The following is a 56,309-nucleotide window of genomic DNA, read 5'->3' as shown; positions in this document are numbered from 1 at the left end:
CGGACGAACCGCCGCCCGACGGTCAGGCCGCGCCTGAAGCCGATATGCTGGAACGCGGGCTCGAGAATTTCATGCGCAACCTGCTGGAGCGGGCCGAGCCGCATCTGGACCGGCTGGGCCGCGATCTGGGCGATACGCTGGGCGCGGTCGCGCCGGTGTTCGAGGATATCGGCAAGCTGATGGACGATGTGCGCAACTATCAGGCGCCCGAGCGGCTGGAAAACGGCGACATCCTGATCCGCCGCCGCGCCGATGCGCCGCCACCGCCGCCGGTCGGCGATACACTGCGCGACATGCTGCGCCCCGCGCCCGAGGACGATCCGCGCCTGAACCCACTGCCTGACACCCCCGAAACGCCGCTGCCTGAACGCAACCCGGAAAGTGAGATCGAGCTTTAGGGTGCGAAGCCCTCGACCCAGTCGATCAGCCGCGGCAGGCTGTGCCGGTGCAGGTCATAGGCTTGCAGGATGGTCTGGCGCGCCGCCGCTTGCAGCCGCGCGGCATCGGGATCTCCGGTCAGCCCGCGGATCAGCGCCGCCTCCAGCGCCGGCTGGTCGAAGAACGGCACCAGCCGGCCGTTCTCGCCGTCGCGGAGCAGCTCGCGCACCGGCTCGGTATCCGAGCCGACGATATAGCAGCCCGCCGCCATCGCCTCGGTCAGCGACCAGCTCAGCACGAAGGGATAGGTCAGGTAGCAATGCACCCGGCTGACCTGCAACAGCGCCAGGTATTGCGGATAGGGCACGCGGCCCATGAAATGGATACGCGAAAGGTCCAGCCGCCCTTCGAGCTCGGCCAGCAGCTTTTCCTTCCAGCCGGCCGCGTCCTTGGGCAGGCCGCCATAGCTGACCCCGTCGCCGCCGACCAGCACCACCTGCGCATTCGGCCGCGCCCGCAGCACCTCGGGCAGCGCGCGCATGAAGCGGTGAAAGCCGCGATAGGGCTCGAGCGAGCGCGAGACATAGGTCAGGACTTCGTCCCCCGCCCGCAGCTTGCATCCGTCGGGCAGCAGGAATTCGGCCTGCGGATTGGGACAGACCTTCAGCGTGTCGATGCCGTCATGGATGACCGTCAGCTTGCCGCGCAGCTCGGGCGGAAACGAGTCCGCCTGGTATTCGGTCGGCGCCAGCCCGGCATCGGCCTGCACCAGCCCCTGGATCAGATGCGCCGAACGCGCGACGGTGCCGACCCGCCCCTCGTCGCTGTCCGGGCTGATCTCGGGGTCGAAACCGACATCATGGCCGCGCGTGCGATACATCAGTTCGGCATAGACCAGCAGCTTCGCATCGGGCCAGATCTCGCGCAGGAACAGCGTCTCGCCCCAGCCGCTATGGCCGAAGATCACGTCGGGCGTATAGCCGTGACGGTCGCGCAGCGCCCGGCAGCCGCGCGCGGCCAGCCAGCCGCGCTCGGCCATCTCGCTGAAAGTGCGGCCCAGCATCGGTGGCAGGTTCAGCTCGCCCGGCGCCTTGTAGCGCACCACCCGGACCGGCGAGGGCCGCGCGTTCTTTTCGTCGGTCAGCGCCAGGACATCATGGCCGCGCGCCGCCAGGGCCGGCGCCAGATGCAGGAACTGGGCCGGGAAATTCTGGTGGACGAACAGGATCTTCATGCAATGGCCGTAAGAAACGCCGCCTCGATCAGCCGGCGCGTATAGTCGCTTTGCGGATTGTCGAAGACCGCCTGGGTCGATCCCTGCTCGACCACTTCGCCGGCACGCATGACCATGATCTGGTGCGACATGGCGCGCACCACGCGCAGGTCGTGGCTGATGAACAGATAGGCGAGCCCGTGCTTGCGCTGCAACCGCCGCAAAAGCTCGACGATCTGCACCTGCACGGTCATGTCCAGCGCGCTGGTCGGCTCGTCCAGCACCACCAGCTTGGGGTTCAGGATCATGGCCCGGGCGATGGCGATGCGCTGGCGTTGGCCGCCGCTGAACTCATGCGGATAGCGGTGCATGGTGGCGGGGTCGAGGCCCACCTCGCGCATGATCGCATCGACCATCTCGCGGCGGTTGCGGCCGGGCTCGATGCCATGCACGCCCAGACCCTCGGAGATGATCTGCTCGATGGTCATGCGCGGCGACAGGCTGCCATAGGGATCCTGGAACACGATCTGCATGTCCCGCCGCAGCCCGCGCAGCGCCCGGCCCGGCACTTTCGAGATGTCGCGGCCCATGTAGAGGATCGGCCCGTCGCTTTCGATCAGCCGCATGATCGCCAGCGCCAGCGTGGTCTTGCCCGAGCCGGATTCGCCGACGATGCCCAAGGTTTCGCCGGCGCGGACCGAGATGGTGGCGCCGTTCACCGCCTTCACATGGCCGACGGTGCGGCGCAGGAAGCCGCGCTGGATCGGAAACCAGACCTTGAGGTCCTGGGTCGCCACGATCTGCGGCGCCTCCCCGGTGATCGGGTCGGCGCGACCCTTGGGCTCGGCCGCCAGCAGCATGCGGGTATATTCGTGTTGCGGATGGGCGAAGATCTGTTCGACCGGCCCCTGCTCGACGATCTCGCCGCCCTTCATCACGCAGACCCGGTCGGCGATGCGGCGCACCAGGCCGAGATCGTGGCTGATGAACAGCATCGACAGGCCCTCGGCGGCCTTGAGTTCCGCCAGCAGCTCCATGATCTGCGCCTGGATGGTCACGTCCAGCGCCGTCGTCGGCTCGTCGGCGATCAGCAGCTCCGGCCCGTTCGCCAGCGCCATGGCGATCATCACCCGCTGGCGCTGGCCGCCGGACAGCTGGTGCGGGTAATCGGCCAGCCGCGTTTCCGGGTCGCGGATGCCGACGCGGGTCAGCAGCTCGATGATCCGCGCCCGCGCCGCCGCGCCCCGCAGCCCCTGGTGCAGCGCCAGGCTTTCGGCCAGCTGCCGCTCCAGCGTGTGCAGCGGGTTCAGCGAGGTCATCGGCTCCTGGAAGATGAAGCTGATGTCGTTGCCGCGCACCCGGCGCAGTTCCGGCTCGGCCGCGCCCAGCAATTCGCGCCCGGCATAGCGGACCGAGCCCGAAACCTCCGCCGCCTCGCCCAGCAGCCGCACGGTCGAAAGCGCCGTGACCGACTTGCCCGAGCCGGATTCGCCGACCAGCGCCACCGTCTCGCCCTTGCCGACGGTAAAGCTGACGCCCTTGACGGCGGGCGCAAGCTGCCCGTCCTGCCGGAACCCCACCCGCAGGTCGCTGACTTCCAGAACCGGCGTCATCGAAAGGTCTTTCTTGGGTCGAAGGCGTCGCGCACGCCCTCGAAGATGAACACCAGCAGCGACAGCATGATGGCGAAGCTGAAGAAGGCGGTGAAGCCCAGCCAGGGCGCTTGCAGGTTCTGCTTGGCCTGCAAGGCCAGCTCGCCCAGCGAGGGGGCAGAACTGGGCAAGCCGTAGCCCAGATAGTCCAGCGCCGCCAGCGACGAGATGGTGCCGGTGACGACGAAGGGCAGCATGGTCAGCGTCGCCACCATGGCATTGGGCAGGATATGGCGGAACATGATGACCCGATCGGACACCCCCAGCGCCCGCGCCGCCCGGACATATTCGAAGTTGCGCGCCCGCAGGAACTCGGCCCGCACCACGCCGACCAGCGCCGGCCAGCCGAACAGGATCGAGACGAAGACCAGCAGCCAGAAACTTCGCCCCAGGATCGCGAACAGGATGATAATCACGTAAAGAGAAGGGGTTGACCCCCATATCTCAAGCAATCTCTGGAACACCAGGTCGGTCCTGCCGCCGAAATAGCCCTGCACCGCACCCGCCGCGATGCCCAGCAGCGAGGCGACCACGGTCACGATCAGCGTGAACAGGATCGACAGGCGGAAGCCATAGATCACCCGCGCCAGCACGTCGCGCGCCGTGTCGTCGGTGCCCAGCCAATGCGCCGCATCGGGCGCGCTGGGGGCGGTGCCGACATTATTGATGGTGCGGTAGTGATAGGGGATCGGCGGCCAGAGCATCCAGCCCCGCTCGACCGTCTCGCCCGCGACCATGCCGGTTTCGCGCGCCTCGCGCTCGGTGGCCTCGGGGTCGTCCCAGCATTCCTGCCGCCCGCCGGTGCGGATCAGGCATTGCACGCCCGGGTCGGTATAGATCGCCTCGGTGCCGAAATCGCCGCCGAAGGCGGTCTCGGGATAGAAGCGATAGACCGGGAAATGCAGCTCGCCCCTGTAGCTGACCAGGATCGGCTTGTCGTTGGCGATCAGCTCCGCGAACAGCGAGGCGACGAACAGGATCGTGAAGACGATCAGCGACCAGAAGGCGCGCTTGTTGCGGCGGAAATTGCGCAGCCGGCGCCGGTTCAGCTCGGTCATCGCCATCAGCCGGCCCTCCGCTCGAAGTCGATGCGCGGATCGACCAGCACATACATCAGGTCCGACAGGATGCCGACCAGCAGGCCCAGCAGGCCAAAGACGTAAAGCGTGCCGAAGATCACCGGATAGTCGCGCTGCACCGCCGCCTCGAAGCCCAGCCGGCCCAGCCCGTCGAGCGAGAAGATCGTCTCGATCAGGATCGAGGAGCCGAAGAACACGCCCAGGAACATCGAGGGAAACCCGGCGATCACGATCAGCATGGCGTTGCGGAAGACATGGCCGTAAAGCACCCGGCCCTCGGTCAGGCCCTTGGCGCGGGCGGTCATCACATATTGCTTGTTGATCTCGTCCAGGAAGCTGTTCTTGGTCAAGAGCGTCAGCGTGGCAAAGCTGGAGATGGTGGTGGCCGTCACCGGCAGGGCGATGTGCCACAGATAGTCCTTGACCTTGCCCCACAGGCTCAGATCGGCCCAGTTGTCCGAGGTGAGGCCGCGCAACGGGAAGATCTGCCAGTAGCTGCCGCCGGCGAACAGCACCATCAGCAGCACCGCGAACAGAAAGGCCGGGATGGCATAGCCGACGATGATCGCGCCCGAGGTCCAGGTGTCGAAGGGCGTGCCGTTCCTGACCGCCTTGCGGATGCCCAGCGGGATCGAGATCAGATAGGCGATCAGCGTCGACCACAGCCCCAGCGTGATCGAGACCGGCATCTTTTCCAGCACCAGGTCGATGACCGAGATCGAGCGGAAGAAGCTGATGCCGAAATCGAAGCGGACATAATTGCCCAGCATGATCAGGAAACGCTCGGCCGCGCCGATCTTTTCCTTGGCGCAGTCGGGCGATTTCAAGTCCGGCTCGCCTTGATGCGCGGCGGTGCAGGCGATGCGGGCAAAGCCCATCTGCACCTCCAGCTGGTCCAGCAGCTCGGGCGGGATGCCGCGGGCGCCGGCATATTCGGTGTTCTGCGGCGCCTCGCCGGCCCCGCCGGTGATGTTGCGCAGCGCGTCGCCCTCGCCCTGGACGCGGGCGATGATCTGCTCGATCGGGCCGCCGGGAACGAATTGCGTCAGCGTGAAGTTGACCAGCATGATGCCGATCAGCGTGGGTATGATCAGCAGCAAACGCCGCAGGATATAGGCTGCCATCCGTCCCCTTGCTCCGCCTTGATCCGCGCCGGCCCCGTAGGCCCTAGCGCAGCGCGCCGGATTGTTTCAGCTTTGCCGCCTTATCCGCGTCATACCACCAGAAATCAAGCTCACCCAGCGCATAGGGCGGCAAGGTCTCGGGATGGGCAAAGATGTCGTAATAGGCGACGGTATGCTCGGCCTTGTACCATTGCGGCACCCAGAAGCGCAGCGCCCGCAGGCTGCGGTCCAGCGCATGGGCCACGGTGGTCATGGCTTCCTGCGTCGTCGCCTCGATACCCAGCTGGATCAGCCGGTCGATGGCCGGATTGGCCAGGCCCATCGGGTTGAACACGTCGCCGACATTTTCCGAGCCGAAGGTCTGCTCGGTATCACCGGTCAGGAAATAGCCCTGGGACACATGATCCGTCACCAGGTCGAAATCATGGCTGCGGGTGCGTGCCGTCAGCTGGGCATCGTCCACCCGCAGGTTCACCGCATCGATGCCCACGGCGCGCAGGTTTTGCACGAAGGGGTTGATGACGCGGTCGAAGGTGGCGCTGTCGTTCAGGAACTCGACCCGCAGCACCTCGCCCTTGGCGTTGCGGCGCAGCCCGTCCCCGCCGACCTTCCAGCCCGCCTCGTCCAGAAGCCTCGCGGCCTGGCGCATGTTCCTGCGGTCGAGCTGGGTCTTGCCCGAGACCGGCTGGAGCACGGCATCGTCGGTCAGCACCCCCGGCGGCAGGTCCTTGGCCAGCGGCTCCAGCAGCGCCAGCTCGGCCTCGCTGGGCTTGCCCTCGGCCATGAGCGGGCTGTTTTCCCAGGGCGAGTTCACCCGCTCGTAGAGCCCATAGAACAGCGTCTCGTTCGACCATTCGAAGTTGAACATCAACCCGATGGCCTCGCGCACGCGGATGTCCTGGAACTTGGCCCGGCGCAGGTTGAAAACCCATCCTTGACCATTGGCGATGGTGCCGTCCGGCAGCGCCTCCTTTTTGACCACGCCGGACTGCACGGCAGGAAAATCGTAGCGCGTCGCCCAATGGATCGAGCTTGCCTCGTTGCGGAAGGTATAGACCCCGGCCTTGAACGCCTCGAAGGCGCTGTCGTAATCGCCGAAATACTCGATGCGGAGGCGGTCGAAATTGTGCCGGCCGATGTTGATCGGCAGATCCTTGCCCCAATAATCCGGGTTGCGGCGCAGGGTGATCGAGCGGCCCATGTCGGCCCGGTCGAACATATAGGGCCCCGAGCCGATGAAGGGGATGGTGCTCGACTGCTCGATGTCGCGCTTGTTCTTGCGGAAATCCTCGCGCGAGAAGACGATCTGGCCGCCCACCGACTGGATCACGTCGCGGCGCGGATAATCCGGCCGGAAGATGAACTTGATGGTGCGGTCGTCGATCACCTCGGCCTTGGCGACGATCTTCGAGATGATGGTGCGATAGGAGGACAGGCCCTTGTCGCGCAAAAGCTCGAAGGAAAACAGCACGTCATGCGCGGTCAGCGGCGTTCCGTCCGAGAATTTCGCATCGGGCCGCAGGTGGAAGATCACCCAGTCGCGGCTTTCGGGATATTCGATGGTCTCGCAAAGCAGGCAATAGGCGGTGCCGATCTCATCGGCGACGGTTTCCATCAGCGGCTCCAGCATGGCGTTGGACAGCGCCGCCGCGCGGCCGCGATGGGTATAGGGGTTGTAGCTGTCGAAGCCGCCGCTGGCCCATTCCGAAATCTCGCCGCCCTTGGGCGCGTCCGGGTTCACATAGCGCAGATGCTTGAAATCGGCGGGCAGTTCCGGCGTGCCGAAGACCGAGATGCCATGCGACACGATGGTCTGGGGTTTTTGCTGTTCCTGCGCCAGGGTCCAGCCGGGCAGCAGCGCCACAAGGGCAACCATCGGGGCATGTCGCAGGAAACGCATCGTCATCGGGTCTTGTCGATCCTCGTTCTGTATCGCTCGGGCAGCGGGGCGCCTCGGGCGCCAAAGCTAGCAGCCCTCCGTCCCGGTTCAACATGCAAATGCGTGATCCATGGCCGCGGCGACCGGCCCGGCAGGCAAGCGGCAAGCAAAAAGGGCGCCCCGAGGGACGCCCATCCTTGCGCTGCGCGGCTGCCGCTTACTGCTGGCCTTGCAGATAGGCGATCAGATTGGCGCGATCCTCGACCTTGGGCAAGCCGGCGAAGGCCATCTTGGTCCCCTTGATGACGGTTTTCGGGTTGGCCAGGAATTCTTGCAGCGCCTCCGGCGTCCAATCGCCGCCATGCGCCTTCATCGGCTCGGAATAGTTGAAGCCGCCGACGCTGGCAACCGCGCGGCCGACCACGCCGTTCAGATGCGGGCCGGTGCCGTCGGTGCCGTCCAGCTTGTGGCAAGCCTTGCACTTGCCGAACACCTTCTCGCCGGCGGCCGCATCGGCCGAGGCCAGCACGGTGGCGAAGTCGGGGCCTTCCTCGGCCGCCTCGTCCTCGGCGCCGCCGGCATCCTCGACCGGGATGGTATAGGCCTGGGCATGCTCCTCGCCCTCGGCGCCATGACCTGCGGGACCGACGTGAAAGATACCCGATGCCGCCCAGCTCATCAGCAGAAGGAACAGAAGCGAGCCGATCAGCGCACCGGCTGCCTTGGTGACGGTCATGGTATCGAACATGTCTGCGGATCCCCTGGGCTGTCCGTGGATTTGGCCGTATCTACCCGCTTTTGTTCCGCCGGTTCAAGGTGTAGTTGTCGCTCGCAAAGCACAAAACGGGCGGGAAGGTGTAACCCATGACCGATGTCACAACCCAGAACGTGATCGCATTCCAGGGCGAGCCCGGCGCCTACAGCCATCAGGCCTGCCGCTTCTATCGCCCGCAGATGGAGGCCCTGCCCTGCCGCACCTTCGAGGACACCATCGAGGCGGTGCGCGGCGGCCGGGCCGAGCTGGCCATGCTGCCGGTCGAGAACTCGACCTATGGCCGGGTCGCCGACATCCATCACCTGCTGCCCGAAACCGGGCTGCACATCATCGACGAGGGTTTCGTGCGGGTGCGCATCAGCCTGCTGGCCCTACCGGGCACGAAGCTTTCGCAGATCAGCGAGGCCATGAGCCATCCGGTGCTGCTGGGCCAATGCCGCGGCTTCCTGCGCCGCCACGCCATCCGCAGCATCGTCGGTGCCGATACCGCCGGCTCGGCGCTCGAGGTGGCGCGGCGGGGCGAGCCGTCGCTGGCCGCGCTGGCCGCGCCGCTGGCGGGCGAGATCTACGGGCTCGAGGAACTCGCCTCGGGAATCGAGGACCGGCAGAACAACACCACCCGATTCCTGATCATGGCACGCCAGCCCGATTTCAGCCGCCGCGCCAATGCCGAGGGCGGCACGACCATGATGACCAGCTTCGTCTTCCGGGTGCGCAACATCCCGGCCGCGCTTTACAAGGCGCTTGGCGGCTTTGCCACCAACGGCGTCAACATGACCAAGCTGGAAAGCTACATGGTGGACGGCGTCTTCACCGCCACGCAATTCTACGCCGACATCGAGGGCCACCCCGAGGATTCGCATGTCGCCCGCGCGCTGGAGGAGCTGGACTATTTCACCTCCAGCCTGAACATCCTGGGCGTCTATCCGGCCGATCCGCTGCGCGCCGCGCAATCGCAGGCGGCGGCCGCCGAATAGGCGGGCCGCACCGCGGCAGGGCCGGGTCAGGCGTGTTCGCCCGCGGCAAGCTGGGCGATGAAGTCGCCGACCCGCCGCGCGAACTTGCGGTCGAGCTGCGCCTTGCCCAGCTTGGCCGTCTGCAACATCAGCCGCGCCTTCATGCTGCGCGGATGCGCCTCGGTCTCGAAGATCAGCCGAGACTTCGCCCGGGTCAGCGCCACCACCGTCATGCGGATCATCAGGTCGAACTGGTCGGAACTGCCCTTGATGACCACCACTTCGGGCGCATCCAGCTGCGCGACCTCGGCGGTCACCTCGCGGTGCCGGCCGCGCCAGTCGAAGCCGATCAGCCAGCGCATGCCGACCCCCGGCGCGGCCAGATCGTCCAGCCGGCGCACCGTGGCGCCGCGCCGCACCAGCAGCCGCTCGATCGCGTCGAAATTGCTGGCGGTGCGGAACAATCCTTCCGCGGCAAGGTCGATATCCCGTCGGGTCGAGAACTTCATCGCTGATCCGGTCAGTTGAAAGAATGTCGTGTGTCGGCCGGTTCATCCCATGTTGCGTTGCGGCATGCAAGGCAAGAGGCCGCAGCGGAAACGGCAGCGGCGCAATCTATAGTTGCATTATGTGCATAATGACCGCATGCAGGCCCTATGATGCCCGATCGCCCCTCCACCGATCCACCGCCCGCCGCCGGCGCCCTGGAACTTCGCATCATGGCGACGACGGACCTGCATATGCATGTGCTGGGCTACGACTATTTGGCGGACCGGCCCTCGGGGCGTCTCGGCCTGTCGCGGGCGGCGGCGCTCATCGCGCACGCGCGCCAGACGGCACGCAACTGCCTGTTGTTCGACAATGGCGACGGGCTGCAAGGCAGCCCGATGGGCGACTACCTGGCGGAAGCCGACGGCATCGGCCCGCGCCAGCCGCATCCGGCCATCGCGGCGATGAATGCGCTGCGCTACGATGCGGCCACCCTCGGCAACCATGACTTCAGCTTTGGCCTGGGGTTTTTGCGCCGCACGCTGGAAGGGGCCGAATTTCCCTTCGTCGCCAGCAACCTGCGCCCACGCCGACCGCTGCCGGTGCAGCCCCATCTGCTGCTGGAACGGCAATTCCACGACGAGCACGGCCATCCCCGGCGGATGCGCATCGGCGTGCTGGGCTTTCTGCCGCCGCAGACCGTCGAATGGGAGCCGGGACTGAAATCCGAGCTCGTGGTCGACGACATCCTGCTGGCCGCCCGCACCGGCATCGCCGCCTTGCGCGGCCAGGGTGCCGACCTGATCGTGGCACTGGCGCATAGCGGCATCGGTGCGCTCGCCCCGGCGCCGATGATGGAGAACGCCGCCGCCGCGCTGGCCGCCCTGCCCGGCATCGACTTGGTGATCGCCGGCCATACGCATCGGGTGTTCCCCTCGCCCGATCATCCGCAGGGGCCGGGGATCGACGCGCGGCGCGGCACCCTGGCCGGCAAGCCTGCGGTCATGGCGGGCTTCTGGGGCTCGCATCTGGGGCTGATCGACCTGCGGCTGGAGCCATCTTCGGCCGGCGGCTGGCGCATCGCCGATTTCACCTGCCGCGCCGAGCCGGTTGGTGCCGAGCAGGACCATCCCGCCGTCACCGGCCCCGCGCTTGTGGCACATCGCCAGACTCTGCGGCATTTCCGCCGCCGGATCGGCCGCACCGAACGCCCGCTGAGCAGCTATTTCGCCTTGATCGGCGAGGATCCCGGCCTGCGGCTGGTGACCATGGCGCAACGCTGGCATGTGCGGCACGCGTTGCGCGGCACGCGCTGGCAGGACCTGCCGATCCTCTCGGCCGCCGCCCCTTTTCGCGCTGGTGGCCGAGGCGGGCCGCAGCACTATACCGACGTGCCGGCCGGGCGGCTGACACTGCGCAACATCGCCGATCTCTACCTGTTTCCGAACCGGATCTGCGCCATCCGCCTGACCGGGGCCGAGCTGCGCGAATGGCTGGAACGCTCGGCCAGCCTGTTTCTGCATATCCAGCCGGGCAAGCCGGACCAGCCGCTGGTCGACCCGGAATTCCCAAGCTACAACTTCGACATCATCGACGGGCTGGACTGGCAGATCGACCTGAGCCGCCCGCCGCGCTACGCGCCGGACGGCCGCCTTGCCCATGCCGATTCGCACCGCATCGCCGCGCTTTCGCATCGCCAGCGCCCGGTGGCGCCGGACCAGCCCTTCATCCTGGCGACCAACAGCTACCGGCTGTCCGATTGCGGACTGTTCGCCCCGGTGGCGGCGGGCCGGCCGGTGCTGCTGGACGGCACCTCGCGCACCCGCGAGGTGCTGCGCCGCTATGTGGCGCAGCGCCGGGTGCTGGCCCCCGATCCTCGCACCGGCTGGAGCTTCCGCCCCCTGCCCGGCACCTCGGTCCTGTTCGAGACCGGGCCGGCCGCCGCCCGGCATCTCGACGGGCTTTCCGCTCGGGTCGAGCCGGCGGGCCTGGGCCCGGACGGCTTCCTGCGCCTGCGGCTGCACCTTTGACCGGCAAGCCGCTTGCATCCCGCCGCGCGCGCGCCTATCTAGGCGGCGAGAGGTTGGCGCGGGCAGGCGCCTCGCCAACCCGGTCAGGTCCGGAAGGAAGCAGCCGTAACGAGTCCCGCTTGGGTCGCTGTCCAGCCTCTCACCCTCTTTCCCCCTTCAGCACGAACCGATAGCCTGCGCCGGCGCAACCCGCCCGAAGGCCCGCCGATGACCACCCGCCCCCGCATTCTCTGCCTCGGCGCGATGCTGTGGGACCTGATCGGACGCAGCCCGGCGCCGCTCCTGCCGGGTGCCGACATGCCCGGCCGGATCACCCGACAGCCGGGCGGCGTGGCGCTGAACGTGGCGCTGGCCCTGGCGCGGCAGGGTCTTACGCCGGCCATGCTTTCGGCCGTCGGCCGGGACGCGCCCGGCGAGGCGCTGGTGGCCGAAGTCGGCCGGCGCGGCGTCGAGACCCGCTGGCTCTGGCGCCACGGCGGGCTTGCCACCGACAGCTATCTGGCCATCGAAAGCCCGGACGGGCTGGTCGCCGCCATCGCCGATGCCCGGGCGCTGGAAACCGCCGGCACCGCGATCCTCGCGCCGCTGCGCGACGGCCGGCTGGGCGATCCCGCCCGGCCCTGGCGAGGCACGCTGGTGCTCGACGGCAACCTGACCGAGCCAGTCCTCGCCGAAATCACCCGCGATCCCTGCCTTGCCGGCGCCGATCTGCGCATCGTGCCTGCCAGCCCCGACAAGGCGGCGCGGCTGCGGATGCTGATCGACCATCCCCGTGCCATCTTCCACCTGAACCGCGCCGAGGCCGAAGCCCTGGCCGGCCGCAGCCTGCCCGATGCCGCCCGCGCAGCCGAGGCCGTCGTCGCGCTCGGCGCCCGCCGGGTGCTGGTGACCGACGGCGCCCGCCCCGCCGCCGATGCGGCGCAAGGCGCACCCACGCTGGCCGACACCCCGCCCCCGGTCGCCGCCCTCCGCGTCACCGGCGCGGGCGACGCGTTCCTTGCCGCGCATCTCGCCGCCGAAAGCCGCGGCGCCGGCCGCGCCGAAGCCCTGACCCAGGCGCTCCGCGCCGCATCCGCCCATGTCTCCGGAAAGGACCAGCCATGCATTCCCTGATCGCGCTTTCTCCCGAAACCTCGCAGGCGCTGGCCGAGGGCCGGCCGCTGGTGGCGCTGGAATCGACCATCATCACCCATGGCATGCCCTATCCGCAGAACCTGGAGGTGGCGCAGCAGGTCGAGGCCGCGGTGCGCGAGGCGGGCGCCGTGCCCGCCACCATCGCGGTGATGGGCGGACGCATCCGCGTCGGCCTCGATGCCGGGGCGCTGGAGGCGCTGGCCTCGACCCCGGCCGCGCAGGTGATGAAGCTGTCGCGCGCCGATCTCGCCGCCTGCCTGGCGTTGGGACGGACCGGAGCGACCACGGTGGCGGCGACGATGATCTGCGCCCACTTGGCCGGAATCGAGGTCTTCGCCACCGGCGGCATCGGCGGCGTGCATCGCGGCGCCGAGACGAGCTTCGACATCTCTGCCGACTTGCAGGAACTGGCGCAAAGCCCGGTCACCGTGGTCGCAGCCGGGGCCAAGGCGATCCTGGACCTGCCCAAGACGCTGGAGGTGCTGGAAACGCTGGGTGTGCCGGTGATTGCCTTCGGCCAGGACCAGCTGCCGGCCTTCTGGTCGCGCGAATCGGGCCTTGCGGCGCCGCTGCGCATGGACGACCCGGCCCAGATCGCCGCCAGCGCCCGGCGGCGGCGCGAACTGGGCCTGGCCGGCGGCCAGCTGGTGGTGAACCCGATCCCGCCGGAGGCCGAGATCCCGCGCGCCGAGATGATCCCGGTGGTCGAGCAGGCGCTGGCCGAGGCCGAGGCGCAGGGCATCGCGGCCAAGGCGGTCACGCCCTTCCTGCTGCAACGCATCTTCGAGCTGACCCAGGGCCGTTCGCTCGAGGCCAATGTCGCGCTGGTGCTGAACAATGCCCGGCTGGCGGCGCGCATCGCCGCCGCCATGGCCTCCTAACGGCGACCGAACAGCTGCGACAGGTCATAGGAATCACGCTCGCCGATCTTTTCGGCATCGCGCTCCAGGAACCGATCCGCCGCCTGCATCCCGGCATCGTGCATGCGCTGCAACAGGCCGGGATTCGGGATCAGCTTGGTGCTGGCGCTCAGCGAATTCATCAGGTCCTCGTCCATGATCGCATGCAGCAGCACGTTCTTCATCGGCCGCCCGGTCAGCCGGTCCTCGGCATGCAGCCGCTTGACGAAGTTGATCGCCCGCAATTCGGCCAAAAGTGCGGCGTTGAAACTGATCTCGTTCACCCGGTCCTGGATCGCGGCCGGGGTCTTCGGCACCGCATCGCGCAGCATCGGGTTGATGTTGACGATGACGATGTCGCGCGGCAGGTCGCCGCGGTACAGCGGAAACAGCGCCGGATTGCCGGAATAGCCGCCGTCCCAATAGGCCTCGCGCCGACCGGTCAAGGGATCGTCGATCTCGACGGCGCGGAACAGCTCGGGCAGGCAGGCCGAGGCCAGGATGGTGTCCACCGTCACCTCGGCCCCGCCAAAGACCCGCACCAGCCCGGTGCGCACATTGGTGGCGGTGACGAAGAAGGCCGGCCCCTCCTCGCGGCCCAGCCGGGGATGCGGCATCTCGCGCAGGATGGCGGCCAGCGGGTTGGTGTAGAACGGCCCCGAATCATAGGGGCTGAACACCCGCGTCAGCGAACCCAGCCAAGCCACGGGCGAGAGCAGCTCGGTCAGCCGCTGCCAGGCGCGCGGCACCGGGAACATGGAATGCAGCCAGCGCACGACGCTGTTGTCGCTGACCTGCCCGACCTGCGACCAGATATGGGCCAGGTTCTGCCGGGCCGCCTCGCGCCCGCGCCGACCCGGCCCGCAGGACAGGCCGGCGGCCAGCGCCGCGCCGTTCAGCGCCCCGGCCGAGGTGCCGCTGATGCCGCGGATCTCGATCGCGGGCTCATCCAGCAGCCGGTCCAGCACGCCCCAGGCAAAGGCGCCATGCGCGCCGCCGCCCTGAAGCGCCAGATTGATCCGCCTCACGTCCATGCCCACCCCGCATCTCGCAACCGCAGCATACAATGCCGCAATGCAGCATCAAACCGCGCAGGTCCCTACGCCGACAAAAAGGTGCATCGGTGCCACAGTCGCGACCCGCGCCGCGATGCGCAAGCCTTGCGCTTCTTCGTTGCCCAAATACCCATGCGACCGCGCGACAGGCGCGGCGGCTCAGTCCTCGGCCTGCGCCTCGGCCCGCGACTTGCCCGCGACATCCAGCGCCAGCGTCGCGGCCATGAAGGCGTCCAGATCGCCGTCCAGCACGCCCTGCGTGTCCGAGGTCTCGTGCCCGGTCCGCAGGTCCTTCACCATCTGATAAGGGTGCAGCACATAAGAGCGGATCTGGTTGCCCCAGCCGGCCTCGCCCTTGGCCTCGTGCTGGGCGTTGATCGCGGCGTTGCGCTTGTCCAGTTCCAGCTGATACAGCCGCGCCTTCAGCGCCGCCATGGCGTTGGCGCGGTTCTGGTGCTGCGACTTTTCCGAGCTGGTCACGACGATGCCCGTCGGCAGGTGGGTGATGCGCACTGCCGAATCGGTGGTGTTGACGTGCTGCCCGCCCGCGCCCGACGACCGATAGGTGTCGATCCTGATCTCGTTGTCGGGGATGGTGATCTCGATATTGTCGTCCACCACCGGATAGACCCAGACCGAGCTGAACGAGGTATGCCGCCGTGCCGCCGAATCATAGGGCGAGATGCGCACCAGCCGGTGCACGCCTGATTCCGATTTCAGCCAGCCATAGGCGTTCGACCCCGAGATCTTGTAGGCGGCCGAACGGATGCCCGCCTCCTCGCCCGGCGTCTCGGACAGCAATTCGACATTGTAGCCCTTCTTCTCGGCCCAGCGGACATACATCCGCGCCAGCATACTGGCCCAGTCGGCGCTTTCCGTGCCGCCGGCGCCGGCATTGATCTCCAGGAAGGTGTCATTGCCGTCGGCCTCGCCGTTCAGCAGCGCCTCCAGCTCCTTCTGCGCGGCCAGTTCCGCCAGCGATTTCAGCGAGGCCTCGGCATCGGCGACGATCTCGTCATCGCCCTCGGCCTCGCCCAGTTCGATCAGCTCGGCATTGTCCTTGAGTTCGGTGTCGATCCGGCGATAGGTCTCGACCGCATCCGACAGCATCTGCCGGTCGCGCATCAGCTTCTGGGCGCGGGCCGGGTCGGACCAGATGTCGCCCGCCTCGATCATGGCGTTCAGCTCTTCCAGACGGTGCGGCGCGGTTTCCCAGTCCATGCGCTGGCCGAGCAGTTTCAGCGATTTGCGGATCGCTTCGATGGTGGCTTGGGTTTCGGCGCGCATGGGCACTCTCTGGGTTCGGATTTCGGTCAGGGCAGGACAAATAGCGCGGGCGGCGGGCGGCGGCAAGCGCCCGCCCGGCAAAGTCGCCTCAATACAGCCCGCCCGAGGACAGGGTGCCGAAGTCGGCCTTCTTCGGGATCACCCTTTTCTTGCCGGTCGAGGTGGTCACCGCCTGGCCGCCGTCGCGGCCCTGGGTGAACAGCGGCAGCGTGCCGGGATCGGCACGGCCGAAGCCGCCATCGACAAGCATCATCCCGGTCAGGTTCTGGCCGTCGCGGAAATATTCGGCGATGACATTGTCACCCTTGGCATCGGGGCCCAGGATCGCGCCGGTGAAGCGGTCGATGTTGACGAAATGCCCGCCCGGCGGCACCTTGAACGCGGTGCCGCCGAATTCCTTGACCGCCTCCTGCATGAATTCGTTGAACACGGGCACGCAAAGCGTGCCGCCATAGGCGTTGGCGCCCAGCGTGCGCGGCTGGTCATAGCCCAGATAGCAGCCGGCGACGATGTTCGAGGTAAAGCCGATGAACCAAACGTCCTTGGCATCGTTGGTGGTGCCGGTCTTGCCTGCCACCGGCACCGGCAGGTCCACGCCGCGCCCCGAGCCGCGTTTGACCACGCCCTCCAGCATCGAGGTCAGCTGATAGGCGGTGATCGCGTCCATCACCCGCTCGCGGTTGGAACGGATCGCGGGCGCGGCGCCGGCGGGCAGCGTCGGCTGGCCGCAGGTCACGCATTCGCGGCGGTCGTGGCGATAGATGGTGCGGCCGCGGCGGTCCTGCACCCGGTCGACCAGCGTCGGCTCGACCCGCTCGCCGCCATTGGCGAACATGGCATAGGCGGCGACCATCTTGAACAGCGTCGTTTCCTGCGCGCCCAACGAGTTGGCGAGGAAATGGCCCAGATGGTCATAGACCCCGAATTTCTCGGCATATTTCGCCACTGTATCCATGCCGATGCCCTGGGCGATGCGGATGGTCATCAGGTTGCGCGACTGCTCGATCCCGGTGCGCATCGGGGTCGGGCCATAGAACTTGCCGTTGGCGTTCTTGGGCGTCCACAACCCCTGCGGCGTGTTCACGGTGATCGGCTCGTCCACCACGATGGTCGCCGGGTTGAAGCCCGAATCCAGCGCGGCGGCATAGACGAAGGGCTTGAAGCTGGAGCCCGGCTGGCGCTGCGCCTGGGTCGCCCGGTTGAAGACCGAGCTTTGATAGGAAAACCCGCCCTGCATGGCAATGACCCGGCCGGTGTTCACGTCCATGGCCATGAAGCCGCCCTGCACCTCGGGCACCTGGCGCAGGGTCCAGCGGATGAAGCTGCCGTCGCTGTCCGAGGTCATACGGCGCACCAGCACCACGTCGCCGATCTCCAGCAGGTCCGAGGCCACTTTGGCCTTGGGCGCCAGCGTGCCGTCCGCCAGCCGCTTCCTCGCCCATTGCACGTCCTTGGCGGGGATCTGGGCAGTGCCCTCCTGATCCTCGATGCCGATGGTGGCATCGCCGCCCTCCAGCGACAGCACCACGGCCGGGAACCAGCCCTCGATGTCGCGCGGCACGCTGGCATCGGCCAGCGCGGCGCGCCAAGCCTGCTCGCTGCCCAGCTGTTCGGGCGGGATCCTGACGCGGGTGCCGCGCCAGACGCCGCGGCCGCGGTCGTATTTCTCCAGCGCCTGTTGCAGCGCATGCGCGGCGACCTTTTGCAGCTTGGGATCGATGGTCGCCCGGATCGCCAGGCCGCCGCCGAAAAACTCCTCGGCGCCGAATTGCGCCGAAAGCTGGCGGCGGATTTCGTCGGTGAAATAGTCGCGCGGCGGCAGCTGCTCGCGGAAGGCGGGGAAATCGCCGTTCTGCACCGAGCGCAGCGGCTGCTTCGCCTCGGCTTCATAGGTCGCCTGGTCGATATAGCCGTTCTGCCACATCTCGCGCAGGACATAGTCGCGCCGCTCGGTCAGGGCCTCCTTGGCGGTGACCGGGTGATAGCGGCTGGGCGCCTTGGGCATGGCGGCCAGCGTCGCGGCCTCATGCGGGGCCAGTTCGGTCAGCGGCTTGTTGAAATAGCTTTGCGCCGCCGCAGCCACGCCGAAGCTGTTCTGGCCCAGGAAGATCTCGTTGAGGTAAAGCTCCAGGATCTGATCCTTGCTGAGCGTCGCCTCAAGTCGCGTCGCCAGGATCAGTTCCTTGATCTTGCGCTCGACGCTGCGGTCGCTGGACAAGAGGAAGTTCTTCATCACCTGCTGGGTGATGGTCGAGGCGCCGCGCAGGTTGCGCCCACCCGAGCTGATCGCGTCCAGCGCCGCCTTGCCCATGCCCATCGGGTCGAAGCCGTGGTGGCTGTAGAAATGCTTGTCCTCGGCACTGACGAAAGCCTGCTTGACTAGGGGCGGAATGTCGCCGATGGGCACGAAGATACGGCGCTCCTCGGCGAATTCGTCGATCAGGCGCCCCTCGGCGGAATAGATCCGGCTGATGGTCTTGGGCGCATATTGCGCCAGCTGCTCATGGCTGGGCAGGTCGCGCGAATACATCCAGAACACCGCGCCCACGGTCAGGGCGATGAAGAAGATCGCGGTCACGAGCCAGGAAAAGATCGCGCCGATGAAGGACAGCAGGAAACGCAGCAATGGGCAAGCCTCTGGGGATAACCTGCGCCTCTATAGACAGCGAGGCCGCGCCCGTCAAAGCAACCTTGCGCTACTTGCGCAGCAGGGCGGCGCGGGCGGCATCGTCCTGCGCCCACAGGCCGATGGCCTGCGCCAGCGCCTGCGCGGTGCGCGCCCGCCAGTCCGGGTCGAACAGGTTGGCCCGGTCGCCCGGATCGGTCAGAAAGCCCAGCTCGACCAGGACCGAGGGGATGTCGGGCGATTTCAGCACCGAAAAGGCCGCGCCGCGCACCGGCCGGCGATGCATGGCGATGCCCGCGCGGTTCAGTTCCGAAACCGCGAATTTGGCAAAGGCTTCCGAGCGCGGATGCGTTTCGGTTCGCGCCAGGTCCATCAGCACATCGGCCAGCTGATCGTCGGTCCCGGCCAGGTCCAGCCCGGCCAACAGGTCGGCGCGGTCGTGGCGCATCGCCAGTTCGCGCGTGGCCCGGTCGTCGGCCTGCTGGTTCCAGACATAGATCGACAGCCCCGCCGCCTCGCCCGCCGGCAACGCATCGGCATGCAGCGAGATGAACAGGTCGGCCTGCTCGGCACGGGCGATGGTCATGCGCCGCTCCAGCGGGATGAAGCTGTCGTCCTTGCGGGTGGCGACGACTTCGAAACCGGCACGGGTCAGGATCTCGGTCAGTTCGCGGGCAAAGCCCAGCATCAGCGCCGCCTCGCTGATCGCGCCGACCTGGGCGCCCGGGTCATGGCCGCCATGGCCGGGGTCCAGCGCGACGCGCAGGGGCCGCGCACCCGCGCGGCGCGGCGGCAGCGGGGCGACGGCCGCCGGCGCCGGCAAATCCCACAGCGCCGAAAGCGCATTGCCCCGGGTGACGAAATCCTGCTGGTCGACCGGCTCGATGCGCAGCTTGACCAGCGCGCCCCGCGCCCCGCCCTCGGCCGGGCTTTGCACGGCCAGCCGCAGCGCATAGGGGCCGGGCAGTTCCATCACCAGGCGCGACCAGCCGGGCCTGAACCGGCCCCAGCGCAGCGCCGGCACCAGTTCGCGCCCCGGCAGCGCATCGGCATCGACACCGGAAAAGTCGATCTCGCGGAAATCGACCACCAGGCGCGGCGGGCCGTCGAGGAAATAGACCCGGTAAGGCACCGGCTGGCTGATGGTCAGCCGCAGTTCCATCGGCCGCGGCCTGCCCCGGTCGCGCCCCTCGGCCGTCAGCGATGATTGCGCCGGATCGACCGTCGCAAGCGCCGAACGCGTGCCGTCATCGGCCAACGCCGGCAGCGCAAGCCAGATCAGCAGAAGGGCGCAAAGCCATCTCATCGCGCCGCCATGAAGGCCGCCAGCCGGTCCAGCCCCTCGGCAATCTCGGCAGTCGAGGCGGCATAGCTGAAGCGCAGGGTCCGCGCGCCGCGACGGGGATCGAAATCCAACCCCGGCGTCACCGCAACCCCCGCCTTTTCAAGAATTTCCGCTGCGAAGCTCAGACTGTTTCCCGTCAGTTCCGACACATCGGCATAGATGTAGAAGGCGCCCTCGGGCGGGGCGATGCGGTCGAATCCCATCTTCGGCAGCCGGTCCAGCATCAGCCGGCGGTTTTCGGCATAAACGGCCAGGTTCGCCTCGGCCTCGGCCACGCAATCCAGCGCCGCCAGCGCCGCGACCTGGCTGGCATGCGGCGGACAGATGAACATGTTCTGCGCGATGCGCTCGACGGTGCGGATCATGCTGTCCGGCACGACCATCCAGCCGACCCGCCAGCCGGTCATGCTGAAATATTTCGAGAAGCTGTTGATGACGAAGACCTCGTCCGTCACCTCCAGCGCGGAATGGAAGCCGGCGCCGTAGTCGAGCCCGTGATAGATCTCGTCCGAGATCACGCTCATGCCCAGTTCCGCCGCCCGCGCGCACAGCGCCGCCAGTTCCTCGCGCCGCAGCACCGTGCCCGAGGGGTTGCCGGGCGAGGCGAGGATCAGCCCCCGCGCATCCGCCGGCAGGTCCTGCGGCCGCGGCTGATAACGGTCCTCGGCCCGGGTCGGGATGCCCACGGGCTCCAGCGACAGGGCGCGCAGAATCTGGCGATAGCTGGGATAGCCCGGCTCGCCCAGGGCCACCCGCTCGCCCGCATCGAACAGCGCCGAGAAGGCCAGGATGAAGGCGCCCGAGGAGCCCGGCGTCACCACCACCCGCGCGGGATCGAGGTCGAGCCCATACCAGCGCTTGTAAAGCCCGGCGATGCCCCGGCGCAGTTCCGGCAGGCCAAGCGCGACCGTATAGCCCAGCGGCCGGTCCAGCGCGGCGGCCAGCGCCCGGCGCGCGCCCTCGGGTGCCGGGGTCGAGGGCTGGCCGACCTCCATATGGATGATGCGGCGGCCCTGGGCCTCGGCCTCGCGGGCGGCTTCCATCACGTCCATGACGATGAAGGGATCGACCTGCCCGCGGCGGGATTGTCTCATATCTGCCTGCCTCATTGGTTTTGGCCGGGTATCAGCCCTGTGGGCGGCCCGGTCAACCCCGCGTGAGACCGGGGCGGGTCGCTTGCAACGGCGCGCTGGACGGGCCAAGTTGCCGGCAATAGGAAAGGATCCCGGATGAAAGCCCTGCTGACCGCCGCCCTGCTGACGGCGACCGCCCTGCCCGCCACGGCCTTCGACCCGGCCAATATGAGCGAGGCCGAGAAGGCCGCCTTCGGCGAGGCGGTGCGCGACTATCTGATGGCCAATCCCGACGTGCTGATCGAGTCGATCAACGTGCTGGAAGAGCGCCGCGCCGCCGACGAGGCGAAGAACGACCAGCTGCTGGTCGAGAACAACAGGGAGGCGATCTTCGACGACGGCCACAGCTGGATCGGCGGCAATCCCGAGGGGGACGTGACCCTGGTCGAGTTCATCGATTACCGCTGCGGGGTGTGCAAGCGGGTGAATCCGGAGCTGGAAAAGCTGATCTCGGCCGATGGCAACATCCGCTGGATCCTGAAGGAATTCCCGATCCTGACCCAGGAAAGCGACATGGCCGCGCGTTTCGCCATCGCGGTGCAGCAGGAAGCCGGGCCCGAGGCCTACAAGAAGGCGCATGACGCGCTGATGGAATCGCGCGGGCCGGTCAATCTGGAAAGCCTGACCGCGCTGGCCGGCGATCTGGGCGTGGACGGCAAGGCGGTGCTGAACCGGATGAACACCGAGGAGGTCTCGGCCGTGCTGCGCAAGAACCACCAGCTGGCCGAGCAGATGCGGATCATGGGCACGCCGACCTTCATCATCGGCGGCGAGATGCTGCGCGGCGTGCCGGCCGAGGGGCTGGAAGGCGCCATCGCCCGGGCGCGTGCGGCCGAGGCCGAGGGCTGAACCGGCGCCGCCGGCGCAGGTTGCGCGGGCGGCAGGAGTATTTGGAAAACGGTGAATGGCAGAGGGCGGCGCCTCGACCGCCCTTTCGCCTATTCGGCGGCGGCGGCTTGCGCGGCCTCGAGTTCGGCGGCGCGTTTCTCGACCAGTTCGACGATGTGATCGACCATCTGGTCGTTGGTCATCTTGTGGTCCTGCCTGCCCGCCAGATAGACCATGCCGGAGCCCGCACCGCCGCCGGTGAAGCCGATATCGGTCATCAGCGCCTCGCCCGGGCCGTTCACCACGCAGCCGATGATCGACAGGCTCATCGGGGTCTTGATGTGTTCGAGGCGCTTTTCCAGGATCTCGACCGTCCGGATCACGTCGAAGCCTTGCCGCGCGCAGCTGGGGCAAGAGATGATCTGCACGCCGCGGGTGCGCAGGCCCAGCGATTTCAGGATCTCGAAGCCGACCTTGACCTCCTCGACCGGATCGGCGGACAGGCTGACGCGGATCGTGTCGCCGATGCCCATCCACAAGAGGTTGCCGAGGCCGATGGCGGATTTCACCGTGCCGGACATCAGCCCGCCCGCCTCGGTGATGCCCAGGTGGATCGGCGCGTCGGTCGCCTCGGCCAGTTGCTGATAGGCGGCGGCGGCGAGGAAAACGTCGCTGGCCTTCACGCTGATCTTGAATTCGTGGAAGTCGTTGTCCTGCAGGATCCTGATGTGGTCGAGGCCGGATTCCACCATCGCATCCGGGCAGGGCTCGCCGTATTTCTCCAGCAGGTGCCGTTCCAGGCTGCCGGCATTCACGCCGATGCGGATCGAGCAGCCGTGGTCGCGGGCGGCCTTAATGACCTCGCGCACCCGGGCGGCGTCGCCGATATTGCCGGGGTTGATGCGCAGGCAGGCGGCGCCGGCCTCGGCGGCCTCGATGGCGCGCTTGTAGTGGAAATGGATGTCGGCCACGATCGGCACCGGGCTTTCGCGGCAGATCTCGCGCAGCGCCCGGGTCGAGTCCTGGTCGGGCGTCGAGACGCGGACGATATCGGCGCCGACATCGGCGGCAGCGATGATCTGGTCCAGGGTCGCGCGCACGTCGGATGTGTCCGTGTTGGTCATGGTCTGCACGCTGATCGGCGCGTCCCCCCCCACCGGCACATTGCCGACCATGATCCGGCGCGACTTGCGCCGGTCGATATTGCGCCAGGGGCGGATCGGATTATGCGACATGGCTAGGGCCTTTTCCTGCGCCAGAGACGGATTCACCCGCCAGAGATAGGCCGATGCGGCCGGACGAGCAAGTCGTCCGGTCCCCGCCGCAGGCCCGATGCCGCATCCGTGACCTGCGGGCCGATCACTCCTGCACGGGCGCCTGCTCAGGTTGGCCGGCCGAGGCCAGCGCGACCATTTCGGCCAGTTGCGGATCCTTGCTCAGATCGGCGAAGGCGAATTTCGCGGTCAGCGCATTGGGCGAAAGCTCGACATTCTTGACCACCTTGGCGCCGGGCGCCGCCGGGCCATAGGTCCGGCCGTTCACCGCGAAATAGATCGCGCCGGAATTGCCCGCGCGCAGCACCGGCGGCGCCTCGAGCTTCGGCAGGGCGAAACGCTCGCCCGCATCCATGGTCTTTTCCAGAAGCACCGTGCCGTCGGCCGAGGTGACACGCACCCAGGCCGGGCGGGCAGCCAGGATCTCGACCTCGGGCGCATCGGGCGCGACGGTGCGCACGGCGGCCTGTTCGGCCGGCATCTGCGGCCCATAGCCCCGGTCCTGCACGGCAGCGGTGCGGGTCGCGGGCTCAGCGCCTTCGGGCTGCATGGCCGGCGCGCTCAGCCCCGGATCGATGGCGGCAATGGGACCGTCGCGGGCCACCAGCACCGGCACCTCCAACGTCTGCGGGCGATAGGTCCGGTCCAACCCTTCGGGGCGCGGCAGGTTGACCTGGGCCGATTCCACGGTCTCGGGCTCGGCCGCCTCCTGCACCGGGTCCAGCGCGGCGATCACGCCGGGCGCCTGCTCGCCGGGGGTCAGGTTGACCTTCTGCACCTCTTGCAGCACGGTCCAGCCGCCATAGCCCAGACCGCAGGCCAGCACCACCATGACCAGCAGGGAACCGATGGCGCGCGGCTCGATGGAACTCCACATGCTTTCCTGCTTCGGCAGGAAGATCGGATGCGGATTGGCCAGCGCCTCGGCCGGATCCGAGGGCCGGCGCTGCGGCTTGGGTCCGGCGGCAGCCGGCGCCAAGCCATGCGTCGGCTGGAAGCCCGATTCCTGGCAGAAGCGCCGGAAGGTCCATTCGGCATCCATGCCGAGATAGCGGGCATAGGAACGCACATAGCCGGCAATGAAGCTGGGCGTATCGAAGGCGGAAATGTCGCAATTCTCGATAGCGGCGACATAGGAGGCACGGATGCGCAATTCGCGCTGGACATCCAGCAGCGACTTGCCCAGCGTGGCCCGTTCGCCTCGCATCAAGTCACCGAGACGAATATCAGGATCGTCGAAGCCGGGCGGCAAAGCCGCCGGTTCCTCATGGCCATGCGACGGGGGATTCCCCCTTAGCCCGATCATTGCGCCTGCCCCATTCTTTGCTGCTCGTCTTCCCCGAATCGGAAGACTCTCACAACTTGATTAAAGCAAGGTTATCACGGGCGCGAGAGGTCTTCACCCCGAAACCGCTTCAGGCAGCCGAAGTTGAACGGTTCAGTTTGCACTGCGACCACAGGTTGTCCATGGCCTTCACGAGGTGGTCGATCTGCTTGGGGTCATGCACCGGCGAAGGCGTGAAGCGCAGCCGCTCGGTGCCGCGCGGCACGGTGGGGAAGTTGATCGGCTGCACATAGATGCCGAAATCGGCCAGCAGCAGATCCGACAGCGCCTTGCAGTGCACCGGGTTGCCGACATGCACCGGCACGATATGGCTGCCATGGTCCATGATCGGCATGCCGAGGCCACGCAGCCGCATCTTCAGGATGCGGGCATTCAACTGCTGGCGGTCGCGCAGCAACTGCCCCTCGGCCGTCTTCAGGAAGGCGATCGAAGCCGCGGCGCCCGCCGCCACGGCCGGCGGCAGCGAGGTGGTGAAGATGAAGCCCGGCGCATAGGAGCGGATCGCATCCACCATCTTGGCCGAGGCGGCGATATAGCCGCCGAAAACGCCGAAGGCCTTGCCCAGCGTGCCGTTGAAGATGTCGATGCGATGCGCAAGCCCGTCACGCTCGGCCACGCCGCCGCCGCGCGGACCATACATGCCGACGGCATGCACCTCGTCCAGATAGGTCAGGGCGTTAAATTCATCGGCCAGATCGCAGATCGCGGCGATGGGACCGAAATCGCCGTCCATGGAATAGATCGACTCGAAGGCGATCAGCTTCGGCGCCTCGGGATCGTCGGCCTCCAGCAACTCGCGCAGATGCGCCACGTCATTGTGGCGGAAGATGCGCTTGGCGCCGTCGAAACGCTTGATTCCCTCGATCATCGAGGCGTGGTTCAGCGCGTCCGAATAGATGATGAGGCCGGGGAACAGCTTGCGCAGGGTCGAGAGCGTCGCGTCATTGGCGGTATAGGCGCTGGAAAAGACCAGCGCGGCCTCTTTCTGGTGCAGGTCGGCCAGTTCCGCCTCGAGCCGCTTGTGATAGATCGTGGTGCCCGAGATGTTGCGCGTGCCGCCGGAACCCGCCCCGGTGGCATCCAGCGCCTCGTGCATCGCCGCCAGCACCACCGGATGCTGGCCCATGCCCAGGTAATCGTTGCCGCACCAAACCGTGATCTCGGTCTCGGTCCCGTCAGGCCGGGTCCAGACCGCCAGCGGATAGGCCCCCTTGCGGCGCTCGATGTCGATGAAGGTGCGATAGCGACCTTCCTCGTGCAGCTTGCCGATGGCCTGATCGAGGGCGGCTGAGTAGTCCATGACAGATCCCTTGCCTTGCTTGAACTTGCTTGCTTGGGGGATCATGCTCCGATCCCGCGGGTCATACATTGATAAGTGTCAAAGCGGGGAAAATACAGCGCAAAAATGTCGCACCACGACCAAGATGGCAGGCATTTCTCTGAGAAAATCAATCAAGAAAGACGAAGAATGACGGACAATTCCAGAATCGGCGAAATACTTTCAACCCTGGACGAGGAACTGCCGCGCGCGCTGGACAGGCTCATGGAGTTTCTGCGCATTCCCTCGATCTCTACCGATCCGGCCTATAAGGGCGAGGTGCGGCGGGCGGCGGAATGGCTCTGCGCCGAGCTGACCGCCCTGGGCTTCGACGCCGCGCTGCGCGACACGCCCGGCCATCCCATGGTCGTCGCCCATTCGCCCAAGGGCGTGCGGCGGCCGCTGCTGTTCTATGGCCATTATGACGTGCAGCCGGTCGATCCGCTTGAGCTGTGGGAGCGGCCGCCCTTCGAGCCGCAGATCGAGGACACGCCCCAGGGCAAGGTCATCCGCGGCCGTGGCGCCTCGGACGACAAGGGCCAGCTCATGACCTTCGTCGAGGCCTTCCGTGCCTGGAAGGCGGTGCATGGCAGCCTGCCCTCGGACCTGGTGCTGCTGTTCGAGGGCGAGGAGGAATCCGGGTCGCCCAGCCTGCGCCCCTTCCTGCGCGAGCATGCCGAGGAGCTGCGCGCCGGCATCGCCATGATCTGCGACACCGGGCTCTATGCCGATGGCCGCCCGGCCATCACCACCCAGTTGCGCGGGCTCTATGGTGACGAGATCGTGGTCCGCGCCGCCGACCGCGACCTGCATTCCGGCAGCTTCGGCGGGCTGGCGGCGAACCCGATCCAGATCCTGGTCAACGCGCTCTCGACGATCAAGGATGCCAGCGGCCGTGTCACCCTGCCCGGCTTCTACGACGGCGTCGAGGAGCTTTCGGACGAGCTGCGCGCCGATTGGGCCGCGCTCGGCTTCGATCCGGGTGAGTTCCTGTCGCGCGTCGGGCTGAAGCACCCCGTCGGCGAACAGGGCCGCACCGGGCTGGAGATGATCTGGAACCGCCCCACCTTCGAGATCAACGGCATCACCGGCGGCTATACCGGCGAGGGTTTCAAGACGGTTCTGCCCGCCGAAGCCCGAGCCAAGGTCAGCTTCCGCCTGACCGGCGCGCAGGATCCCGAACGCATCCGCGACTCCTTCCGCGCCCATGTCCGCGCCCATGTGCCAGCGGATTGCAGCGTCGAGTTCCACGGCCACGGTGCGAGCCCGGCCAGCCGCATGGATATTTCGGACCCGGCCTTCACCGCGGCCAAGGCGGCGCTGACGCAGGAATGGGGCCGCGAGGCCGCCTATATCGGCGCCGGCGGCTCGATCCCCATCGCCGGGGATTTCAAGGAGATCCTGGGCATGGATTCCATGCTGATCGGCTTTGCCCGCGACGACGACCGCATTCATTCGCCGAACGAGAAATACGACCTCGGCAGCTTCGCCAAGGGGGCGCGAAGCTGGGCGCGGATCCTGGCGGCCCTGGGCTGAAGGCCGCCAGGGGGCGGCCCCGCCGGGTCGCCCCTGCCCGCCGGCAAGAGGCGAAAGCACCCTGCCGTGTGGTCTCGGGCAGGCAAAGGGACCTGGGACGGATATTTGCCTTGCGCCCGTGACCCAGATCAATTCCCGGAAGGAAGCGCCGTGATAGCGCAGCGGCGGCATTGGGAAGGTTTGCACGCGATGACCATGACTGCATTCGCCTCGGCGGTTCTGGCCCTGCTGCTGGCGCCGGGGCCGACGAACACGCTGATGGGGCTCGCCGGGGCGCGGCGGGGCTTGGGCAGCGTCCTGCGCCTGCTGCCTGCGGAACTGGCAGGCTACCTGACCACCGTCCTGCCGCTGGCCTTTCTGGGTGCAGGGGTGATCGAGCGGTCGCCTGCCCTTGCCATCGCGCTGAAGCTTGCGGCGGCGGTCTGGATCATGGTCCTGGCCACGACGCTATGGCGGTCGCAGGACGGCGAGGGGACGGACAAGGCGGTCGGGGCCCAGCGGATCTATGTAACAACCGTGCTGAATCCCAAGGCGCTGATCTTTGGTCTCGTCCTGCTGCCGGCCCCGGACGACCCGGCTTTCGCGCCGCGGCTGGGGATGTTCTGCCTGATGGTGATGGGCGCCGCACTGGCCTGGGGCTGCGCAGGCTGCTTGACGCAGGCCGGAAATGGTGGCGGCAGGCGGTTGCAAGGGGTCCAGCGGCTGGCCTCGATCTGGCTCGCCTTCGTTTCGATCTCGCTGGTTTTCGGCGTCATGCGCGCCTGATGAGACCGCAAGCCGCCCGGAGCGGTTCCCGGCGGCTCTCGAACCTTCTGCATATTCGTCGCGCTGCGGTTTTCTGGCGCCCATCGTGCCGTGACAAATGAGAAAGGGCGCCCGCAGGCGCCCCGATCATCCCGGCCGGCCGTCGTTCAGGCGGCGCGGGCGGTCAGCACGGTCTCGACTTTCTTCTGGGCGCCGGCCTCGTCCATGCCGCTGACGGCGGCGACTTCGCGGGTCAGGCGGTCCAGGGCGGCCTCATAAAGCTGACGCTCGGAATAGGACTGCTCGCGCTGGTCGTCGTTGCGATGCAGGTCGCGCACCACCTCGGCAATCGACATCAGGTCGCCCGAGTTGATCTTTTGCTCATATTCCTGGGCGCGGCGCGACCACATCGCCCGCTTGACCCGGGCCTTGCCCTTCAGGGTGTCCAGCGCCCGCTCGACCAGATCCGGGGTCGAAAGGCCACGCATGCCGATCTCGGTGGCGCGCGCGGTCGGCACGCGCAGGGTCATCTTGTCCTTCTCGAACGAGATCACGAACATCTCGAGGCGCAGCCCGGCAACCTCCTGTTCTTCGATCGAAACGATGCGGCCCACGCCATGGGTGGGATAGACGACAAAGTCATCGGGGCGGAATTCGGTCTTCTTGGCTTTCGACATTGGGCTTCCTTCGCAGTTGCACCGCCGCGCGGCACAAAAACCCCCAAGGCGGGACGATCCCCCCTTACGGGCCAACATTGTTGTTCTTGCACTTCTGATCGGGCAGTCGATCAGCACAGGCAGCAGCGCCGCTCGGGCCACAAAAGCAGCCCGACCGGCGCGAGATGGTTGCACCATAGCACAAAAACCGCGCCGGTTCAAAGGTTCGCTGCAAAGCGGCACCGGCCCTGTCCGATGAGAGAAAATCTTTGAAAATCAGCACCCGATACCCGATCCACCAGCAGAGCCGATGCATGGCCCGGTGCGAATCAACTGCGCCCCCGCCACAGCTGCGGTTTACCGATTCCCGGATTTTCCCGCCAGCGGCAAGGCAGACAAAAGCGGCATATGATGCGCAATCAGCACAACCGCTAGCCTTGCGAACGAAATTCCGGCCGGAACGGGACCGTCGGTCTCAATCCCCCTCGCCGGGCGCTTCCGAGAAATATTTCTCCAGCTTGCCGGGCGTGCCGTCCATCTCCTCATAGCCGGGCATCGGGTCCTTCTTGCGGGTGATCACCGGCCAGGTCTCGGCATATTTGCGATTGAACTCGACCCATTTCTCCATGTCGGGTTCGGTATCGGGCCGAATCGCATCGGCCGGGCATTCCGGTTCGCAGACGCCGCAATCGATGCATTCGTCGGGATGGATGACCAGCGTGTTCTCGCCTTCATAGAAACAGTCCACGGGGCACACCTCGACGCAATCGGTGTATTTGCACATGATGCAGTTTTCGGTGACGACATAGGTCATGGCGCGATATTCCTGTTTCCTGATCGGCTAGTTACGCTCGCTGCGGCCATCAATCAAGGCCGCCACGGGCGAAAAGACGCGGATATGGCCCGGGCAGAGCCGGGATGGGATGGCGTTCTGTCGCAGCGGCGCCGGCCGGAACCCGGTTCTTTGCCAAAGGCGCCTAAAGTTCCTCGTAAAGCATCGCGGCTTCGCTGGCCGGACCGCGGCGCTCGCCCAAAAGCAGAACCCGCAGCACCCGCACCCGGCCATGGGCCGAGACGGTGACGGTATCGCCGTTCCGCACCGCCTGCGCCGGCTTGCTGCAAGGCTGCCCGTTCACCCGGATGCCCCCGGCGCCGATCGCATCGGCAGCCAGGGTCCGGGTCTTGAACAGCCGCGCGTGATGCAGCCAGCGGTCGAGCCGGATCGCGCCTGGCTCCTCTCGGCTCACGACTTGTTCTTGAGCGCGGCGAGAATGGCGAAGGGGCTGTCCGGGTCGGCCTGTTTCTCGGCACGCGGCGGGCGGGCCTCGAAGCTCTTGGGACCGTCATGGCGCGGCTTGCCCTTGGGCTTGCCCTTCGGGCCACGCTCGGGCCGGTCGCCCCGCTCGCCGCGATGCTCGTCGCGGCGCTTGCCCTCGAAGGGCTTGCCTTCGCGCCGGCCCTCCTGCCCCGCCTTCTCCGATCCCGCCTCGCGCTCGCGGCGCGGGCCGCGCTCGCCCTGGGAACGCGGCTGTCCCTGGCCTTGGCCCTGGCGCTCGCTGCGCTCGGGCCGGCGATGGCCGCCCCGCGGGCGCGGCGCCCAGGTGAAGGTATAGAACATCTCCATCTCGGCCGACGGCGATTCTTCGGCGGTCTCGCCTTCGGCTTCCGCCTCGGCGGCCTTGCGGGCAGCCTGCTCGGCCTCCCACTTGGCGCGGGTCTCGGCGGCGAGCACGCTTTCCTCCTCGGTCAGCGGATGCTCGTGATCGGCTTCCTCCGGCACCGGCTCGGCAACGGGCGCGGCCTCGGCGCGGGTCTTGGGCCGCTCGCCCTTCTCGGCGCGATAGCCCAGCCCCTGCATCAGCCCGGCGAACTGCTCCAGCGTCATGCCGGTGATCGACAGCATGTCGGGCGTCGCCTCGAAGCCGCCGCGGCTGTCCTGGCTGCGTAGCATGTCGGCCAGCCGCTCCAGCATGTCGATGCGGATCGCCCGCTCGCCCGCCGGGTGATAGCCCGACAGCGTATAATAGCCTTTGGGCACGTCGGGCAGGTTGGGGATCGTCACCAGCCCGGGGGGCGGGCTTTCGGGAAATTCCGACAGCCCCTGGTCCAGCCCCCAGAGCACCAGCCGCAGCCGGGTCGGCGCCGGTTTCAAGAGTGCCGGCTGGAAGATGGTGAACTGGCCGAAGCGCACGCCATGCTTGCGCAACAGGCCGCGCGCGTCCTGGTCCAGTTCCTTGACCTCGGTGGCCACACCCTCGCGCGGCAGCACGCCGAAGGATTCGAGCAGGCGGAAGGCGAAGCCGCGGGCCAGGCCCGTCAGCGTCTCGTCGTTCTTCAGCGCCAGCAGCGGCTCGAACAGGGTCGCGATCTTGCGGTCGATGAAATGCTGGAGCCGGCGGCGCACCTTCTCGGCGATCTCGGGCCCGGCCTCCTCATCGACGAAGGGCTCGACGCCGGGCTTCAGCGCCTCGGCGCCCTTGACCAGCTTGCCCACCGCCGAGCTGCCCCACATCAGGCCGCCCTGTTCGGTGAAGTCCAGCTCGGTATCCGGCGCGTTATAGAAGCGGTCGGCGCGCAGATGGAATTCGGGGCGCAGCGCCTCATAGGCGGCGCGTTGCAACATGCGCGCCTCGTCCCCGGTTGCGCTCGGATCGGCGTGGAAGCGGAAGCCCTCCAGACGGCCGGCGAACTCGCCCTCGACCGTCACTTCGCCCTTGTCATTCACCTCGGCCAAAAGGCTCTCCTTCTGTTTGAGCCGGCGCAGCAGCACGGAAGTGCGCCGGTCCACGAATCTTTGCGTCAGCGCCGCGTGCAACGCGTCCGACAACCGATCTTCTACCGCGCGCGTCTCCGCACGCCAATGGCTTTCGTCCGAAACCCAGCCGGATCGTTGGGCAACATAGGTCCAGGTCCTTATATATGCCAATCGTTTCGACAATGTGTCGATATCGCCTTGCGTTTTATCAATTCTGGCGATTTGTCCCTTCAGCCAGTCGCCGGGCACCTCGCCCTCGCGCAGAAAGCCGAAAATCCGCGCCAGCAGCGTCGCATGCTCGACCCCGGAGATGGCGCGGAAATCGGGAATGCGGCACACGTCCCATAAAAGCCGCACATCGCGAGGATGCGACACCCTGTCGTGGATCTCGGGCATGGCGGAAAGCGCCTTGAGCGCGCGGATATCGTCCGCCTCGCGCCCGCGGGCCAGCCATTCCGATTGCGGCTGGGTCTCCAGGCTTTTCAGCAGCCGCTCGACCGTGCCGAATTCCAGCGCCGCGTTGCGCCACATCAGCCGGCTGATGGGCTGGAAGCGGTGGTTCTCGATGGCCTCGATCAGCCCCTCGTCCAAGGGGGCCGCGTCGCCGGTGACGCCGAAGGTGCCCGGCTCGGTATGCCGCCCGGCCCGGCCGGCGATCTGGCCCAGCTCATGCGGGAACAGCGGGCGATAGCGGCGGCCGTCGAATTTCTCGGTGGCGGAAAAGGCGATGTGGCGGATGTCGAGGTTCAGCCCCATGCCGATGGCATCGGTCGCGACCAGGTAATCGACCTCGCCTGCCTGATACATGGCGACCTGCGCGTTCCGCGTGCGCGGGCTCAGCGCCCCCATGACCACGGCGCAGCCGCCCTTCTGGCGGCGGATCAGCTCGGCCGTGGCATAGACCTCCTCAACCGAGAAGCAGACGATGGCCGAGCGCGGCGGCATGCGGCTGATCTTCTTCGAACCCGCCCAGGACAGGGTCGAGAACCGCTCGCGCCGCATGAACTGCGCCTGCGGCACCAGCGCGGCGATGGCCGGGCGCATGGTGTCGCTGCCCAGCAGCAGCGTTTCGTGCAGGCCCCGCATGTTCAGCAGCCGGTCGGTGAAGACGTGGCCGCGCTCGGGATCGGCGCAAAGCTGGATCTCGTCGATGGCGACGAAATCGGCGCCGACCTCGGGCATGGCCTCGGTGGTGGCGACCCAGTATTGCACCCGCTCGGGCACGATCCGCTCCTCGCCCGTCACCAGCGCCACCACCGAGGGGCCGCGCGCCTTGACGATGCGGTCATAGACCTCGCGCGCCAGAAGCCGCAGCGGCAGGCCGATGACCCCGGTGCGATGCGCCAGCATCCGGTCGATGGCGTAATGCGTCTTGCCGGTATTGGTCGGGCCGAGGACGGCCGTGACCCGGGATCTGTCGTTCATCAGGCGTCCGTGCCCTGCAATTTCTGTTCGAGGCGCCGGACGGCATCCTGCGCATCCTGCTGGTGGGGGTGGACCTTCAGGCTCTGGCGAAACGCCTCCAGCGCGTTCCGGTCGTCGCCAAGCTCCTCCAGGATCGAGCCGAGCTGGGTCAGGGCGCCGAAATGGCGCGGCTCCAGCCGCAGCACCTCGCCCAGATCGGCGATGGCCGGGCCGAAATCGCCGTCCAGATAGAAGGCGACCGAACGCAGATACCAGCCGGCCGCGAAATCCGGCGCGTGATCGGTCAGCGCCGTCAGGTGGCCGATGGCGGTGACGGTGTCGCCCGCATCCAGCGCCGCCTCGCCGCGCTTGTAGAGCAGATCCATCGCCGCCGAACCGGACCGCGACCAGATGCGCAGGATGTCGGTCTCGGCCCGGGCCCAGGTCTCGCCTTCGGGTTCGGCCAGTTCGGCGAACAGCAGGTCCAGGTCCTCGCGCTCGCGCAGCCGCGCCTCGGCGGTCGGCTCGGACGGGGCGGCGGGTTCGGAGAGCGGGGTTTCCGGCGCCGGATCATCCTCATTTTCCGGAAAATTTTCTTGCGGCGCCTCGTCCTGAACGGGTATCGCTTGGGGAAACGGCGCCTTCGCCAGGGGCGCGGCCTGCCCCGCCTGGCCGCTGCCGAAGCCCGCCAACCCCAGCAGGAGCGCTGCCGCAACGGCATGATGGAAAAGAGGGACTGGCAAACGCATATACACCATGTAACTTTCCCCATCGTCTAATTCCAGACACGAGAACAGGAGATCGAGAATGAGCAAAGTGGTCGAGGCCGCCGTGGCCGCACTGGATGAAAAGGCCAAAGGCTTCGACGGCACCGCCAAATTCGTCATCGAGGGCGAGGGCGCGGTCTATATCGACGCCGACGGCGCCCGCGCCGCCGATGACGAGGCCGAGGTGACCCTGACCGCCAGCCGCGAGACTTTCGAGGGCCTGCTCAGCGGCGACGTGAACCCGACCACCGCCTTCATGACCGGCAAGCTGCGGGTCGATGGCTCGATGGGCATGGCGATGAAGCTGGGGGCGCTGCTCTCGTAAGCGATGAAGCCCGCGCCCTTCAACACGCTGCCCGGAGATCCCCTGCCCATGGCCCGCGCCTTCTGGCTGCGCGCCGAGGACGGGGTGCGGCTGAGGGTGGCGCATTGGGCGGCGGGCGGCGGTTCGGGGACGGTGCTGCTGTTCCCGGGCCGCACCGAATACCTGGAGAAATACGGCGAGGTCGCGGCGGACCTGAATGCCGCGGGGCTGGACGTGCTGGCGCTGGACTGGCGCGGACAGGGCATGTCCGACCGGTTGCAGGACAACACCCGGCCCGGCCATATCGGCGATTTCGCCGATTACCAGCGCGACGTGGTCGAACTGGTGGTGACGGCGCAGGAACTGGACCTGCCCCGGCCCTGGCATCTCTTGGCGCATTCCATGGGCGGCACCATCGGCCTCGCGGCGCTCGAGGCCGGGCTGCCGGTGCAAAGCGTGGTCTTCTCGGCGCCGATGTGGGGCATCAACCTGCGCCGCGTGCCCGAGGCCGCCGCGATGGCCATCGCCCGGCTCGGCATCTGGCTGGGCCGGGGCGGGCATCCCGCCCCCGGCTCGGGGGGTGAGGAAAGCTTCGTGCTTCTGGACCCGTTCCACGACAATCTGCTGACCGGCGACGGCCGGCGCTGGGGGCGGCTGGTGGCCGAGGCCGCGACCTGGCCCGACATCTCGGTCGGCGGCGCCAGCAACGACTGGCTACGGGCGGCGCTGCTGGAATGCCGGCGCCTCGCCACCATGCCCTCGCCGGCGCTGCCGGCACTGATCGCGCTCGGCGACCGCGAGTGGATCGTTTCGCCCCGCGCCATCCGCAACCGCGTCGCCGCCTGGCCCGGCGCCACGCTGCTGGACTTGCCCGACTGCCGGCATGAGCCGATGATGGAGCGCGACCCGGTCCGCAGCCGCTTCCTCGAGGCTGCCATCGCCCATTTCGCAGCTGCCGCGGCAGACTGAACCGATCCGATGCCTTGCAGCCCGGCGGTTCAGAGGTCACATGTGGACCATACGAAAGGACCGATCATGACGATTTCTGCCAGCCGCCCCCTGGACCGCATCCTCCCCCGCATGCTGCCGCGTGACGAGAACGCCCTGCCCGTCGCAGCCGAGGCCCCCGATCTGGGCACGCTGCCGGAATGGGATCTGAGCGATCTTTACCCCTCCCCCGATTCGCTCGAACTGACCCGCGACCTCGAAGCGGTGGAACAGGCATGCTGCGAATTCGCCCGCGACTACGACGGCAAGCTGGCCGCGCTGGATGCCGGCAAAATGCTGGACTGCATCGAACGCTATCAGCAGATCGACATCCTGGCCGGGCGGATCATGTCCTATGCCGGGCTGCGCTATTATCAGAACACCACCGATTCGGCCCGCGCCAAGCAGATGGGCGACCTTCAGGATCGCATCACCACGGCGACGACCAAGCTCGTGTTCTTCAGCCTGGAGTTCAACCGCATCCCGGATGCGCGCTACGAGGAAATCTTCGCCGCGCCGAACGGCCCCGCCCGCTACAAGCCGGTTTTCGACCGCATGCGCGCCATGCGCCCCTATCAGCTGTCGAACGAGCTGGAACGTTTCCTGCATGACAATTCCGTCGTCGGCGCCGCCGCCTGGAACCGGCTCTTCGACGAGACCACCGCCGGCATGACCTTCGACGTGGACGGCGAGGAACTGGGGCTGGAGGCCACGCTGAACCTGCTGACCGACCACGACCGCGGCCGGCGCGAGGCCGGCGCCCGCGCCCTGAGCGCGGTGTTCGGCAGGAACGTCAAGCTTTTCGCCCGCATCCACAACACGCTGGCCAAGGAAAAGGCCATCGAGGACAAGTGGCGCAAGATGCCGACGCCGCAAACCGCCCGGCACCTGTCCAACCATGTCGAACCCGAGGTGGTCGAGGCGCTGCGCAATGCCGTCACCGCCGCCTATCCGCGGTTGTCGCATCGCTATTATCGGCTCAAGGCGCGCTGGCTCGGCCTCGACAAGCTCCAGGTCTGGGACCGCAATGCGCCGCTGCCGACCGAGAGCCCGCGGCTGATCCGCTGGGCCGAGGCGCAGGCGACGGTGCTGGACGCCTATGCCGGCTTCTCGCCGAAGCTGGCGGATCTGGCGCAGCCCTTCTTCGAGCGCGGCTGGATCGACGCGGCGGTCAAGCCCGGCAAGGCGCCAGGCGCCTTTGCCCATCCGACCGTCACCACCGTCCACCCCTACGTGCTGCTGAACTATCTGGGCAAACCGCGCGACGTGATGACGCTGGCGCATGAGCTGGGCCACGGCGTCCACCAGAGCCTGGCGGCGGCACAGGGCGAGCTGCTGGCCGCGACGCCGCTGACGCTGGCCGAGACCGCAAGCGTCTTCGGCGAGATGCTGACCTTCCGCGCCCTCTTGGCCAAGACCGCCGACAAGGCGCAACGCAAGGCGCTGCTGGCCGGCAAGGTCGAGGACATGATCAACACCGTCGTGCGCCAGATCGCCTTCTACGATTTCGAGTGCAAGCTGCACGCCGCCCGCGCCAAGGGCGAGCTGACGCCGAACGACATCAACGCGCTCTGGATGTCGGTGCAGGCGGAATCGCTGGGCGATGCCTTCGAATTCATGCCGGGCTACGAGACCTTCTGGACCTACGTGCCGCATTTCGTGCATTCGCCCTTCTACGTCTATGCCTATGCCTTCGGCGACGGGCTGGTGAACGCACTTTATGCCGCCTATGAGGACGGGCTGCCCGATTTCCAGGCGAAGTATTTCGACATGCTGGCGGCAGGCGGCTCGCGGCATCACAAGGAGCTGCTGGCCCCCTTCGGCCTCGACGCCTCCGACCCGGCCTTCTGGGACAAGGGCCTGTCGATGATCGAAGGCTTCATCGACGAGCTCGAGGTGATGGAAGGCTGATCCGTCGCGACCCGGGGGCGCTTCGCCCCCCGGACCCCCCGAGGATATTTGAGCACGAAAGAAGCGGCGGAGGCCATCCTGCCGTTCTTCCGTGTCCAAATATCCCGGGGGAATCCCGAAGGGATGGGGGCAGAGCCCCCTGCTTCCCCCGGCCGCTGCCGGGGCAATTTTCCGTCGCCTGGGGCGCATGCCTGCCCTATGCTGCCGGAAAACGGGAAAGGGGACGGCATGATCCGCAGGATCCGGCGCATCATCCTTTGGCTTCTGGTGCTGACGGTTCTGGCAGCCGCCGCCGTGGCGATCTGGGGCCCAGGCTTCGTCGAGCGCCGACTGAACCCGGTGACCATGCCAGCAGAAGGCTGGCCGGTTTCGCCCCAGGCCGAGGCATTGCATCAGCGGCTGGTGATCGGCGATTGGCATTCCGACGCGCTGCTCTGGGACCGCGATCTGCTCAAGCCCGGCGATCGCGGCCATACCGACATTCCCCGGCTGGCCCAAGGCAACGTCGCGGTGCAGGTCTTCACCACCGTGACCAAAAGCCCGCGCGGCCAGAACTATGACCGGAACTCTGCCGAGGCGCCGGACAACATCACGCCGCTTTTCATCGGCCAGTTGCGCCCGTTGCCCAGCTGGTTCAGCCTCAAGGAGCGCGCGCTGGTGCAGGCGGCCGCCTTGCACCGTGCCGCCGAGCGCGCGCCCGACCAGCTCATGCTGATCCGCTCGGCCGAGGATCTCCAGACCCTGCTCGAGGCCCGGCAGAACGGCGCGCGGACAGTGGGGGCCATCCTCGGCTCGGAAGGAGCCCATCCGCTGGAGGGGCAGATCGGCAACCTCCAGGTGCTTTACGGCGCCGGCTTCCGCCTGTTGGGGCTGACGCATTTCTTCGACAACGAGCTGGGCGGCAGCCTGCATGGCGAAGGAGGCAGCGGCGCCGGGCTCAGCTCCTTCGGCCGGCAGGTGGTCGAGGAGATGATGGCCAAGCGCATGATCGTCGACCTGGCCCATGCCAGCCCGCAGATGGTGCGCGACGTGCTGGCCATCCCCGGCACACGGCCGATCCTGTCCCATACCGGTATCCACGGCCATTGCCCCAGCCCGCGCAATCTGGACGACGCCCTGCTGAAGGCCATCGCCGACAAGGGCGGGCTGATCGGCATCGGCTATTGGGCCGATGTGGTCTGCGGCAAGACCCCGGCCGACATCGCCCGCAGCATCCAGGCCGCCATCGCATTGCTGGGCGAGGATCACGTCTCGCTCGGCTCGGATTACGACGGCTCGGTCGATGCGCCCTTCGATGCGTCCCAACTGGCCGCGCTGACCCAGGCGCTCATGGATGCAGGGCTGAGCGACCAGCAGATCGCCAAGGTCATGGGCGGCAACATGATGCGCTATCTTGCCCAGATGCTCTGAACCCGCCTAAGCTCGCACCGGAACAGGAGAGAGCCCATGCTGACCGTCTATGGCGTCACCCGCTCGCGCGCCTCGCGCATCATCTGGCTGTGCCATGAGCTGGGCCTGCCCTTCAAGCAGGTGCCGGTGATCCAGGCCTATCGCCTGCCCGATCCCGACGCAGCGGACGCCCCCCTGAACACCCACTCGCCCAGCTTCCTGAAGCTCTCGCCTGCCGGGGCCATTCCGGTGATCCAGGACGGCGATCTGGTGCTCTCGGAATCGCTGGCCTGCACGCTGCATCTGGCGCGCAAACACGGCCAGCCCTTCGGCCCCGCCGATGCCATCGAGGACGCGCTGATGCTGCAATGGAGCTTCTATGCCGCCACCGCCATCGAGCATGACGCGCTGACCATCCTGTTCAATCATGGCACGGGACAAGCCCAGCCGGGCGCTGCCCAAGCGGCGATCGCCAATGCGGCCGAACGGCTGGCCCGGCCGCTGCGCGTGCTGGAGGATCACATCGCCCGCCACGGCCATCTGGTCGGGGGCCGCTTTACCGTGGCCGACCTGAACCTGGCCGAGATCCTGCGCTATGCCCAGGGCTATGGCGAGTTGATGGGGCAATTCCCGGCGGTCATGGCCTGGCTTGACGATTGCCAGGCCCGTCCCGCCTTCCGCAAGATGTGGCAAGAACGGCTGGCCGAACCGGAATGACCGGCTCTGCCAACCGGCGACAGCCGGCTGCGGCATCGCTTGGGGTTCGGCCCTTCGGGTCTGCCCTGATCCAGGCAGGCTCATGCGTCGACGGTTGCCGGTGGCGGATCAAAGAGCAGATACCATGGAACGCCAAGACCGTCGCTTTCCACGCCCTGTTCTTTGCCGGCCCGGATGGCCATTGCCCCGCTCGGTAGGCAGCGCGATCAGAAGTCTGCGCCTGACGGTTCGCAGCCGGGACAAGACTGGCCGGAGCGCCCGGGACCTTGCGATACCCGCCAGCGTCCATATTCGGCATCTTTCTGGCTGACGCGAAGGCGCGGCCTCCCCCGCTGCTTCGACAGCGTACTGGCGAGCATGAGGATGCCGCGCATGGAACGGCCGCGCAAAACCAGCAGATGCGCAGCGCTCAGGCCGCAGAAGCAACGTCAAATTGCTTCGCAGCTTCGGTCGCCGCACCTTCTCATCGAAAACATCGTGCCGGGCTTTGCTGCCTCGCGCCGGCTGGAAACACGCTGGGCAAAAGGCCGCTCCGAATGGTCGCAGGTGATCGAACCGATCCCGGCGGCGATCGATAAGCCGGCGCTCCCTCGTCCGTGTAGCGGTGGAGGCGAAATGCCCCATGCGGCGCAGAGAGGGACAGCGTCCGGTCTCGAAGGCGGATCGCCTCCGACCAGGCTGAAGAGCTTTGCTGGCTTCTGCGGCAGGCTGGGGAAGAAGGGCGGGGCGGCCGATCGCTCTGCCCTCCCCGCCTCTGTCCCGGCGAACTCGCTACCCCACGCCTTGGTCAGAGACACTGCACTTGGAACCGGACGACTTTCCACATGTCTCGACCCAGCGGCGACTCGATAACTTCGCAGATATGGCACGGCGCGCGGGCAGGCGATTTGATCCTGATCAAGGAATCCCGAGTTCTGTCATGAAATCGACGCGAATCCGTCATTGCGGCCTTCCCACCCCTTGCGGTCTGCGGCAGCCGATCCACTTTCCCTTGCCCCCGGCCCATGGGACATGAGATAACCCCGCCCCAGAAGAACAAGACGAGCAGGTGCCATGGCCGACGATCTCTTCCCCGCCGCGGATAAGGCTTCCGACAGCTATTCGGCGTCCTCGATCGAGGTGCTCGAAGGGCTGGAGCCGGTGCGCAAGCGTCCCGGCATGTATATCGGCGGCACCGACGAACGCGCGCTGCATCACCTGGTCGCCGAGATCCTCGACAACTCGATGGACGAGGCGGTCGCCGGCCATGCCAGCCGCATCGAGGTCGAATTGCTGGCCGATTTCAGCGTGGTGATCCGCGACAACGGTCGCGGTATCCCCATCGATCCGCATCCGAAATTCCCCGGAAAATCGGCGCTGGAGGTGATCCTCTGCACGCTGCATGCCGGCGGCAAGTTCTCGGGCGACGCCTATCAGACCTCGGGCGGGTTACACGGCGTCGGCGCCTCGGTGGTCAATGCGCTTTCGGACAGCATGGTGGTGCAGGTCGCCCGCAACCGCGAACTTTACGAGCAGCGCTTCTCGCGCGGCCTGCCGCTGGGCCCGGTCGAAAAGGTCGGCGCCGCCCCGAACCGGCGCGGCACCACCGTCACCTTCCACGCCGACGAGCAGATCTTCGGCCATCACCGCTTCAAGCCGGCGCGGCTGCTGCGCATGGTCAAGTCCAAGGCCTATCTGTTCTCGGGCGTCGAGATCCGCTGGAAATCCGAGATCGACGACGGCGAGACGCCGTTGGAGGCGACCTTCCACTTTCCCGGCGGGCTTGCCGACTACCTGGGCGAGGTGCTGGGCAAGGCCTCGACCTATGCCGAACGGCCGTTTGCCGGCAGCGTCGATTTCAAGGAAAAGTTCAACACCCCAGGCAAGGTCGATTGGGCGATCAACTGGACGCCGTCGCGTGACGGCTTCATCCAGTCCTATTGCAACACCGTGCCCACGCCCGAGGGCGGCACGCACGAGGCCGGCTTCTGGTCCGCCATCCTGCGCGGCATCCGCGCCTATGGCGAGCGGGTCAGCAACAAGAAGGCGGCGCAGATCACCCGCGACGACCTGCTGGCCGGCGGCTGCGCGCTGGTCTCCTGCTTCATCCGCGAGCCGGAATTCGTCGGCCAGACCAAGGACCGCCTTGCCACCACCGAGGCGCAGCGGCTGGTCGAGGGCGCGGTGCGCGACCATTTCGACAACTGGCTGGCAGCGGATACGAAATCGGCCGGCGCCATCCTGGATTTCCTGGTGCTGCGGGCCGAGGAACGGCTGCGCCGCCGCCAGGAAAAGGAAACCGCCCGCAAGTCGGCCACGAAAAAGCTGCGCCTGCCCGGCAAGCTGGTCGATTGCTCGGCCACCAATCGCGAGGGCACCGAACTGTTCATCGTCGAGGGCGATTCGGCAGGCGGCAGCGCCAAGATGGCGCGAGAACGCACCACCCAGGCGCTGCTGCCGCTGCGCGGCAAGATCCTGAACGTGCTGGGCGCCGCCTCGTCCAAGCTGGGCTCGAACCAGGAGATCGCCGATCTGTGCCAGGCGCTGGGGGTCGGCATGGGCTCGCGCTTCAACATCGACGACCTGCGCTATGACAAGATCATCATCATGACCGATGCCGATGTGGACGGCGCCCATATCGCCTCGCTGCTGATGACCTTTTTCTTCACCCAGATGCGGCCGCTGATCGACAAGGGGCATCTCTATCTGGCCTGCCCGCCGCTCTACCGGCTGACGCAGGGCGCGCATCGCATCTATGTCGCCGACGACGCCGAGAAGGAGTTGTGGCTGGCCAAGGGTCTGGGCGGCAAGGGCAAGATCGACGTGCAGCGCTTCAAGGGTCTGGGCGAGATGGACGCCAAGGACCTGAAGGACACGACGATGAACCCCAGGACGCGCAAGCTGATCCGCGTCTCGATCGACGAGGAAGAAGGCGGCGAAACCGGAGACCTGGTCGAGCGGCTGATGGGCAAGAAACCCGAGCTGCGCTTCCAGTTCATCCAGGAGAACGCCCAATTCGCCGATACCGAGGAACTGGACGTGTGACCCTGGCGGCCTCGCTTGCCGTCTATGTTCTGGCGGCGCTGGCCGAGATCGCCGGCTGCTTTGCCTTCTGGGCCTGGCTGCGGCTTGGAAAATCGCCCCTCTGGCTGGTTCCGGGGATGCTGTCGCTGGCAGTTTTCGCCTGGCTCCTGACGCGGGTGGATGCAGATTTCGCCGGCCGCGCCTATGCTGCCTATGGCGGGATCTATGTCACGGCCTCGCTCGGCTGGCTGTGGCTGACAGAAGGACAGGTGCCAACGCGCTGGGATCTGCTGGGCGGTGGGCTTTGCGTGCTGGGGGCGATGGTGATCCTGACCGGCCCCCGTGCAGCATGAACTCCGCCCGAGGTCACGGCGGGCAGTTCAGCCGCAGGTGGCGGGTGTGCCCTTCGCGACGATATCCTGCCAGTCTGCGCCGAGGGTTTCGCGCGCCGAGAGAGCGTTCCTAGCCTCGGGCGAGCCTTCGGGAACCATCTTCACGACCATGCCCTGAGAATAATTCTGCTGGAAGCCCCGGAAGAAATCGCCCTGCAACCCGCTGTCGCTGTGATCGCCCAGGATCACGAACCTGTCGCCCCCCTTGCGGATCACCTCGATGGCCGCCGATTTGAACGCCACGTTCCGGGCGCCGGACGGGCCGCAGGCCGGCGCGGCATGGGTCGCAACCTTGAAGGTGTCCCTGGTCATGGGTTGGATCTGGGTCTGGGCGCAGGCCGCGAGGGTAAGCAAAAGCGCCAGCGTCGCCGGCAGGGCAAGAATCCGCATCTGAAAACCTCATCTGGATGAATCGCTGTCCGGATCATGCAGAACATCCCTCGAACATCAACAGGGATATCCTTAAAATACAAGGTCTAACAATCGGTTAATTAGAACTTCATTCCCAGCGAAAAGCTCACCCCCTCGCTGCCGATGCCGAAGCTGGCGGCACCGAAGGAGATCCCCAGCAGCGCGCCGCCAAACACCTGCGCCGGGGTGTGTTCGCCGGCATGGACCCGGCTCCAGCCGGTCAGCCCCGCCGCGCCATAGGCCAGTGCCCCGGCCTCGGGCCGGTCATCGAAGCATTTCCCCGCCAGATCCGCCGCCCCGAAGAACGCCGCCGCCGTATGGCCGGAGGGGAAGCCCTTGCCCTCGCCCGAGGGCCGGCGCGAGATCGGCTGGCCGTCGAAGAACGCCTTCATCCCCCAGACCAGCGCGGCTTGCAGCACGCCCCGCACGGCGAAATCCTCCAGCCGGTCCTGATCGGCGGCACAGACCGCCGCGGCCAGGGGCAAGCCGTATTTCATCGTCGTGCCGAATTGCTCGACCGGATCGGCCGCGGCGGGGGCCGAGAGACAGCAGAATGCCGCGCAGGCTGCCGTTGCGCGTCTCATGCGCCCAGCCGGATCACCCGGTCCATCCGCGCCGCCAGTTCCATGTTATGGGTGGCGATCAGCGCCGCGAGCCCGGTCTCGCGCACCAGCGCCATCAGCACGTCGAAGACCTTGTCCGAAGTCGCCGGATCCAGATTTCCCGTCGGCTCGTCCGCCAGCAGCAGCGAGGGCTGGTTCGCCAGCGCCCGGCAGAAGGCGGCGCGCTGCTGCTCGCCCCCCGACAATTGCGCCGGCCGGTGATCGGCACGATGCGACAGCCCCACCCGGCCCAGCAGGTCCAGCGCCCGCGCCCGCGCCGCAGCCTGGGAAACACCGTTGGCCAATTGAGGCAGGACGATGTTCTCCGCCGCCGAAAACTCCGGCAGCAGATGGTGGAATTGATAGACGAAGCCCAGTTGCTCGCGCCGCGCCTCGGTCCGTGCCCGGTCGCTCTGCCCGGCCATGTCGCGCCCGCTCAGCAGCACCCGGCCGGCATCCGCACTGTCCAGGAGGCCGGCGATATGCAGCAGCGTCGATTTCCCGGCGCCCGAGGGCGCGACCAGCGCCACCACCTCGCCCCGCGCCACCGAAAGCGACAGGTCCGACAGGACCGGCACCGGCGCTGGTCCACCGATGCCGTAAGTCTTGGAGATGCCTTCCAGAACCAGGACGTCACTCATAGCGCAGCGCCTCCACCGGGTTCATGCGCGCGGCGCGGCGCGCAGGGAAAATGGTGACGATGAAGGACAGGGCCAGCGACAGCGCCGCCGCCCGGAAGATGTCCCAGGCCCGCAGATCGGCGGTAAGCTGGTAGATGCCGCGCACCTCGGGCTGCCAGGCATTGCCGCCGGTCAGCGCGTTAAGCGCCGCCATGATGTGATCGACGTTCAGCGAGAGAGCCACGCCCAGAACCACGCCGGCAATGGTGCCGATCACCCCGGTAAAGGCGCCGCAGAGGAAGAACACCCGCAGGACCGAACCCTCGGTCAGGCCCATGGTGCGCAGGATGCCGATGTCGCGGCCCTTGTTCTTGACCAGCATGATCAGCCCCGATGTGATGTTCATCGAGGCGATCAGCACCAGGATCGACAGGATGATGAACATCACGTCATCCTCCATGTCGAGCGCCGCGAGAAAGGATCCCGAGGCGTCGCGCCAGGTCCAGACCTGCCCCCGCTCGCCTGCGGCTTGCAAGAGCGGCATGGTCCAGCCATCGACCCGCTCGGGGTCGGAGACGAAGACCCCGATCTCGTCGGCGAGCCCCTCGCGGTTGAAGAAGCTCTGCGCCTCGGCCATCGGCATGTAGACGCGCGCCTTGTCCACGTCATAGCGCCCGGCCGAGAAGATATAGACCACCTCGAAGGATTCGACCCTCGGCGTGGTGCCGAAGGGGGTCTTGGCACCCTCGGGCGCCACCAGTTGCAGCCGGTCGCCAATGCCGACGCCCAGATCGCGCGCCATGCCGATGCCGATCGCGATGCCGCTGTCGAAATCCTCGATATTGCCCGCCGCGTGCTGGGGATCGACGATGCCCGATATCGCCTTGAGCGAGTCGAGCGTGATGCCATAGACATCGCCCAAGGCCGCCGACTCGCCCTGCCGCGCCATGACCTGGGCGCGGACGGCCGGAACCGCGCGGGTCACGCCGGGGATCTGGGCAATCTTCGCGGCCAGCGCATCGTAATCCTCGATCCGGCCGGGGGTGACATAGGTCTCCTCGGTCAGTTCGTTATAGATCTGCGTGGGCGCGTAATAGACGGTGCTATGAGCGTTGGCGCCCAGGATCGTATCGACGAATTCGGCCCGGAAACCGGCGCGCACCGCCAGGGTGGCGATCAGTGCCATCACCCCCAGGGTGATGCCGATCAGACTGATCCAGGTCATCACGCTGACTCCGCCCTCGGCACGGCGCGCGCGCAGATAGCGCCAGGCGATCATGAATTCGAAACGCGAAAACGGGGCGGGGCTGGCCATCGCTCACCTGTCTGTTGGATGGCGCCTGATTGGCCTTTCGCCGTTGATAATGCAAGCCAACAAGGCCGTGACCACGGGGGCCCGTATCACGGCTTGGGATGGTCGTCCCATTCCGAGCTGAGGATCCGTTCAGCATCGCCCTTTGGATCGTCGTATTGACGGCCGCGCAGGGACCAGATGAAGGCCAGCAGGCCAAGCCCGCCAAGGCCCAGGGAAACCGGAATCAGAAGGCCGAGGATTTCCATGCTTCCTCCCTATCGCAACCGCAACGCGTTCAGCGTCACGCTGATCGAACTCAGCGACATGGCCAGCGCCGCCATCAGGGGCGTCGCGAAGCCGGCGATGGCGATGGGCACCGCGACGATGTTGTAGACCAGCGAGATGGCGAAATTCTCCTTGATCCGGGCGCGGGCGCTGCGCGCCAGCTCCAGCGCCTCGGCCACCGGCGAAAGGTCGCTGCCCATCAGCACCATGTCCGAGGCGGTGCGCGCCGCATCCAGCGCCGAGGCGGGCGAGATCGAGACATGCGCCTCGGTCAGGGCGGCGGTGTCGTTCAGCCCGTCGCCGACCATCAGCGGATGCAGCCCCTGCCGGCGCAGATCGCGCAGGGCCTCGGCCTTTTCGACCGGGGTGACACCGGCCCGCCATTCCGCGATGCCGAGCCGCTGCGCCAGATCCTGGACCACCGGCGCCGCATCGCCCGACAGCAGCATCACCCGCCGGCCCGAGGCAAGGATCCGCGCCACGCAGGCCTCGGCCCCTGGCCGCAGCCGGTCCGAAAACTCCAGCCGGATCGCCCCCCCCTGTCCCAGCGAAAGCCAGCTTGCCGACAGCGTCGCATCGCCATGCTCGGCCCCCAGCCAGTCGGCGCGGCCCAGCCGCACCTCGCGCCCCTGCCAGATCCCCGTGATGCCATAGCCCGGCACCTCGCGCAGATCGGCCAGCGGAGCGGGTTCGGTTCCGGCTTCCAGCAAGGCCTGGGCCAGCGCCTGCGACAGCGGATGGCCCGATCCCTGCGCCAAAGCCAGTGCCACGGGGCGGGCCCCGGTCGGGATCGGGTCCAGCGAGACCAGTTGCGGCACGCCCATGGTCAGGGTGCCGGTCTTGTCGAAGACCGCGGCATCGACCTCGGCCAGACGCTCCAGCGCGGTGCCGTCCTTGATCAGCATGCCGCGCCGGAACAGCCGGCCCGAGGCGGCCGTGACCACCGCCGGCACCGCCAGGCCCAGGGCGCAGGGGCAGGTGATGATCAGCACCGCTGCGGCCACGTTCACCGCCAGCCGCAGGTCATGCGTGGTCAGATACCAGCCGAGAAAGCTGCAAAAGGCCAGAAGATGCACCAGCGGCGAATAGAGCCGCGAGGCGCGGTCGGCGAGCCCGGTGTAATGGCCGCGCGCCGATTCCGCCGCCGCGACCAGCGCCGTCAGCCGCGCCAGCGAGCTGTCGCGCCCCGCAGCCGTCACCCGCATCACCAGCGGCCCGGTCAGGTTCACCTCACCCGCCGAAAGCGCAAGGCCGGGGCCAGCCGCGACCGGGATGCTCTCGCCGGTCAAGAGCGAGCGGTCGATCTCGCTGCTGCCCTCGGCAATCTCTCCATCGGCGGGGACGCGGGCGCCGGGGCGGATGCGGATCAGGTCGCCCGGAACCAGTTCGGCCACCGGAACCGGCTCGTCGCCCGCAGCCGTTACGCGGAAAGCCCGCGGCACCTCCAGCGCGGTCAGTTCCTCAGCGGCCGAGCGGGCGACGGCGCGGGTGCGATAGTCCAGGTAGCGCCCGATCAGCAGGAAGAAGCACAGCATCACCGCCGCGTCGAAATAGGCGTGATGGCCGGAATGCAGCGTCTCATAGACCGAAATCGCGCTGGCCAGGATCAGCGCCAGCGAGATCGGCACGTCCATCCCCAGCCGCCCGTGCCGCAGCGCCCGCCAGGCGCTGGAAAAGAAGGGCTGCCCGGCGAAGGCGACTGTCGGCAGGGCGATGGCACCGGAAATCCAGTGGAACATGTCGCGCGTCGCGTCCTCGGCCCCCGACCAGACCGCGACCGACAGGATCATGATGTTCATCATCGCGAAGCCCGACACGCCGATGCGCATCAGGATGTCGCGGCCCTGCCGGTCGGCGGCGCTGGCGGAGAGCGCGGCGGGGTCCAGCTCATGCGCCTCGTAGCCGATGCCCTCGACCACCGGGATCAGCTCCTCGGCACTCATGCCGGGCGCGTCCACGGTGACGCGGCGCAGCGTCAGGTTCACCCGCGCGTCCCTGACGCCGGGATGGCGGTTCAGCACCCGCTCGACATCGGTGATGCAGGTCGCGCAATGGATCGTCGGCAGGGACAGGACGATGTCCCCTTGCCCGCCCATGGCCCCGGCGATGCGCTGCGCCAGCGGCGCGGCGTCGCAGGCCGGGCAGGCCGAAAGCCGGGCATCGTGGTCGTGCAGCGTGGCGTCGGACATCTCAGTTCACCCGGTTGCCGTGGTAATGGTCGATGCGCTGGCGGAAAACCGTGCCATCCGGCGCGGTGGCGGTCAGGTGGATGTTCCACAGCCCCGGCTCCAGCGCCAGCGGCGCGTGGAACAACCCGCCGGTATAGGTGAATTCGGGGCGCCGGTCCTCGCGCATATGGGTGGGGCGGCCGACCGTCACCTCCAGCCCCTGCACGCGGGCCGGAAGGCCCTGCCCGTCCCGGATCGCCAGGGTAAGCTCGCGCCCGTCATATTCCGGCGTCACCGTCCAGTTCAGCGCCGCCTGGGCGTCGCGGTCGCGGTCGAAGCTTTGCGACGCCACATAGCTGTTCTTGACCTCCAGCCCCGGGAAAGTGCCGACGGCCTTGACCGCCATGAACACGTTGACGGCGATGATGGTGCCAAAGGCGCCCAGGGTGATGATCAGCACATGGCGGCCGGTCAGTTCGCGGGGCATCATTCGCTCCTTCCGTGGAAGACGGTGCCGATTTGGGACTTTACCCCATCGGTGACATCCTCGACCCAAAGCGTCAACTCGCTCTGCGCCGTCTCCGCCAGGGCCGAGCCCTTTTCGGCGGTGACATAGACGCGCTGGGTATGGGTGCTGTCGGCCGGCACGCTGACACCGGTATCGGGCAGCCCTTCGAGCGTCAGGCGGATGCCCTGGGGCGCGGCGCCGTCGGCGCCGGTCACCGAGACGGCAAAGTCGCGCTCCGCCCCCTGCTTGTTGCGCAGCCGCAACGCATAGGTGTTGCGGATCGCGCCGTCGGCCATGGTGACGTAAAGCGGGTTCCTGACCGGCGTCACGTTCAGGTCGAAGGGCGAGCGCAGGAACAGCGCCACCACCAGCGCGACGCCGATCCCCGCCCAGAGCGTGAAATACAGCATCGTGCGCGGGCGCAGGATATGCTTGAGCACCGGCTTGGGCGCAGCGCCGGCGCGCTCGGCGGTCTCGTCCTTCAGCGCCATGTAGTCGATCAGCCCGCGCGGCTTGCCGATCCTGTCCATCACCTCGTCGCAGGCATCGATGCAGAGCGCACAGGTGATGCATTCCATCTGCTGGCCGTCACGGATGTCGATGCCCATCGGGCAGACGTTCACGCAGGCCATACAGTCGATGCAGTCGCCCTTGGTCCCGCCGTCGGATTTCGTCGGCTCGCCCCGGTGCAGCTTGCCGCGCGGCTCGCCGCGCCATTCGCGATAGGCAACGGTCAGCGTGTCCTCGTCCATCATCGCGGCCTGGATGCGCGGCCAGGGACAGGCATAGATGCAGATCTGCTCGCGCGCGAAGCCACCGAAGACGAAGGTGGTCGCGGTCAGGATGCCCATGGTGATATAGGCGACGGGATGGGCCTGGCCGGTGAGCAGGTTGCCCAGAAGCGTCGGCGCATCGGTGAAATAGAAGATCCAGGCACCGCCGGTCGCCAGCGCGATCACCAGCCAGATCGCCCATTTCGTCAGCCGCAGCCGCAGCTTGCGCAGGTCCCAGGACGCGTTCCACAGCCGCACCCGGGCATTGCGGTCGCCCTCGACCCAGCGTTCGGTCAGGATGAACAGATCGGTCCAGACTGTCTGCGGGCAGGCATAGCCGCACCAGACCCGTCCCAGGGCCGAGGTGAACAGGAACAGCCCCAGCCCCGCCATGACCAGCAGGCCCGCCACGAAGTAGAATTCATGCGGCCAGATCTCGATCCAGAAGAAATAGAAGCGGCGATTGGCCAGATCGACCAGCACCGCCTGGTCGGGCATGCCGGGGCCGCGGTCCCAGCGGATCCAGGGGGTGATGTAATAGATCGCCAGGGTCACCGCCATGATGACCCATTTCAGGTTGCGGAACCAGCCATTGACCCGACGCGGGAAGATCGGCTCTCGGGCGGCATAGAGGCGTGGCGGGTCGATGTCGGAATTCGACATGATTGGCTCCTGTTGCGCGTGGCTCGTGTATAGAACCTAGCAGCGAAAGCGCATTGATCTGCGTCAATCGCGGGCGTGCGGAACATACCGATGCGAAATCCGGCGGACATAGGCCCAATTGTCGCATCCCGGCGCAAAAAAGCCACGCGACCGACTTGCGTCGGTCTGCGGCCTGGGCATTTGATAAGAACACCGGCCCCCCTTGGAAACGCGCGAACAGGACGGGGGGCCGGTGCCTCCGGGGCCGGTCTCCCGGCCGCGGATCTCGGTATTTTTTATTCGCCACCGCCGAGGCTGTGGACATAGGCGGAAACGGCCCGGATATCGGCTTCGGACAGGCGTCCGGTCCAGGCTGGCATCACGCCGAAGGGTCCGTCGCGGACGATACGGGTGATCGTCGCCGGATCCGAACCATAGAGCCAGACCGCATCGGTCAGGTCCGGCGCACCCTGCGCCCGGTCGCCGGTGCCGTCCTCGGCATGGCAGGACGAGCAATTGTCGGCAAAGACCGTCACGCCCTCGGCCGCCTGCGCCGCGTCATGCGGCAGGCCGGCCAGCTCCAGCACATGGTTCACGACCTGGCCGATCTGGGCATTATCCAGCAACTGGTCGGTGCCGAAGCGCGGCATTTCGGAATAGCGGGTGTCCGCATCCTTGGGGTCGCGGATGCCATGCATGACCGTGGTGTGGATCTCCTCCAGCGTGCCGCCCCAGAGCCAGTCATTGTCCAGAAGCGAGGGATAGCCCGTGGCCCCACCCGCCCCCGAGCCGTGGCATTGCGCGCACCAGGTGCGGAAGATCGCGGCACCGGCATTGGCGGTATAGTTCGCCAGTTCCGGGTCGCCGGCGATCTCCTCCAGCGGCGTCTCGACCAGCTTGGCCTGGATCGGGGCGTTGGCCTCGTTGAAGCGCTGGATCTCGGCCGCCACGTCGGAGCGGTAGTTCTGGCCCAGCAGGCCCTGGGTCGCACCGTTCACCAGCGGAATGGCGGGATAGGCGATGAGATAGAACACCCCCCAAACGATGGTGGCATAGAAGGTCCACAGCCACCAGCGCGGCAGAGGGTTGTCGTATTCCTCGATCCCGTCCCAGCTATGGCCGGTCGAAGGCACCTCGACCACCTTGCGCCCGCCCTTGCGGTCGCGCACCACGCGGGTGGCGCCGGGCCGGGGCGTGACCGGAGGATGCAGCGGACCCTCGGGGCCTTCCGGAGGCTGGGCCAGGATCTTGGCCTTGTGGGCCTCGTCGGCGGCCTGGCGTTCCAGCTCGATCCGGTTGTCGGGATTTTGCGGGCTGGCATGCTCGTCGTCGGTATCGGCCATCACTCGACCTCCTTCTCGCCCGCCGGGGCGGGACTCGTCTCGTTACGGAAGATGCTTTCGGCCGCGTCGCGGTGCAGCGGCCGCGAGCCCGGCCGGAAGGCGAAGACGATCGTCCCCAGGAAGAACAGCACCAGCAGCAGCAGCACCCAGCTGTCGGCCAGTTCGCGCAGGAAGGAATACCTGTCCATGGCGGGCCTCAGCGGTTCGGATCAGGTTCGAAGGTCGAGAAGTCGACCATCGTGCCCAGGACCTGGAGATAGGCGATCAGGGCGTCCATCTCGGAGACGCCGGGGCGGCGGTCGAAATTGCGCTGCTGCGCACCCGGATAGCGTTCCTCCAGCCCCGAGGCATCGGCATCGGGATCGGCCTGCGCCAGGAAGTCGGCCCGGGCAGCGGCGATCATCTCGTCGCTATAGGGCACGCCGACCCGCGCATCGGTGCGCAGCCGCTGCTCCACGTTGGATGGGTCGATCCGCCGATCCAGCAGGAAGCCGTATTTCGGCATGATCGATTCCGGCACCACCGCCTGCGGGTCCACCAGATGGTCCAGGTGCCATTCGTCCGAATAGCGGCCGCCGACGCGGGCCAGGTCCGGCCCGGTGCGCTTGGAGCCCCATTGGAACGGGTGGTCGTACATCGACTCGGCCGCAAGGCTGTAATGGCCATAACGCTCGACCTCGTCGCGCATCGGGCGGATCATCTGGCTGTGGCAGACATAGCAGCCCTCGCGGACATAGATGTCGCGGCCCTTCAGCTCCAGCGGCGTATAGGGCCGCATGCCCTGCACCTTCTCGATGGTGTTTTGCAGATAGAACAGCGGCGCGATCTCGACGATGCCGCCGATGGTCACCACGAGGAAGGAAAAGACCAGCAGCAGCGTGGCGTTCTTTTCAAGGACCTTGTGCTTTTCAAGAATGGCCATGATCCGTCCTCACTCTGCCGGGACCGCGGCGATGGTCGCCTGGGTCTTGGGTTGCTTGGCGACGGTGGCCCAGAGGTTGTAGCACATGATCAGCGCACCGCCGAGATAGAGCACGCCGCCCAGGGCCCGCACCACGTTCATCGGGAATTTCGCGGCCACCGTGTCGGCGAAGGCGTTGACCAGGAAGCCCTGCGCATCGACCTCGCGCCACATCAGTCCCTCCATGATGCCCGAGACCCACATCGAGGCCGCGTAGAGCACCAGGCCAATGGTGGCGAGCCAGAAATGCCAGCTGACCAGCCCCGTCGAATAAAGCCGCTCACGCCCCCACAGCCGCGGCACCAGATAGTAAAGCGCGCCGAAGGTGATCATGCCGTTCCAGCCAAGCGCGCCGGAATGGACGTGGCCGATGGTCCAGTCGGTGTAATGCGACAGCGAGTTCACCGCCTTGATCGACATCATCGGCCCCTCGAAGGTCGCCATGCCGTAGAAGCCCACGGCCACCACCATCATGCGGATGATCGGATCGGTGCGCAGCTTGTCCCAGGCGCCCGACAGCGTCATCAGCCCGTTGATCATGCCGCCCCAGCTGGGCATCCACAGGATGATCGAGAACACCATGCCCAGCGTCGAGGCCCAGTCGGGCAGCGCGGTATAGTGCAGGTGGTGCGGACCGGCCCAGATATAGAGGAAGATCAGCGCCCAGAAGTGGATGATCGACAGCTTGTAGCTGTAGACCGGACGCTCGGCCTGCTTGGGGATGAAGTAATACATCATGCCCAGGAAGCCCGCCGTCAGGAAGAAGCCCACCGCGTTGTGGCCATACCACCATTGCGTCATGGCGTCCTGCACGCCCGAGAACAGCTGCACCGATTTCGAGCCGAAGGGGCTGACCGGGATCGCCAGGTTGTTGACGATATGCAGCATGGCAATGGTGACGATGAAGGACAGGTAGAACCAGTTCGCCACGTAGATATGCGGCTCTTTCCGCTTCAGGATGGTGCCCAGGAACACGGCCAGGTAGACGACCCAGACGACGGTCAGCCACCAGTCCACATACCATTCCGGCTCGGCATATTCCTTGGACTGGGTGGCGCCGAGGATATAGCCGGTCGCGGCCAGCAGGATGAAAAGCTGATAGCCCCAGAACACGAACCAGGCCGCGTTGCCGCCCCAGAGCCGCGCCGCCGAGGTGCGCTGCACCACGTAGAACGAGGTGGCGATCAGGGCATTGCCGCCAAAGGCGAAGATCACCGCCGAGGTATGCAGCGGCCGCAGCTTGCCGAAATTGGTATAACCCATGGTGAGGTCGCTGAGGTTCAGTGCCGGAAAGGCCAGCTGAAAGGCGATGACCACCCCGACCAGGAAACCCACCACGCCCCAGAAGGCGGTGGCGATCACACCGGCGCGAACCACGTCGTCCATGTACTGCGTTTCGGGATGCGGCTCGAGCGCGGGCTGCTCATTGCCCATCTGGCGCAGCACGCGCAGGAACATGATCCCTGCCGCCAGCATGATGATAAGCGCGTTCACCAGATACGCGGGATCATCGGGTCGCGCATAATTGGCGGCGATCGCGGCCAGGACCGCGATCGTGCCAAACGCGATCAGCTTGATGGTATCCAACATGAATTCCTGTCCTTCATCCTGCTTCCGAAGGCGGCCGACTCGCATCAGGATGCGGCAGAATCGCGGCTTCGACAGCTACTTCTAACGTCGCACGGTTTCGTGAAACTTTGATCTGCGTCAATCTGCCCATGCTTGATAGGTGTAAAATCCACAAATATCCGGACAGGATGTCGCAGTCAGGCACACGCACCGATTGCGATCCTGCCCGATGCAGGCAAAACTTGCGCCGAACCCCGAAAGGAGAGCGCCCATGGGCTACAAGACGATCCTGACCGTTCTGACCGACGCCAAGCAGCAGAAGCAACTCGATTCGGCCATTGCCATGGCCCGGCGCGAGGATGCGCATCTCGACGTGTTCTGCATGGGCGTGGACCACACCCAAAGCGGTTACTACTATGCGGGCGCCTCGGCCTATGTGTTCCAGGAATCCATCGACAAGGCCATGGCCACGGCCAGCGAGCTGGAGGAGAAGATCCGCGACCGGCTCGACCCCGAGGACGTCCGCTGGTCGGTCGATTCCGCGGTGGCGCAGGTCGGCGGGCTTTCGACGCTGGTGGGCATGCGGGCGCGCTATTCCGATCTGGTGGTGCTGAACCGTCCCTATGGCGAAGGTGCGCCGCCCGATGCCGAGGCCGTCACCGAAGCGGCGCTGTTCGAGGGTTCGGCCCCGGTGCTGATCGTGCCCGACCAGTTGAAGGAGCCCTTCGGCAAGAAGATCATGATCGCCTGGAACCAGTCTAACGAGGCGCTGGCCGCCGTGCGCCGCGCCCTGCCGCTGCTGATCGCCGCCGAAAGCGTCGAGATCACCGTGGTCGACCCCTCGCCCAGCGGCCCCGAGCGCTCGGATCCCGGCGGGGCGCTGTGCCAGATGCTGACCCGGCATGGCGTAAAGGCGGAAATCGCGGTTCTGGCGCGCACCCTGCCGCTGATCAGCGACATCCTGAACCGCCGCGCCACCGAGATCGGCGCCGATATGCTGGTGATGGGCGCCTATAGCCATTCCCGCTTCCGCGAGGCGATCCTGGGCGGCGCGACGCGCAGCATGCTGGAAAAGGCGCAGGTGCCGGTGCTGATGGCGCGCTGATGCGCCGCCTTGACAAGACGAACCCCCGGGCAGGTCCCCGGGGGTTTCGGTTTCGAACCGAGCGACAGCCCGACCGACCGCCTAGCTCAGCGGCCCACCATCCGAATCGTCGCCGCTTTCGGTGACCAGCCGCACGAAGGAGGGCACGATCACCCGCCGCTTGCCGTCGAGCTCGATCACCCCTTCGCGCTTCAGCGCGCTCATCTGCCGGCTGACGGTCTCCAGCGTCAGGCCCAGGTAATCCGCCATCGCCTCGCGCGTCAGCGGCAGTTCGATGGCGATGCGCCCTTCGGGGCGACGCTTGATCAGCGCCGCCTCGCGCCGGGCCAGAATCACCAGCAGCGAGGCGATCTTCTCGCGCGCCGATTTGCGGCCCAGAAGCAGCAGCCAGTCGCGGGCGGCGTCAAGCTCGTCCAGCGTCATCTCCAGCAGCCGGCTGGCGATGCGGGGATTGTCGATCAGCAGCTTTTCAAAGGGTTTGCGGCGAAAGCAGCACAACACCAGGTCGCTGGTCGCGGTGACGGTATAGGCCGCCATCTCGCGCCCGGGCCGGCCCAGGAAATCGCTGGGCAGCAACAGGCCCACCATCTGCGTGCGCCCATCCTCGAGCTGCTGGGTCAGGCCGGCCATGCCCGAGACGACCGAACCCACGAAATCCATCCGGTCGCCGGCCCAGACCACGACCTGTCCCGCCTCGTAGCGGCGATAGAATTTCATGCTTTCCAGTTCGTCCAGCTCGTCGCCTTCGCAATGTGCGCAGACGGCCCGATAGCGGATCGGACAAATTTCGCAGGGCTGCTGCGTCGCGCAGATGGCGGCGTCTTGTGGCATTTGATTTGGGTCAAGGTCCTGGCGCGAGTTCCGGGCATATATAGCAGCATGGAACAACAATCGCAACTTGAGCGGCTGGGACTGTTTGACGCGCGCGTGCCGCGTTACACCAGCTACCCCACCGCGCCGCATTTCACAACCGCCGTGGGCGAGCCGGTCTTTCGCGACTGGATCGCCGCGATCCCCGCCGGCGCGGCGATCTCACTCTACATGCATGTGCCGTTTTGCCGGCGGCTGTGCTGGTTCTGCGCCTGCCGCACCCAGGGCACGCAATCCGACGAGCCGGTGCGCGCCTATGCCAAGGCCCTGTTGGCCGAGCTCGACATGCTGAAGTCGGCGCTGGCGCCCGGCGTCAGATTGTCGCGGCTGCATTGGGGTGGCGGCACGCCGACCCTGATGCCGGCCGAGATGATGCGCGAGGTCGCCGGCGCCGTCCTGAACGCCTTCCCGCTGGCCGAGGGCGCGGAATTCTCGGTCGAGATCGACCCGAACGAGATCGACGAGGCGCGCATGGACGCGCTGGCCGAGGCCGGGCTGAACCGCGCCTCGATCGGGGTGCAGGATTTCGACCCCGAGATCCAGAAGGTCATCGGCCGCGAGCAGAGCTTCGAGGTGACGAAACGCGCCGTGGACATGATCCGCGACCGCGACATCGCCAGCCTCAACGCCGACATCCTCTACGGCCTGCCGCATCAGGACCCGCGCCGCATCGCCGAATCGGTGCAGAAGCTCCTGGCGCTCTCGCCCGACCGGGTGGCGCTTTACGGCTATGCCCATGTGCCGTGGATGGCCAAGCGGCAGGTGATGATCCCG

At 67.1% G+C, this 56,309-nt stretch carries 50 protein-coding genes and 1 other RNA gene (2 of these 51 running past the window's edge); 18 read left to right on the top strand and 33 right to left on the bottom strand.

What is annotated here, in order from left to right; all coding sequences use genetic code 11:
* Nucleotides 1–398, top strand: the 3' portion of a protein-coding gene (locus AQY21_RS25995; RefSeq protein ID WP_058100473.1) for a hypothetical protein. Its footprint begins 82 nt before the window's first position; the window shows 398 of its 480 coding nt (coding positions 83–480); its start codon lies off the left edge, out of view; it ends in the stop codon at nucleotides 396–398.
* Here AQY21_RS25995 and AQY21_RS25990 read toward each other — a convergent pair.
* From AQY21_RS25990 to AQY21_RS25965, 6 genes are all read right to left on the bottom strand, one after another.
* Nucleotides 395–1,612: a glycosyltransferase gene (locus AQY21_RS25990; RefSeq protein WP_058100472.1), complete on the bottom strand. Its 1,218-nt coding sequence runs from the start codon at nucleotides 1,610–1,612 to the stop codon at nucleotides 395–397. The two genes, AQY21_RS25995 and AQY21_RS25990, sit on opposite strands and share 4 nt — an antisense overlap.
* On the bottom strand, nucleotides 1,609–3,204 hold the full coding sequence (locus AQY21_RS25985; RefSeq protein ID WP_058100471.1) for an ABC transporter ATP-binding protein: 1,596 nt from the start codon (nucleotides 3,202–3,204) through the stop codon (nucleotides 1,609–1,611). Before AQY21_RS25985 ends, AQY21_RS25990 begins: the two co-directional genes overlap by 4 nt.
* A complete protein-coding gene (locus AQY21_RS25980; protein WP_058100470.1) occupies nucleotides 3,201–4,307 on the bottom strand; it encodes an ABC transporter permease in 1,107 nt (368 codons plus the stop codon). Before AQY21_RS25980 ends, AQY21_RS25985 begins: the two co-directional genes overlap by 4 nt.
* Nucleotides 4,307–5,446 carry a microcin C ABC transporter permease YejB gene (locus AQY21_RS25975; protein WP_058100469.1) on the bottom strand — a complete coding sequence of 380 codons (1,140 nt, stop codon included), beginning with the start codon at nucleotides 5,444–5,446 and terminating at the stop codon, nucleotides 4,307–4,309. Before AQY21_RS25975 ends, AQY21_RS25980 begins: the two co-directional genes overlap by 1 nt.
* Nucleotides 5,447–5,489: 43 nt before the next feature.
* Nucleotides 5,490–7,352: an extracellular solute-binding protein gene (locus AQY21_RS25970; protein ID WP_058100468.1), complete on the bottom strand. Its 1,863-nt coding sequence runs from the start codon at nucleotides 7,350–7,352 to the stop codon at nucleotides 5,490–5,492.
* 190 nt (nucleotides 7,353–7,542) lie between these two features.
* Entirely contained in the window at nucleotides 7,543–8,073 is a 531-nt protein-coding gene (locus AQY21_RS25965) for a cytochrome c family protein (RefSeq protein ID WP_058100467.1), read from the bottom strand.
* 116 nt (nucleotides 8,074–8,189) lie between these two features.
* Here AQY21_RS25965 and AQY21_RS25960 point away from each other — a divergent pair, with 116 nt between their 5' ends.
* On the top strand, nucleotides 8,190–9,077 hold the full coding sequence (locus AQY21_RS25960; protein WP_058100466.1) for a prephenate dehydratase: 888 nt from the start codon (nucleotides 8,190–8,192) through the stop codon (nucleotides 9,075–9,077).
* A 26-nt stretch (nucleotides 9,078–9,103) separates the two neighbouring features.
* Here the strand turns inward: AQY21_RS25960 and AQY21_RS25955 are convergent, their stop codons facing one another.
* The gene (locus AQY21_RS25955) at nucleotides 9,104–9,565 is read right to left on the bottom strand and encodes a hypothetical protein (RefSeq protein WP_058100465.1); all 462 of its coding nucleotides are present in this window, start codon (nucleotides 9,563–9,565) and stop codon (nucleotides 9,104–9,106) included.
* 150 nt (nucleotides 9,566–9,715) lie between these two features.
* Here AQY21_RS25955 and AQY21_RS25950 point away from each other — a divergent pair, with 150 nt between their 5' ends.
* From AQY21_RS25950 to AQY21_RS25940, 4 genes are all read left to right on the top strand, one after another.
* Nucleotides 9,716–11,575 (top strand): bifunctional 2',3'-cyclic-nucleotide 2'-phosphodiesterase/3'-nucleotidase, encoded by a 1,860-nt coding sequence (locus AQY21_RS25950; RefSeq protein ID WP_058100518.1) that lies wholly within the window; start codon nucleotides 9,716–9,718, stop codon nucleotides 11,573–11,575.
* A 47-nt stretch (nucleotides 11,576–11,622) separates the two neighbouring features.
* An RNA gene (ffs, locus tag AQY21_RS27235) (signal recognition particle sRNA small type) lies at nucleotides 11,623–11,719 on the top strand.
* 63 nt (nucleotides 11,720–11,782) lie between these two features.
* Nucleotides 11,783–12,688: a PfkB family carbohydrate kinase gene (locus AQY21_RS25945; protein ID WP_058100464.1), complete on the top strand. Its 906-nt coding sequence runs from the start codon at nucleotides 11,783–11,785 to the stop codon at nucleotides 12,686–12,688.
* Nucleotides 12,676–13,590, top strand: a complete 915-nt coding sequence (locus tag AQY21_RS25940; RefSeq protein ID WP_058100463.1) for a pseudouridine-5'-phosphate glycosidase — start codon at nucleotides 12,676–12,678, stop codon at nucleotides 13,588–13,590. The genes AQY21_RS25945 and AQY21_RS25940 overlap by 13 nt, the downstream gene beginning before the upstream one ends.
* On the opposite strand, the gene AQY21_RS25935 is transcribed toward AQY21_RS25940, so the two are convergent.
* The 5 genes from AQY21_RS25935 to AQY21_RS25915 all read right to left on the bottom strand — a co-directional run bounded on the left by AQY21_RS25935 (nucleotide 13,587) and on the right by AQY21_RS25915 (nucleotide 21,015).
* Nucleotides 13,587–14,642, bottom strand: coding sequence for a patatin-like phospholipase family protein (locus tag AQY21_RS25935; protein WP_058100462.1), 1,056 nt, complete (start codon nucleotides 14,640–14,642; stop codon nucleotides 13,587–13,589). The two genes, AQY21_RS25940 and AQY21_RS25935, sit on opposite strands and share 4 nt — an antisense overlap.
* Nucleotides 14,643–14,822: 180 nt before the next feature.
* Nucleotides 14,823–15,950, bottom strand: coding sequence for a peptide chain release factor 2 (prfB, locus tag AQY21_RS25930; protein ID WP_058100461.1), 1,128 nt, complete (start codon nucleotides 15,948–15,950; stop codon nucleotides 14,823–14,825).
* Nucleotides 15,951–16,038: 88 nt separating this feature from the next.
* Nucleotides 16,039–18,576 carry a penicillin-binding protein 1A gene (locus AQY21_RS25925; protein ID WP_058100460.1) on the bottom strand — a complete coding sequence of 846 codons (2,538 nt, stop codon included), beginning with the start codon at nucleotides 18,574–18,576 and terminating at the stop codon, nucleotides 16,039–16,041.
* A gap of 70 nt (nucleotides 18,577–18,646) precedes the next feature.
* Nucleotides 18,647–19,882 carry an N-acetylmuramoyl-L-alanine amidase gene (locus tag AQY21_RS25920; protein WP_058100459.1) on the bottom strand — a complete coding sequence of 412 codons (1,236 nt, stop codon included), beginning with the start codon at nucleotides 19,880–19,882 and terminating at the stop codon, nucleotides 18,647–18,649.
* Nucleotides 19,879–21,015, bottom strand: a complete 1,137-nt coding sequence (locus AQY21_RS25915) for a pyridoxal phosphate-dependent aminotransferase (RefSeq protein WP_058100458.1) — start codon at nucleotides 21,013–21,015, stop codon at nucleotides 19,879–19,881. The genes AQY21_RS25920 and AQY21_RS25915 overlap by 4 nt, the downstream gene beginning before the upstream one ends.
* Nucleotides 21,016–21,150: 135 nt before the next feature.
* Here AQY21_RS25915 and AQY21_RS25910 point away from each other — a divergent pair, with 135 nt between their 5' ends.
* Nucleotides 21,151–21,903, top strand: coding sequence for a DsbA family protein (locus tag AQY21_RS25910; RefSeq protein ID WP_058100457.1), 753 nt, complete (start codon nucleotides 21,151–21,153; stop codon nucleotides 21,901–21,903).
* 89 nt (nucleotides 21,904–21,992) lie between these two features.
* On the opposite strand, the gene ispG is transcribed toward AQY21_RS25910, so the two are convergent.
* The 3 genes from ispG to hemA all read right to left on the bottom strand — a co-directional run bounded on the left by ispG (nucleotide 21,993) and on the right by hemA (nucleotide 25,801).
* Nucleotides 21,993–23,117 (bottom strand): flavodoxin-dependent (E)-4-hydroxy-3-methylbut-2-enyl-diphosphate synthase, encoded by a 1,125-nt coding sequence (ispG, locus tag AQY21_RS25905; RefSeq protein ID WP_058100456.1) that lies wholly within the window; start codon nucleotides 23,115–23,117, stop codon nucleotides 21,993–21,995.
* Between the two features lie 124 nt (nucleotides 23,118–23,241).
* Nucleotides 23,242–24,462: a helix-turn-helix domain-containing protein gene (locus tag AQY21_RS25900; protein ID WP_058100455.1), complete on the bottom strand. Its 1,221-nt coding sequence runs from the start codon at nucleotides 24,460–24,462 to the stop codon at nucleotides 23,242–23,244.
* A gap of 109 nt (nucleotides 24,463–24,571) precedes the next feature.
* The gene (gene hemA / locus AQY21_RS25895) at nucleotides 24,572–25,801 is read right to left on the bottom strand and encodes a 5-aminolevulinate synthase (RefSeq protein WP_058100454.1); all 1,230 of its coding nucleotides are present in this window, start codon (nucleotides 25,799–25,801) and stop codon (nucleotides 24,572–24,574) included.
* A gap of 168 nt (nucleotides 25,802–25,969) precedes the next feature.
* On the opposite strand from hemA, the gene AQY21_RS25890 reads away from it, so the two are divergent.
* Nucleotides 25,970–27,355 carry a dipeptidase gene (locus AQY21_RS25890; protein ID WP_058100453.1) on the top strand — a complete coding sequence of 462 codons (1,386 nt, stop codon included), beginning with the start codon at nucleotides 25,970–25,972 and terminating at the stop codon, nucleotides 27,353–27,355.
* Nucleotides 27,356–27,544: 189 nt separating this feature from the next.
* Nucleotides 27,545–28,120, top strand: coding sequence for a hypothetical protein (locus AQY21_RS25885; protein WP_058100517.1), 576 nt, complete (start codon nucleotides 27,545–27,547; stop codon nucleotides 28,118–28,120).
* 146 nt (nucleotides 28,121–28,266) lie between these two features.
* Here the strand turns inward: AQY21_RS25885 and AQY21_RS25880 are convergent, their stop codons facing one another.
* The 5 genes from AQY21_RS25880 to AQY21_RS25860 form a co-directional block, all read right to left on the bottom strand.
* Nucleotides 28,267–28,776 carry a CarD family transcriptional regulator gene (locus AQY21_RS25880; protein WP_036749634.1) on the bottom strand — a complete coding sequence of 170 codons (510 nt, stop codon included), beginning with the start codon at nucleotides 28,774–28,776 and terminating at the stop codon, nucleotides 28,267–28,269.
* 454 nt (nucleotides 28,777–29,230) lie between these two features.
* A complete protein-coding gene (fdxA, locus tag AQY21_RS25875) occupies nucleotides 29,231–29,569 on the bottom strand; it encodes a ferredoxin FdxA (RefSeq protein WP_058100452.1) in 339 nt (112 codons plus the stop codon).
* A 163-nt stretch (nucleotides 29,570–29,732) separates the two neighbouring features.
* On the bottom strand, nucleotides 29,733–30,002 hold the full coding sequence (locus AQY21_RS25870; RefSeq protein ID WP_058100451.1) for an RNA-binding S4 domain-containing protein: 270 nt from the start codon (nucleotides 30,000–30,002) through the stop codon (nucleotides 29,733–29,735).
* Nucleotides 29,999–32,935, bottom strand: a complete 2,937-nt coding sequence (locus tag AQY21_RS25865) for a helicase-related protein (RefSeq protein WP_058100450.1) — start codon at nucleotides 32,933–32,935, stop codon at nucleotides 29,999–30,001. The genes AQY21_RS25870 and AQY21_RS25865 overlap by 4 nt, the downstream gene beginning before the upstream one ends.
* The gene (locus AQY21_RS25860) at nucleotides 32,935–33,657 is read right to left on the bottom strand and encodes a tetratricopeptide repeat protein (RefSeq protein WP_238986909.1); all 723 of its coding nucleotides are present in this window, start codon (nucleotides 33,655–33,657) and stop codon (nucleotides 32,935–32,937) included. The genes AQY21_RS25865 and AQY21_RS25860 overlap by 1 nt, the downstream gene beginning before the upstream one ends.
* A 64-nt stretch (nucleotides 33,658–33,721) precedes the next feature.
* Here AQY21_RS25860 and AQY21_RS25855 point away from each other — a divergent pair, with 64 nt between their 5' ends.
* The 7 genes from AQY21_RS25855 (at nucleotide 33,722) to AQY21_RS25825 (ending at nucleotide 42,345) form a co-directional block, all read left to right on the top strand.
* Nucleotides 33,722–34,006, top strand: a complete 285-nt coding sequence (locus tag AQY21_RS25855; RefSeq protein WP_058100449.1) for an SCP2 sterol-binding domain-containing protein — start codon at nucleotides 33,722–33,724, stop codon at nucleotides 34,004–34,006.
* A 48-nt stretch (nucleotides 34,007–34,054) separates the two neighbouring features.
* Nucleotides 34,055–34,954, top strand: a complete 900-nt coding sequence (locus tag AQY21_RS25850; RefSeq protein WP_238986908.1) for an alpha/beta fold hydrolase — start codon at nucleotides 34,055–34,057, stop codon at nucleotides 34,952–34,954.
* Nucleotides 34,955–35,065: 111 nt separating this feature from the next.
* Nucleotides 35,066–36,883 carry a M3 family oligoendopeptidase gene (locus AQY21_RS25845; protein ID WP_058100515.1) on the top strand — a complete coding sequence of 606 codons (1,818 nt, stop codon included), beginning with the start codon at nucleotides 35,066–35,068 and terminating at the stop codon, nucleotides 36,881–36,883.
* A gap of 228 nt (nucleotides 36,884–37,111) precedes the next feature.
* On the top strand, nucleotides 37,112–38,293 hold the full coding sequence (locus AQY21_RS25840) for a dipeptidase (RefSeq protein ID WP_058100447.1): 1,182 nt from the start codon (nucleotides 37,112–37,114) through the stop codon (nucleotides 38,291–38,293).
* Between the two features lie 36 nt (nucleotides 38,294–38,329).
* Complete coding sequence (locus AQY21_RS25835; RefSeq protein WP_058100446.1) at nucleotides 38,330–38,989, top strand: glutathione S-transferase family protein; 660 nt, start codon at nucleotides 38,330–38,332, stop codon at nucleotides 38,987–38,989.
* Between the two features lie 1,053 nt (nucleotides 38,990–40,042).
* Nucleotides 40,043–42,013 carry a DNA topoisomerase IV subunit B gene (gene parE, locus AQY21_RS25830; protein WP_058100445.1) on the top strand — a complete coding sequence of 657 codons (1,971 nt, stop codon included), beginning with the start codon at nucleotides 40,043–40,045 and terminating at the stop codon, nucleotides 42,011–42,013.
* Nucleotides 42,010–42,345 (top strand): YnfA family protein, encoded by a 336-nt coding sequence (locus AQY21_RS25825; protein ID WP_058100444.1) that lies wholly within the window; start codon nucleotides 42,010–42,012, stop codon nucleotides 42,343–42,345. The genes parE and AQY21_RS25825 overlap by 4 nt, the downstream gene beginning before the upstream one ends.
* 27 nt (nucleotides 42,346–42,372) lie before the next feature.
* On the opposite strand, the gene AQY21_RS25820 is transcribed toward AQY21_RS25825, so the two are convergent.
* From AQY21_RS25820 to ccoN, 12 genes are all read right to left on the bottom strand, one after another.
* Nucleotides 42,373–42,774, bottom strand: a complete 402-nt coding sequence (locus tag AQY21_RS25820; RefSeq protein ID WP_058100443.1) for a hypothetical protein — start codon at nucleotides 42,772–42,774, stop codon at nucleotides 42,373–42,375.
* 101 nt (nucleotides 42,775–42,875) lie between these two features.
* Nucleotides 42,876–43,379, bottom strand: a complete 504-nt coding sequence (locus AQY21_RS25815; protein WP_058100442.1) for a phosphatase PAP2 family protein — start codon at nucleotides 43,377–43,379, stop codon at nucleotides 42,876–42,878.
* Nucleotides 43,376–44,038 carry an ABC transporter ATP-binding protein gene (locus AQY21_RS25810; RefSeq protein ID WP_058100441.1) on the bottom strand — a complete coding sequence of 221 codons (663 nt, stop codon included), beginning with the start codon at nucleotides 44,036–44,038 and terminating at the stop codon, nucleotides 43,376–43,378. Before AQY21_RS25810 ends, AQY21_RS25815 begins: the two co-directional genes overlap by 4 nt.
* Entirely contained in the window at nucleotides 44,031–45,332 is a 1,302-nt protein-coding gene (locus tag AQY21_RS25805; protein ID WP_058100440.1) for a lipoprotein-releasing ABC transporter permease subunit, read from the bottom strand. Before AQY21_RS25805 ends, AQY21_RS25810 begins: the two co-directional genes overlap by 8 nt.
* A gap of 86 nt (nucleotides 45,333–45,418) precedes the next feature.
* A complete protein-coding gene (gene ccoS / locus AQY21_RS25800) occupies nucleotides 45,419–45,577 on the bottom strand; it encodes a cbb3-type cytochrome oxidase assembly protein CcoS (RefSeq protein ID WP_011748135.1) in 159 nt (52 codons plus the stop codon).
* Between the two features lie 9 nt (nucleotides 45,578–45,586).
* On the bottom strand, nucleotides 45,587–47,785 hold the full coding sequence (locus AQY21_RS25795; RefSeq protein WP_058100439.1) for a heavy metal translocating P-type ATPase: 2,199 nt from the start codon (nucleotides 47,783–47,785) through the stop codon (nucleotides 45,587–45,589).
* Nucleotide 47,786: 1 nt separating this feature from the next.
* The gene (locus AQY21_RS25790; RefSeq protein ID WP_058100438.1) at nucleotides 47,787–48,251 is read right to left on the bottom strand and encodes a FixH family protein; all 465 of its coding nucleotides are present in this window, start codon (nucleotides 48,249–48,251) and stop codon (nucleotides 47,787–47,789) included.
* A complete protein-coding gene (gene ccoG / locus AQY21_RS25785; protein WP_058100437.1) occupies nucleotides 48,251–49,708 on the bottom strand; it encodes a cytochrome c oxidase accessory protein CcoG in 1,458 nt (485 codons plus the stop codon). The genes AQY21_RS25790 and ccoG overlap by 1 nt, the downstream gene beginning before the upstream one ends.
* A 275-nt stretch (nucleotides 49,709–49,983) precedes the next feature.
* Nucleotides 49,984–51,030, bottom strand: coding sequence for a cytochrome-c oxidase, cbb3-type subunit III (ccoP, locus tag AQY21_RS25780; protein ID WP_203416677.1), 1,047 nt, complete (start codon nucleotides 51,028–51,030; stop codon nucleotides 49,984–49,986).
* Nucleotides 51,030–51,218: a CcoQ/FixQ family Cbb3-type cytochrome c oxidase assembly chaperone gene (locus AQY21_RS25775; protein ID WP_058100436.1), complete on the bottom strand. Its 189-nt coding sequence runs from the start codon at nucleotides 51,216–51,218 to the stop codon at nucleotides 51,030–51,032. Before AQY21_RS25775 ends, ccoP begins: the two co-directional genes overlap by 1 nt.
* An 8-nt stretch (nucleotides 51,219–51,226) precedes the next feature.
* Nucleotides 51,227–51,952, bottom strand: coding sequence for a cytochrome-c oxidase, cbb3-type subunit II (gene ccoO, locus AQY21_RS25770; RefSeq protein ID WP_058100435.1), 726 nt, complete (start codon nucleotides 51,950–51,952; stop codon nucleotides 51,227–51,229).
* A 9-nt stretch (nucleotides 51,953–51,961) separates the two neighbouring features.
* A complete protein-coding gene (gene ccoN, locus AQY21_RS25765; RefSeq protein WP_058100434.1) occupies nucleotides 51,962–53,581 on the bottom strand; it encodes a cytochrome-c oxidase, cbb3-type subunit I in 1,620 nt (539 codons plus the stop codon).
* A 250-nt stretch (nucleotides 53,582–53,831) separates the two neighbouring features.
* On the opposite strand from ccoN, the gene AQY21_RS25760 reads away from it, so the two are divergent.
* Nucleotides 53,832–54,665 (top strand): universal stress protein, encoded by an 834-nt coding sequence (locus AQY21_RS25760; protein ID WP_058100433.1) that lies wholly within the window; start codon nucleotides 53,832–53,834, stop codon nucleotides 54,663–54,665.
* A gap of 81 nt (nucleotides 54,666–54,746) precedes the next feature.
* Here AQY21_RS25760 and fnrL read toward each other — a convergent pair whose 3' ends face one another.
* The gene (gene fnrL, locus AQY21_RS25755) at nucleotides 54,747–55,496 is read right to left on the bottom strand and encodes a transcriptional regulator FnrL (RefSeq protein ID WP_058100432.1); all 750 of its coding nucleotides are present in this window, start codon (nucleotides 55,494–55,496) and stop codon (nucleotides 54,747–54,749) included.
* A 48-nt stretch (nucleotides 55,497–55,544) separates the two neighbouring features.
* On the opposite strand from fnrL, the gene hemN reads away from it, so the two are divergent.
* A protein-coding gene (gene hemN / locus AQY21_RS25750; RefSeq protein ID WP_058100431.1) for an oxygen-independent coproporphyrinogen III oxidase crosses the window boundary here: on the top strand, nucleotides 55,545–56,309 show its 5' portion. Its footprint extends 591 nt past the window's final position; only the first 765 of its 1,356 coding nucleotides appear in the window; its start codon is at nucleotides 55,545–55,547; its stop codon lies beyond the right edge, outside the window.

This window comes from Paracoccus sp. MKU1, assembly GCF_001447385.1.
GTDB lineage: Bacteria > Pseudomonadota > Alphaproteobacteria > Rhodobacterales > Rhodobacteraceae > Paracoccus.
Note: the sequence above shows the minus strand (reverse complement) of the source record. Positions and strands in the feature narration are given on the sequence as shown.

Bases quoted from the DNA above. Each gene is read 5' to 3' on its own strand.
- AQY21_RS25990 (WP_058100472.1), bottom strand. From the start codon at position 1,612: ATGAAGATCCTGTTCGTCCACCAGAATTTCCCGGCCCAGTTCCTGCAT.
- AQY21_RS25985 (WP_058100471.1), bottom strand. From the start codon at position 3,204: ATGACGCCGGTTCTGGAAGTCAGCGACCTGCGGGTGGGGTTCCGGCAG.
- AQY21_RS25980 (WP_058100470.1), bottom strand. From the start codon at position 4,307: ATGGCGATGACCGAGCTGAACCGGCGCCGGCTGCGCAATTTCCGCCGC.
- AQY21_RS25975 (WP_058100469.1), bottom strand. From the start codon at position 5,446: ATGGCAGCCTATATCCTGCGGCGTTTGCTGCTGATCATACCCACGCTG.
- AQY21_RS25970 (WP_058100468.1), bottom strand. From the start codon at position 7,352: ATGACGATGCGTTTCCTGCGACATGCCCCGATGGTTGCCCTTGTGGCG.
- AQY21_RS25965 (WP_058100467.1), bottom strand. From the start codon at position 8,073: ATGTTCGATACCATGACCGTCACCAAGGCAGCCGGTGCGCTGATCGGC.
- AQY21_RS25960 (WP_058100466.1), top strand. From the start codon at position 8,190: ATGACCGATGTCACAACCCAGAACGTGATCGCATTCCAGGGCGAGCCC.
- AQY21_RS25955 (WP_058100465.1), bottom strand. From the start codon at position 9,565: ATGAAGTTCTCGACCCGACGGGATATCGACCTTGCCGCGGAAGGATTG.
- AQY21_RS25950 (WP_058100518.1), top strand. From the start codon at position 9,716: ATGCCCGATCGCCCCTCCACCGATCCACCGCCCGCCGCCGGCGCCCTG.
- AQY21_RS25945 (WP_058100464.1), top strand. From the start codon at position 11,783: ATGACCACCCGCCCCCGCATTCTCTGCCTCGGCGCGATGCTGTGGGAC.
- AQY21_RS25940 (WP_058100463.1), top strand. From the start codon at position 12,676: ATGCATTCCCTGATCGCGCTTTCTCCCGAAACCTCGCAGGCGCTGGCC.
- AQY21_RS25935 (WP_058100462.1), bottom strand. From the start codon at position 14,642: ATGGACGTGAGGCGGATCAATCTGGCGCTTCAGGGCGGCGGCGCGCAT.
- prfB (WP_058100461.1), bottom strand. From the start codon at position 15,950: ATGCGCGCCGAAACCCAAGCCACCATCGAAGCGATCCGCAAATCGCTG.
- AQY21_RS25920 (WP_058100459.1), bottom strand. From the start codon at position 19,882: ATGAGATGGCTTTGCGCCCTTCTGCTGATCTGGCTTGCGCTGCCGGCG.
- AQY21_RS25915 (WP_058100458.1), bottom strand. From the start codon at position 21,015: ATGAGACAATCCCGCCGCGGGCAGGTCGATCCCTTCATCGTCATGGAC.
- AQY21_RS25910 (WP_058100457.1), top strand. From the start codon at position 21,151: ATGAAAGCCCTGCTGACCGCCGCCCTGCTGACGGCGACCGCCCTGCCC.
- ispG (WP_058100456.1), bottom strand. From the start codon at position 23,117: ATGTCGCATAATCCGATCCGCCCCTGGCGCAATATCGACCGGCGCAAG.
- AQY21_RS25900 (WP_058100455.1), bottom strand. From the start codon at position 24,462: ATGATCGGGCTAAGGGGGAATCCCCCGTCGCATGGCCATGAGGAACCG.
- hemA (WP_058100454.1), bottom strand. From the start codon at position 25,801: ATGGACTACTCAGCCGCCCTCGATCAGGCCATCGGCAAGCTGCACGAG.
- AQY21_RS25890 (WP_058100453.1), top strand. From the start codon at position 25,970: ATGACGGACAATTCCAGAATCGGCGAAATACTTTCAACCCTGGACGAG.
- AQY21_RS25885 (WP_058100517.1), top strand. From the start codon at position 27,545: ATGACCATGACTGCATTCGCCTCGGCGGTTCTGGCCCTGCTGCTGGCG.
- AQY21_RS25880 (WP_036749634.1), bottom strand. From the start codon at position 28,776: ATGTCGAAAGCCAAGAAGACCGAATTCCGCCCCGATGACTTTGTCGTC.
- fdxA (WP_058100452.1), bottom strand. From the start codon at position 29,569: ATGACCTATGTCGTCACCGAAAACTGCATCATGTGCAAATACACCGAT.
- AQY21_RS25865 (WP_058100450.1), bottom strand. From the start codon at position 32,935: ATGAACGACAGATCCCGGGTCACGGCCGTCCTCGGCCCGACCAATACC.
- AQY21_RS25855 (WP_058100449.1), top strand. From the start codon at position 33,722: ATGAGCAAAGTGGTCGAGGCCGCCGTGGCCGCACTGGATGAAAAGGCC.
- AQY21_RS25850 (WP_238986908.1), top strand. From the start codon at position 34,055: ATGGCCCGCGCCTTCTGGCTGCGCGCCGAGGACGGGGTGCGGCTGAGG.
- AQY21_RS25845 (WP_058100515.1), top strand. From the start codon at position 35,066: ATGCTGCCGCGTGACGAGAACGCCCTGCCCGTCGCAGCCGAGGCCCCC.
- AQY21_RS25840 (WP_058100447.1), top strand. From the start codon at position 37,112: ATGATCCGCAGGATCCGGCGCATCATCCTTTGGCTTCTGGTGCTGACG.
- AQY21_RS25835 (WP_058100446.1), top strand. From the start codon at position 38,330: ATGCTGACCGTCTATGGCGTCACCCGCTCGCGCGCCTCGCGCATCATC.
- parE (WP_058100445.1), top strand. From the start codon at position 40,043: ATGGCCGACGATCTCTTCCCCGCCGCGGATAAGGCTTCCGACAGCTAT.
- AQY21_RS25820 (WP_058100443.1), bottom strand. From the start codon at position 42,774: ATGCGGATTCTTGCCCTGCCGGCGACGCTGGCGCTTTTGCTTACCCTC.
- AQY21_RS25815 (WP_058100442.1), bottom strand. From the start codon at position 43,379: ATGAGACGCGCAACGGCAGCCTGCGCGGCATTCTGCTGTCTCTCGGCC.
- AQY21_RS25810 (WP_058100441.1), bottom strand. From the start codon at position 44,038: ATGAGTGACGTCCTGGTTCTGGAAGGCATCTCCAAGACTTACGGCATC.
- AQY21_RS25805 (WP_058100440.1), bottom strand. From the start codon at position 45,332: ATGGCCAGCCCCGCCCCGTTTTCGCGTTTCGAATTCATGATCGCCTGG.
- ccoS (WP_011748135.1), bottom strand. From the start codon at position 45,577: ATGGAAATCCTCGGCCTTCTGATTCCGGTTTCCCTGGGCCTTGGCGGG.
- AQY21_RS25795 (WP_058100439.1), bottom strand. From the start codon at position 47,785: ATGTCCGACGCCACGCTGCACGACCACGATGCCCGGCTTTCGGCCTGC.
- AQY21_RS25790 (WP_058100438.1), bottom strand. From the start codon at position 48,251: ATGCCCCGCGAACTGACCGGCCGCCATGTGCTGATCATCACCCTGGGC.
- ccoG (WP_058100437.1), bottom strand. From the start codon at position 49,708: ATGTCGAATTCCGACATCGACCCGCCACGCCTCTATGCCGCCCGAGAG.
- ccoP (WP_203416677.1), bottom strand. From the start codon at position 51,030: ATGGCCGATACCGACGACGAGCATGCCAGCCCGCAAAATCCCGACAAC.
- AQY21_RS25775 (WP_058100436.1), bottom strand. From the start codon at position 51,218: ATGGACAGGTATTCCTTCCTGCGCGAACTGGCCGACAGCTGGGTGCTG.
- ccoO (WP_058100435.1), bottom strand. From the start codon at position 51,952: ATGGCCATTCTTGAAAAGCACAAGGTCCTTGAAAAGAACGCCACGCTG.
- ccoN (WP_058100434.1), bottom strand. From the start codon at position 53,581: ATGTTGGATACCATCAAGCTGATCGCGTTTGGCACGATCGCGGTCCTG.
- AQY21_RS25760 (WP_058100433.1), top strand. From the start codon at position 53,832: ATGGGCTACAAGACGATCCTGACCGTTCTGACCGACGCCAAGCAGCAG.
- fnrL (WP_058100432.1), bottom strand. From the start codon at position 55,496: ATGCCACAAGACGCCGCCATCTGCGCGACGCAGCAGCCCTGCGAAATT.